We start from the raw sequence: 56,013 nt of genomic DNA on the forward strand, positions 1-56,013 counted from the left end.
GAGGTCGTCACTCGCGGCCTCGCCCTCACAGGACAGACGGCGCAGGGCCTCGGCAGAAGTCTGGGGCATGAGCGGCATCAGCAGGTGAGCGGCAATGCGGATGGCCTCGAGCAGGTTGTAGATCACAAATGCCAGCTCGTCAGCCTTGGCCTCGTCCTTGGCAAGTGCCCAAGGCTCGGAGTCCTCGATGTAGTGGTTGGCGGCGTGGATGAGCTCCATGACCTCGTCCTTGGCTCCGCCGTAATCGAGCACATCCATCTTGGCCATGTAGCGCTCGACCAGGCCATCGGCAATCTTTGCCAGCGGGTTGTCGAACGCATCGAACGATGCGGGCTTGGCGGGCGCGCAACCGTCAAAGTACTTGCCGCTCATGTTGAGCGAACGCGAGATGAGGTTGCCCCAGCTGTTGGCTAGGTCGGCGTTGTAGACCTGCTCCATGCGATCGAAGCTGATGGCGCCGTCGGTACCGGGAACGACGTCGGTCATGAAGTAGTAGCGATAGCCCTCGACGCCCAGCATGTCGATAACGTCCTGCGGAGCGATGGCGTTGCCGCGGCTCTTGGACATCTTCTCGGCCTTGCCAGTCTCGGCATTGCGCACGGTCAGGAAGCCGTGGGCAAAGACGTGCTCGGGCAGGGCCTCGCCGATGGCCATGAGCATGGCGGGCCAAATGACGCAGTGGAAGCGGATGATGTCCTTACCCACGATGTGGAACTGCGCGGGCCAGCGATAGGCCAGCTCGGCACGCGCCTCGTCGGTGTCGACACCGTAGCCGACGGCCGTCATATAGTTGAGCAGCGCATCGAACCACACGTACGTCACGTGGCCCTCGTCAAACGGAACCTGGATGCCCCAATCAAAGCTCGTGCGGCTCACGGAAAGGTCATTAAGGCCGCCCTCGACAAAGCTGCGAACCTCGTTCATGCGGAACGCAGGCTCGACAAAGTCGGGGTGCTCGTCATAGAGCTTGAGCAGCTTGTCCTGGAAAGCGGAAAGCTTGAAGAAGTAGGACTCCTCCTGCACGCGCTCAAGCGGACGGTGGCAGTCGGGGCACAGGTGCTGGCCGACGCTGCCGTACTCCTCGTCGCCCTTCTGGACCTGCGTATCGGTGAAGTAGGTCTCATCAGGCACGCAATACCAGCCGTCGTAGCTGCCCTTATACAGGTAACCGGACTCCTTCATGCGCTCCCACAGGTACTGCACGGCATGATGCTGGCGCGGCTCGGTGGTGCGGATGAAGTCGTCGTTGGAAATCTCGAGCTTGCTCCAAAGCTCCTTGAAGTGCGGGGCCTGGCTGTCGGTCCACTCCTGCGGCGTCATGCCATGCTTGGCTGCGGCCTCGGCGACCTTCTCGCCGTGCTCGTCCATGCCGGTCAGGAACTTGACGTTATAGCCGGCGGAGCGACGATAACGGGCCTGAACGTCGGCGATGATGGTGGAATAGGCCGTGCCCAGGTGCGGGTCGGCGTTGACGTAGTAGATGGGCGTCGTGATAAAGAACGAAGGCTTGCTTTGATCCATGGGGTTGTCCTCCAGAAAAACGTTGCATACAGGGGATGATTCTAGCGCAAGGGCTGGATATCCTCCATCTATTGCATATCGAGCACCATGGCATAGACATCGCGCTTGCGGCGCGAATACTTCTGAGACAGGCGCTTGGCCACCGCAGAGGCGGGCTCCCCCTCCTCAAGCGCGACGCGGATATCCTCGCGCAGGGCCTCGTCGGGATCCGCTGCCGCGGCGCCAACCGGCACGGCACCGGCCTCCTCATCCTCGCTCGGCGGCGCGATGACCAGCGCAATCTCGCCCTTTACCTCGCCGCGAGTACGCAGCTCCTCGGCAAGCTGGGCGGCGGGCCCGCGCAAGACTTCCTCGTGCAGCTTGGTGAGTTCGCGGCAGACGGCAACCTCACGCTGGGGAAAGACCTCCGCCACGGCCTCAAGCGTCGCCACGATGCGATGTGGAGACTCGTAGAAGATGAGTGCGCCAGGTACCACGGCAAGGCGCTGCAAACGGCGCACGCGGTCGCCGTGCTTTCGGCCCAAAAAGCCCTCGAAGAAAAAATGCTCGCAGGGAATACCGGACGAAACAAGCGCCGTGACGCAAGCAGAGGGCCCGGGGATAACCTCAACGGGCACATCGGCCTCACGCGCCGCCTCGACCAGCGCCTGGCCGGGATCGGACACACTCGGCATGCCGGCGTCCGAGGCAAAGGCGAGGGTCTCCCCCGCCAGCAGACGGTCGACCAGGCCGGCGGCGCGGCTGGCGATCACATTCTCGTCGCAACGGACAAGCGGCTTGGAAATGCCCAGATGCATCAACAGCTTTGACGTCACACGCGTGTCTTCGCAGCAGATGGCATCGGCGGCGGCAAACGCCTCGCCAACGCGCGGGGACAGGTCGCCCAAGTTGCCGATGGGTGTGCCGACCACATAGAGTTTGCCCGTATGGGCGCTGTTTTGCGTCATATCAACCTATTCAATCATGCCGCGCTCGAGCGTACCGAGCGCCGCGCGGGCGTCCCATGCTGCAATGCGCTTCTCGGTCTTCCACGTTTGGAAGAACCAACCGGCAGCCGGCGCAAACGAAGCCAGCTGATTGGCGATAAACACGCGCTCGTAGGCATTGCGGCCCTCGGGCGTAACCGACGAGTTGGCAAAGATCGCCGCGCCCGACCATTCGCCCACCAGCACGGGGAACCCAGTTGAAATCGCTTCTTTAAGCTCGCGCTTGTTACGCGAAATCGCCGTCGTCAGCCCGCGGGGGCTCGTGATGTCGAGCGCATGCTCGTCGCGGTAATGGTACAGGTGAAGGTCCATGTAGACGTTCTTGTACTTGGCGCCGCGCATAAAATGCTTCCACTCGCCGGGATGCCCCGACGACGAGAAGACGACGATCTTATCCTCGGGCATATACGAACGGACGAGCTCATAGGCATCGCGATAGAAGTTGCGCAGGTAGTGCGCCGGAATGCCATCCGTCATGGTGAAGAGGCTCTTGCGGACACTCATCTGCGGCGTATCCAGCAGCTCAATACCCAGCAGGCTCTCGGCCTCGCCGTAGCGAGCGGCCAAGCGCTCGAGCACGTCGAGTGCGACATGACGACCGTTGGTGGACGAATGCCACTCGGCGACAGCCTCCGGCGTGGTGGGCGAATCGTTGGAATCGCCCTGGCCACCGGGCACAGTTGCTAGATCAAGCAGCACGCGGATGTCGTACTTGGCAGCCCACTCAATTGCACGGTCGATGTAGTCGACAACCGAGATGTAGGACGCATCGGACTCCTGCGAGCCAAAGGCATACCAGGGCACCGGCAGACGCACGGCGTTGAGGCCGATCTGCGCCATGCGACGGAAATCGTCCTCGCTCACAAACGTCTCGTAATGACGGCGCATGCGCTCGTTATAGGCGGCGGTGCCCATGGCCTCCTGCAGCTCGGCCGCGTTGGATGCACCGGTCGCCGCGTATAGCGACGGGGTCACCCAAGGCTCGGGAATAAACCAGCCAGAGAGATTAACGCCGAGTATCCTCTCCATCACTGCCCCCTTCGGATCGTGCAGGCCGAGCCTGCATCGTATTGCATAGGAAAAGTATCGTTTTGAGTATACCCGCGCGTGCGGACAGACGACCGAACGGTCTGTAAAGTGGCGCAAAAGCGGGAGGAATGTCTGGGGCGAGCGGGCACGAGCTGGTGCGCCGAGATGTGCACGCACGTCGGAAGTAAGCGCCGGAAAGCGCATCCCATTCTTTCGCTCAATAATGGGATGCGCTTTCCGCGGGTCCGCATAAAAGAAAAGGACCCCTTTGCAGAGGTCCTAGTCAATTCAAGGTGGCGGGGAAGGGAATCGCGTCCGCGCGCTGCGCGGACGGACCGCTGCGGCGCTTGCGCGCCTTGCGAGCTACGCTGGAAAACGCTTGCGCGTTTCCTCAGCTCCACGCCCTCACGGGGTTCGATTCCGTGCATGGTCCACATAAAAGAAAAGGACCCCTTTGCAGAGGTCCTAGTCAATTCAAGGTGGCGGGGAAGGGAATCGAACCCCTGACACGAGGATTTTCAGTCCTCTGCTCTACCAACTGAGCTACCCAGCCATTTGAGGTGTGCCTTGTTTCAAGGCTTGATTAGTATAACCAAGGACGCGCTCCGGTCAACCGAGAATTTGAAAAAAGTTTTTGAGCACGGCGCCAGCCACAAGTCCAACCCTATAGAACAGCACGTTAGAGACATCAACCCGCCGAAAGAAGTTTTTCGCTCAGGGCTGCACGGGCAAACTCACTTGGCGTCATCCCTTCAGCCGCCGCCCGACGACGAATCGCCTCCTTCATCCCTAGGGGAATCTTGACCGATAGCGTTGCCGTCCCTTCGCTTGAGAGCGGAGGCCGCCCGTGCATGATCCCCCCAACGGTATGCTCGCCGTCCGGAAACCCGCCATGCTCGTACGACTCGCACCACGCGTCAATCATTTCATCCGTTACAACCTGACCATTGGCAGCCGTATACGCCTTGCTCATCATCGACCCCTCTGCCGAGCTCGCTCGATCTCTTGCCAGAATTTCTTCTGAACCGGAGACAGGGCATGAACAATGAGCCGTCCACGAATTAGTTCGACCGCAACAAGTTCCACACTTCGACCATCTGGAAGCCATCCAATGGCAAGCCATCTCGGCGGCTCATCCTCCGACTCGCGGCGAATGCACTCAGTAACCGCGAACCAGGCACCAAGCACCTGCTTTTCCGTCAAGTGTTTTTTGGCGTTGGGATGGATCTCAACATCCATGCATCTTCTCCTCCATCTTACCCAATTTCGTATGACGAAAGTCCGCTGTCGCCAATTCCTACGCCGGCACTTGTTGAAGGGCGGGAGGCGTAGCGAGGATTGAAGGGCGTTCCAGTACCGCCCAGGCACCGGGACAGGAACACATGCGCCAGGGACGGACGTTTTCGTAGCACGCGAGGATGCCGCCGTTGCGGTCGATAAAGGCAATGTCGATGGGATAGGCCATAAAGCAGGTGTGAACCGAAGAGCAGCGTGGGAACGCCATGACGAGCGGCAACCCGTTGGCGGCAATCGGAGACCGTCCCAGCATGCCGCGCAGGCGCACGGCAAACGACTCCGCCACCACAAACTCGGCAGGCGTCCAACCCAGCCTGTTGAGCGCCCGCGCGTAGGCAATGTAGGATGAGGCCGCGGTCACATAACCACCCCCGGACGCCACGGATCGACTGTCACTGCGCGCTCGTGCGACAACTGCGCCGGTGCCCCCAGCGAAACGCCGGCGATGCTGAGCGAGCTCGGCCACGGCTCGTAGCGCATGGTGCAGGTATAGGTCCTAAACGTGCCGGAAAGCGAAAGCAGACCGCCATCCGATGTCGTCGCACCCTGTTTGCTCGAGACCTCGATCTGCAAGTCATAGCCTTCCATGGCATGTTGGATCTGAGCCTGAACGGTCGCGGAGGAATCGATGGAGCTGCCATCGCCCTCCCCGCTCGGCGCCACGGCGTGCGCTAGCACGATATCGGGCACCACGCGGTCGAAGCGTGCGACCGCACCGGCAAAGATCATGACGTTGTACACGATAAGCGCCAGAACCAGCAGGACGGGCGTGACCACGGCCATCTCGGCCGTCGCCTGGGCGCGCTCCTCGCGCAGGCGTTTGCGGATGCCCATTACGACCCACCGCCCAGGGCACCCGCCAGCGTGGCAACATCGACGGTAAGTGGGATGGAACCGCCGCCGGGCAGCGGAATCTCCGCTAGCGTGAACACCGCACCGCTGATAGTGCGCTCGACTTGATATTCCAGCGCCTCGCAAAGCGCCTTGGGGTCGGTCACGCCCAGCGGAATACTTCGTAGCTTGTCCTGCACTTTAGAAAGACCTGTGATGTCAGACCCCGGGCTCTTGATGACATTGGCGGTGTCGGTCAGTACCGGCTTTCGTAGGCGCAAGTCGCACGGCTCCAAGCCCAGCGCCGCCACGGACGCCGAAACGGTATCGCCGAGCCACGACGCAATGGAGCCCAGCGCGCCGCTGTTCCCTCCCAGGTCATCGATCATCTCATCCATAAGCTCGTCGGCCGAGCCCTGGATGTCTCCGTATCCCACAAGAAGCCGTCCCCAAACATCCATGACGCCATCGAGTACACCGGCAACGCCACCCGAACGCTCCTCCAGCGTCGAGAAAAACCGCGAGAGAACGTTGTTCTGCGCCGTCGCGTCATCGGGCGCCAGCACCGCAGCAGAGATCGCGCCGCGATCGCCAAGCCTGACTGTCGTGTTAAACGAAGAGTTGAGCTCATCGGGGCTCGAGATGGCACCCGAAACCGCAAAGGCAACCACGCCGTTGCGACCGGGCGGAGCGATACGCGGGCGCTCGCCCGAAAGCGCTTTAATGGCCTCGTCAAACGCATTGCCCGCACGGTCAGCCTCGTCCTCGGTCTGGCGCATGAGCTCGAGCTCTTTGTTGCGGCATTCGACGTATTTCTCCAGGGCGTCTTTGAATCGATCAAAGTGGTACTCGAAGCCGTTTTCGATAGAAGTCGAAGGAGCCGCAACGGCGCCGAGCGACGAAACACCAAAATGGCATCTGTTGCATTTGTCCTGCCCGTCATAAGCAGCGACCGAGGCTAGCCCGCCTGGCGTCCCTTTCTTATAGTTGGGGCAGCTCGTTCCATAATGCAGATACGTTTTGCCATCGTTGGTACTGGTTGGCCACGCCGCATCGGTATAGAGTTCCGTCGCTCGTACCTCGTCAGTGTTGCGCGGCAACAGCGGGATATAGGAAGCGACTTCATCTCCGCCCTCGGTTACATATGCACGATTGACCTCTGTACTCGCATAGGTGTAAAACGCCTTGCGCGCCGCCGACTCCGCCTTCATCTCGACGCTTGAACCCTGCGGTTTTTCGCCTGTCAGACGCTGGTGATAGTAGGCCCTCGCGCGATCGAGTGCCACTTGCGGCTCCCACGTGATACTCGAGGCTTTGTGCGGATTCTCAATATCCGATAGCTTTGCCAGGCTCTTCGCGCGTTCCCACATGCATGAGCGGCTGCCGACCGAAGCCGGATCCGACCCGCCGCAATCCGCAAGCCAGGCACGCTCTTTTGCTTTCGCCGTCTCCTCCGAGGCCTTCTGCAACTCATCTGCTGCGCGTTCCAGATCTTTCGATGTGTCTTTAATCACATCGGTCGAGATCTCGGAACCCTCGAGCGCAACGAAATCCGACTCGGACGTCCTGGGCACGGCAAGCGCCGTACCGGTATAGGTCGCACCCTCGGTATCCTGCGCCGACACGGCCTGCGTAGCTCGCGCGGCAACCAGATACGGTAGAGCCGTCTCGATTTTCTGCAAGCCCTTGGAGGCGCTTTTGGCAAACTTGTTGCGCGTTTTAATGATCTCGATTCCCGTGTCGACCATATCGCCCGCGGCAAGCTCGGCACCCGGAATAAGGATGGCGACCAAGCCGGTGCCGATCGTGGCAAACCCCGCCAGGCCCAAACTCAAAATGCTCGCATCCACCACCGTCGCAGCCGTATGGTAGGACGCCACCACATTGGCGCCTGCCAGCGCGCCGCTATCGGCAGCCACCTGGGTGTCTCCCGCGCGCGACATGCTCCATATCGCCGCCGTCGACGAAAACAGTAGCGTGAGCACCACCAAGATGACCACCGCAGAGGAGAGCGTGGTGTAGGCACCGTCTTCGATAAACAGGTCGATACCGGCTCGACCCATAAAGCCACCTCGCTTGCGGCGAGCACGCGGTCGGCAACGGCCCTCAAGCCCCCTCGTCACCTTCAACAGGCAGCGCTTAATCCCATGCAGCAATCCATGAATCATAGTCTCCCTCCAGCCACTCGGGACGCGATCGATACGAGACGTCGACCTTAAGCTCGACATAGCCGTTTTGGCCTGCACTACCCATAGCCTGCGCAAACGCGCCGATCACAGGCAGCGGTTTAACCTCACCGGTAACGGAAACGGACGAGACGCCGCCCGCGCCGGCCCGGCCAAGCTCGATATCCCACGACAGGGGCCCGCCGGCATGAAAAATCGAAACGTCGGGAACCGCGGCAAGACGGCGGCGGGCGAACTCCTTAATATCCTCGTCATTCCCCACCGTCGTCGTGGTCATGAGCCGCGCGGTCTCGGCGGCGGCAGACTCCATGACTGCGCGTGTATAGAGCAGGCACACCGGCTGCAGCGCCAGCAGGACGAGCGTCAAAAACGTCGGCAGTAGAAATGCCGCCTCGACCGCAGACTGCGCCCGGTCCTCGCGCGTAATGTCAATACAGCACGATGTCCTTAGCACCCGCAGCAGCGTCGACAACCGATGTCGAGGTGACGCCGTGAGACGCCGCCCGCTCGACCAGCGCCGCCAAGCGCCCATCGGTACCGGCACGCCAGAGCCCGGCGATCGCCAGCACAATGGAAAGCAGCGCCACCGTGACGATGGCGTATTCGACCGTTGCCTGGGCAGATTCCTCACGCAGGACATCATGCATTTCACGACCCCTCCTTTGAGTTCGTTGTCTGCGGGGTCAGGCGGACCACGCGCAGGCGACACGAAGTATCACCAGCATCCGCGGCAACCGTCACCATATCGACCCAGCCGCGTCCGTCACGCACGATGGCGCCCCACACGTTGCCCTTGATGTCGAGATAACCGCTCAGAGCAAGTTGCGCCGTGGGCACCTCGCGATAGGCGCGCAGCATATCTGCCGCCGCTTCGGTCATCGGTCGGCATTCGGACCATGCGAGACGAACAGCGACAGCATTGTTTGCAGATGAACCCGTTGCAGCGTCCGCTCGCTCGTCGAGTGCTTGCAAGAACGTTTGCGCCGTGATGGCGGCATTCGCATCGTCCGCGTCTCGCGCATCGTCTTTTTGAGACGCCGCCGAACCCGAGCCCGTATCCGCGGCAACCCCTAAACGTTGTTGCCGTGCTGCGTTAAGCCCCCAAACCGCCACCGCCACCGCCACGACCGCACAAGCGAGCACCAGCAACGCGCCGACGGGACGGGCGCCCTCTACAGGCTGTTGATGCCCTCGCTGATAGCGCTCCATAGATCTTGGACCTTGCCCTTAAATGCGACGATGGCAATGATGGCGATCACCACGAGCACACCGACCAGGATGGCGTACTCGGTGGTGCCCTGCGCGCTCTCCTCCCGCAGCAGTTCCTCGGCACGCTGGCGAGCGTGAATTGACTGGCAAAACGCCCAGCTCCAGACCTTGCCAGCAACGTCAGTCATCGTATTCATGTATTCCTCCCTACATCATCCCGCCTGCTCCCAGCAGCGGGCCCAATATGGACAGAAGCAACGCCGGCAAGATGAGCGTGCCGGTGGGAATCAGCAGCTTGACCGGCGCGCGCTCGATCTCGCGCTCGACCGCAGCGCGATGCGCCGCGCGAATCTCGCGACTTTGAGCCGCCAGCGTCTCGGCAAGCGGGGCACCGAGGGCAAGCGCCTGCCCTGCTGTGATGGCAAAGGTCTCGAGTGCCCGCACATCTAGATCGCGCGCGGCCGCCAGAAGCTCGTCCTCGCGCGTCCCCACGCCCACCTGCCACGCCATGCAGGCTCGCTCAAGGCGGAGCGCCAACGTCGATCGGCGATTGGCGCAAAAAACCTCAAGCGCCGCATCGAACGAAAGGCCAGCCGAAAGCCCCAGACGCACCACGTCGATCATCTCGGACACCTCGCCAAGCGACACCTGCGCCGTACCACCCGTGCCGAGCATGCCCTTCAACCGTGCTACCAGGGCATCGGTTACCGAGCAGGCAGCCGCAACAACCAGCAGCGCCTCGCGTTTGCAGACCTGGGCGATCTTGCATGCGTCCGCACGATTGAGCCCCGTCGCGACAAACACACTGAGCGCGCACAGGCACGCCGCGGCCCCGACCAAGACGCTCATAGCTCCACCCGCATAATGCGCCGGATGACCACCAGGGCGACGGCGTTGAGAGCAAGGCCCAGCACCACGGCACCGGCACCCGCCGGCGTTGCAAGGCCGCGGCGAAAATCGGCCGAGAGCAGCGCCAGCACCGCGCACATACCCGCCGGCATCGCCGAGACCATGTGTGCCGACATACGAGCCTGCGATGTCTTGACGTCCAAGCGGCGCTTGAGCTCAATGCGCTCCCCCACCATGTTCGACGCCTCAGATAACAGGTCGGCGAGCGGGGCACCGGTTCGCTGCGACACCTTGAGCGCCAAAGTGACAAGCGAAAGGCCGGGGGCATCGATACGGTCGAGTAGGTCATCCAACGCATCAGTCGCCGAGACGCCGCAGTCGATCGCCGCCGCCACGCGCAAAAACTCGGTATGTACCGGCTCTTGTGCGTGAGTTCCCACAAACCTCATTCCCTGGGCCAGCGAATGACCCGAGGCGAGCGACATGGAGAGCGCCGTAAAGGCTTCGGGCATGGCTTCTTCCACATCGTGTTGCTCGCGGCGACGGTCGAAGGTGTCGCGAGCGGCGCCCACGCCAAACGGCGCGAGCAGCCCCAGGACAAAGCCGATAGGCGACAGCGATACGACAGCCAGGGCAATGCCGCAGGCGCCACTCGACAGCAGCAAGCATGCCAGGCGCGCCTCGTCATCCTCGATGACAAGGCCAAGGCGTTGTGCTGGAATCAGCAGCGCCCAGGAGCGGGCAGTCTTTTTTAGCAGGTCGTTTTCTACCAGCTCGCGCGGCAGTTTCTCGGCCACCGACTCAAGCGTATGACGGGCCAGCTCCGCCGGCGGCACGCGCGGCGCACGAGGCTCCGCCCCGCACGCCACCGCGGCAGAAAGCCCCGTTAAGCCCCCTACGACGAGGGGCACAACGATCTCCATTCGTCCACCTCCTCTTGCGTGAGCGTTCCCGAGCGCAGGCCCTCTGCGATAAACGGAGGCTCGCGATCGAGCGTCCAGGTGCGCGTGGCGGCATCGAACGTCACGTAGCGCTCAAGCTCCACGCCACCCGACGCGCCGCGTCGCACCCCCGAATAGGAAGACACGAAACGCCTGCCGTCCGCATGGCGCTCGGACATCACGATGCCGTCGAGCGCCATGGCAATCTGCTCCTCGATAAGCTCGCTCGGCAGGTCGATGCCATAGCGCGCAAGCAGCGTCAAACGCACCACGGTCTCCTGCTCGGTGCCCGCATGAAGCGTGGTGAGCGACCCATCGTGCCCGGTGTTCATGGCCTGCAACATGTCGCAACATTCCGCACCGCGCACCTCGCCCACCACGATGCGGTCGGGACGCATGCGCAGGGCGTTGGTCACCAGGTCGCGGATTGTCACCGCGCCCTCGCCCTCAATTGAAGCCTCGCGCGCCTCCAGGCGAACCACATGCGGGTGATGCGCAAACTTGAGCTCGGCGGAGTCCTCGATCGTCACGATGCGCTCGCCGGTGGATATTTCGCACGATAGCGCGTTGAGCAGTGTGGTCTTGCCCGACCCCGTGCCACCTGCAACCGCCAGATCCTGACGCAGCGATACCGCGCACGACAGCAGCTGTGCATACCAAAGCGGTAGCGACCCCAGGCCCACAAGCTCGTCCAACGAACAGATGCGATCTGAGAACTTGCGGATGGTGAGGATCGGCCCATCGATCGCCACAGGCGGAATCACCGCGTTGACGCGATAGCCCGTCTTGAGGCGAGCGTTGACAATGGGGCTGCGCTCGTCGATGCGCCTGCCCAGCGGCGAGATGATGCGGTCGATGAGCACGCGGATTTGCTCGTCATCCTCAAACGCATGCTCGATGGGATATAAGACGCCGCCGCGCTCAAAGAAAGCCGATCGGCAGCCGTTGACCATGATCTCGGTGACGGTGTCGTCCTCGATGAGCGGCTGCAGCGGGCCCAGGCCCACCACGTCGTCCAGGATCTCATCGATGATGGTCTCGCGCTCGGGCGTCGCCAGGTCGCCCGGCTCCTCCACGTTGAGCGCCGCCTCCACCGCAGGACGCAATTCCGAGCGGGCGCGCGCCGGATCGATGTATGCGCTGATACGCGCCACCTCGTCATAGCCCATGCGGTCCATCACGGCGCGCTTGGTGCGGCGCTTGACGGCACGGTGGCGCCCTGCGTCAACAGGCACTGTCGCCGCGGCCGCGCCGGCCGCCTTAATCCTTGTTTGCAAGCTCATCGCGAATCACCCTCGCGCGACCAGGGAAGACGGATGCGCGGGCGCTCGGTGCGCGTCGCGCGGTCGGTGACCATGTCACTCCAGGGACCGATGGCGCAGCCCAGCTCCACGAGCATCTCGCGCGTGGCTTCGCGCACGCTGGTGGCAAAAGCGCTGGTCTGGCCCACCGCTTCGTCAGCACGGCCGAATGCCATGAGCGCCGCCAAGTCCTGCCCGCCGTCGGCGATGCGGATCTTGGAGCTTAACGCACAGGTAATCTCAAAGCGCATGGCGACATCCTCGTCGGCGCAGCGCGCGCCAAACCGGTTGAACACGGCGCTCATGCGCGTACGCGGCACGCCCACACGGCTCGCCAGCTCGATGACGCGCGCCGCGGACGTCGCAGACGACACCGATGGATCGCCCACGACCAGGCAGCGGTCGCTTGCCGCCACTGCGGCCGCCACGGCGTCGCCCCAAAAGACCGAGGTGTCGACAAGCACCACGTCGGATTCACGGCGCAAGACGTCGAGCAGCAGCTCCACCGGGCGCGCCATGAGCTCGGCCTGTTCGGGCGCGGCGACCGGGCCCCAAAGCGTGACGCCCGGGGCAACACGCATCGAGGCGGCCACGATGTCCGATTCGGCAAGTGCACCCGCAGCCGATGGCTCGATAAGCGTCGCCATGTCATGCGGGGCATCGGCACCCAACAGGTCGTGAAGGTTTCCAAACATCAGGTCCAAGTCGAGCACGGCGGCACGCAGGCCCAGCAGCGACGCCGCGTGCGCCATGGTGGCGACGATCGTCGACTTGCCGCAACCGCCCGAACCCGAGACGGCGCAGACAACCGGGGCTCGATGCGACGGGGCTGCGGCATCCGCCGGCGGCGTGGGGGCAGGCGGCGCCGACACGGGCGGCAACGTTCCCGTCTCCCCGGCAGCGCTCATATGCTGCGCCCAAGCCGGCATGGCAGGTTGATCGGCCCGCGGGGCCGAGTCTGGAGACTTCACGGCCGCATCGGCACGAACATTGTCGTTCCCGGCAAGCCCCTCAACCTCGTCGAGCTCATCGACCAGGCTCACGCCATGCACGTATCCCATATCTACAGCCAGAAGCTCCTCGCCATACAGCACCGGCTCTCCGGCATCATCGTATGCAAGGGGATCCCGGGGGCACCGACCATGCTCGGCTTCCGCTTTTCCACAATCATCAACACGCGGGCCTCTTGTAGCGCGAGGCGCCCCGGGTTCCCTATCAACAAAAGCATCGGGCTCAATCGTCAGACACCGGTCGTAATCAACCGTTCCCTCGCCCGCGCGCCCGTTGCCGCATATGCTGCGCGCAGCGATAACCTCGGTCGCCCCCGCGCGAAACAGCCTCTCAATATCCGAAGGATCGAGCGTCTCTATCAATACGACCACGCGACTCACGCGGCCCTCGGCCGCCAGACGCGCAACGGTCTTTCGCACGTCTTCGGCATCGAACAGGGCCGCCGCGATAATCGCCGCCCCGCGACGCGACGGAAACGCCCGCGCCATGGACACCAGCCCATCCAGGTCGCCCACGCGAAGCACCTGCGCGCCCGCATCGCGACCCTCGACCTCCCGCTGCAGCAATCCGTAATCACCGCACGCGCAGCATGCAAGCCAGATCGCCTTCATCACTCGTCGCCTCCACTCTTTTTGCCGCGCACCGTGGCGGGAATCGTCAAACTGACCGTCCCCTTGCCCGAGGCCCCCAGCAATTCCTTAACGTCTTCGGGGTCGGCCGCCAGCGTCACCCATTCGATCTTGCCTTCGCGCGTGGCGCCGGCCACTTCGCTGGTATCGATCACGCGCGCGCCGCACAGCCGATCGGTCACGCCGTCCTTTTGCACGTACACGTCCACGTAGCTGCCCACGCCCGTGGCGCCCCCGACCGAATGCTCGGCATCGACCGCCACCGAAACGGCGACCTTGCCTTTGGGCACCTCGAGCGTGTGGCTTTCGGCCTTGGTGTAGACATCGCAAATCACGGCATTTTTAGGGATGCGCGAGGTCGTCACGTCGCCGCGCACCTGGCGCAGCTCGGTCGCCGCATCGCGCGGCAGCAGGCTCGCCAGCCATTCCTGGGTTATGACATTGGTCTCGTCGAGAGTCTCGCCCGCATCGATATCACGCGCCGCGACGCACACCTCGACGCGATCGCCGCCATACTTGGCCAGCGTCTCGGCCTGGGCCTGCTCGGCCTGCGAGTGGATCGACGATGCGTAGACCATGCAGAGCAGCGCGGCGAGCACACCCGCGATCAGACTGATGGCGATGCGCTTGCTCTTGTTCACGGCCGCTCCTCTCAAGGTAGCACCGGGCGGATGCCCGTACCACCATTGTCCGAGCGGGCAAGCGGCAAAACGACGCGATCGCAATCTTGGTTTTGAGTGTCAAACCAATTGCCGACCAAAAGCTGACCGGCCCGTCAAGCTCGTGGCAAGGTTTTGGTCAGCACGTCGGCAAAATGCACGTTTAAGGGTGCATCAACAGCAAAAAAGCCGCCTCCCGTACCGTTGGGAGACGGCTGTCATAGGTAGATTCAATTACAGATGGACATCGGGATCGAGCATCTGTGCACTCACGCGCATGGATGACGCCAAGTTTTGGAACGTCTCCAAACGCAGGCTGTCGATCTGCCCGGCATCCTCGGCCTCGCGAACGGCGCAGCCCGGTTCGTGAGTATGCGTACAGTCGCCAAACCGGCACGCACGCGACGTCTCGACGATCTCGGGAAACGCGCGCGCTAAGCCCCGCTCATGACCCACGAGCGGCAAACTGCGCAGGCCCGGGGCGTCGGCAATAACGCCGGCGTCGCCTGGCAGCGCCACCATCACGCGCGCGACGGTGGTATGGCGGCCCTGGTCATCGCGTTCACGCACGCCGCCGGTAGCCAACGTATCGTGGCCCAACAGCGCATTGAGCAGCGTCGACTTGCCGGCACCCGACTCGCCCAGGATCATGGCGCAGCTTCCGGCGGGCACGCAGGCGCGAACCTCGTCCAGGCCACGGCCCTCGGCAGAAGATGTCACGATTACGCGCACATCCGGACCCACCAAGCGGTGTACGCGGTCCAGATCGCGCTCGAGCTCATTGGCGTCGCAGCGGTCGGCCTTGGTGAGTACCACCACCGGCTCGGCATCGCAGTCGAGCGCCAACACCAGCGAGCGCGCCACGCGGTCGAGCAGCACCTCGCCGGCGCCGAGCGCCTGCACGATCAGCACGCTATCCACGTTGGAGCAAAGTACCTGACGATCACCGCGAGCGCGACCGCGCCAACGCTCAAAACTCGTGCGGCGTGGCAGCACGCACTCGATCACGCCCATGTCATGCCCGGGCGCACGGCGCACCGCCACGCGGTCGCCCACGGCGGGCAGCAGAACCTCATCCTCGCCACGCGACTTGGCAAACCCCACGGCATGCTCGGCACGAAAGGTGTCATCGGCAGTCGCCACCAGCGGAAACCCGCGATCCAGGCGCACCACGGCACCAAGTTGCATCTGCTCGGGCTCCTCGGCCTGGGCGCAAAAGTCGTCAAATGCCGCTTGCTGAGCATCATCGATCGGCAGGTCGTCGAACGCCGGAACATCCTGCAGCGCGTCGAGCCCTGGCACGCTTGCCAGCAGCTCCTCGGCAGACGCGGGGACTTCGGTCGCAAGCTTCCGACGACGATCGCGCTTAGCCCGCGCCCCCGTCGTCTTTTTCTTCGCCTTCGCCTTAGCCTTGCCCACAAGCGCCTCCCAGCACAAAACCACACAACTGAGCAGGTATTTTAACGCATTGTTCCGTCCGACTTACCAAATGCTGCGGCGTACTCGTCATCATCCATCCAATCGATGATGTCGCCGGGCTTGCAATGAAGCGCCTCGCACATTGCTTGAAGTGTAGAAAAGCGGATCCCCTTGAGTCTTCCCGTTTTAATTCGAGACAGATTAACAGGCGATATTCCAATGATTTCGGCAAGTTCCTGCGACGAGATTTTACGGTCCGCCATCACGCGGTCAAGACGCATAACAATCGGCACCGTGCCACCCCCTAGAGAATCTCGTCTGCATCTTCCTGCAATACCCTACCGTATTCAAAGACCCCCGCCAACGCAAAGAAAACGAGTCCGTAAGAAAGCGATTGAAAATCAAACTCGGGAAACACGGGCTCAGCCGTTCCAAGAACATTGCTGTATGGCAATTGAATCGTCGGCCATATGATGCTGATGACGGCTTTTACCGACATCAGGAGGCCAGCCGCGACCAAAATCCTGGTCTGCCACTTACCAAAAGGACGACCCTCATGCCTGACTTTCGCCGTCAGAATCGTAAACAGAAGAAACGTTGCAGCGTCGCAAAGCGTGCTAACCATAAACAAGAGCAGAAATCCGCCGCTCACCGCAGAGATACCCTCGATGAGCAACAGGTTCGCAAGATGAACGAACAACACCACGCAACATAGCGCTTGAACCGCCAGGGCGATACAGAAGATTGTCAGAAAACTCGTCGTCAACCGCAGATGTATATCGCGATCTTTCATTTCTCCTCCTTTTTTCCTTATTTCCCTGCGTTCATTGTACTTTTCAATCCAACCGCTCTCGCTCAAAACCATTTACCAGCAAATCAATACCGTTCATTTTTAAAACTCTTTATTTAATGTTTTATATAAAGTAATTTACCTTTATAGAGTTTGGAGGACCCATGAGAAAGCAAGCCGTCCTTATCCTTATCTTATCGCTGTCCCTTTTCGCCCTCTTCTCGTCAGTACGAACCAATTCCGATCCAATCAATATCTCATTGCCCGAATTTCGATCGAAATTAAGCAGAGGCGAATCTTTTATCGTGCAAATTGAGCTGGAGGGCTGCCCGGCCTGTGAAGAGCTCCGTGCGGCAGAACGCTCGCTTTCGCCGAGTCTCAAGAACGACATCGAGATCCTCGTTGTCCCTAAGAGCCAAAAGGAGGTTGATAGGGAAACACTTAAGGCGCTTCTGCCGTCATTCGAGTTTTATCCTTCAATTTTTGCCATCTCTGAAGGAAAGATAGCGTCCGAGTTCGACCTTTCCACGCTTGATTCGTTTGAAATGCGTTTCACGGATTGGAGGCTGAATCTGAACAACACGGCAATGTCAAGCTAAATGTCAGGAGGATACACATGCTACGCAACGTTCCCGTAAGCCGTAAGTCATTCATCGCAAGCGCAGTTGCGCTTTGCTCAATTGCCATTTCACCAAAGCAATCTAAGGCGCAACCTCTTGAAGTAGAGTTCCCTTCTGCCGAAGAGTACATTGAAGCTGTCAATGAGTCCGGCACAGGATGGACGACATACGCACTAGATGAAAACGGAGATGTCCAAATTATCGATCGATTCCAGACCCTGTCTTTGGATGATTTAGCAACTGCCACACGCGGCGCTAAAGAATGGATCGTCAAAATTGCCATTTTTATTGGAAAAGAACTCATCGGCTATGTAACGGGGCTTGTAATCGACGGACTGATTAAGAAGATCATAAGCAAAACCGGAGGTTATTGGCCTGAGTATGCAGCAAAGCAACTCCTTGGACACCCCGTACCCGCAGGCAACGCGTACCGTCTACCTTGCAGCGTCTATCCCCCCAACTCCGGAGAATACATTCGTTGTATAAATAGTTAGGATACGGCTATGTTGCCAGTCATCATTGCCCCCGTAATTGGTGTATGGGGCATCCAGTATTTCCTCAACAAGAAGTGGCTCTGGGGCATTGGGTGCATAGCGATAACATTAATATGCTATTTCCTTAGCCTCATTGTCAAAGCATGCTGGCCGAGTGCCATCTCTTTTGGAATTGCTCTTCTCAGCTCGGTCCAGCTATATGGAAGCAAAAAGGGTTTATCCTTCTTTAGTGCCCTGATATCGGCTCCGCTACCTCTGCAAATCTACTGGGGAATTATGGCCGTCATCGTTCTCTTTATGCCTCAAATCCCCTTCAGCGACGTTCCCGGCTTCTCCTAACGCGTCGCCGATTCAACCCCATACAATCCAGTTCACAAAAAGAGTCGGTCGAGCAAATGCTCTAAAAAAGAGCTGGCCGGGCAAAGCCCGACCAGCTCACATACTTTCCCTCAGCCCTTTTCATCCGCACGGGAGAAAAGCCAGCAAGGATAGCGCAGGGCCCGCCCCGGAAGCCCTTTCTCCCGAACGATCCCGCAGCGCGAAGCGCGAGGACCAGTGAGGGAGAAAGGGCGTGGGGCGGGCCCGGACAGGTACGTTACTCCTTCTCGACCGCGCGCATGATCGCCTTGTAGATCTCCATCAGCGGGATGATCAGGAAGGCCAGACCCAGCGCGGCAAGAACGCCCTTGAGCTCAAGCGTCACAGGGCCAAAGAACATCTCGGCAAGCGTCGGCTGCACGGTCACGATCACCGTCAGCACCAGTGCCAGCGCGGCGGAAGCCCACAGCCACTTGTTCTGCTTCTTCATGGTGAACAGCGACGCACGACGGCTGCGCATATTGAAGCAGTGGAAAATCTCGACCATGTTGAGCGTGATGAACGCCATCATCACGCCTTCCTCGTCGGCATTGCCGGCGATCATATCGGCGATGTGGATGTAGCCCATGTCAAAGTAGACGCCCACAAAGAAGCTCGCCAGCACCAGCACGGTGATGATCAGGCCCTGGACCACGCAGTCCAGACCCATATTGCCGGCAAAGACGCCGTCCTTGGCGTTGCGCGGTTTGCGCTTCATGATGTCGCCCTCGGCATCCTCCATGCCCAGCGCGAGCGCAGGGAAGCAGTCGGTAACCAGGTTCACCCACAGCAGCTGCACCGGCTGGAAGATGGTAAAGCCGATGAGCGTGGCGATAAACACCGAGAACACCTCGGCAAGGTTGGCCGAAAGCAGGAACTGGATGACCTTGCGGATGTTGTCGTAGATGCGACGGCCCTCTTCGCAGGCACCGATGATGGTGGCGAAGTTGTCGTCGGCAAGCACCATGTCGGCAACGTTCTTGGTGACGTCGGTGCCGGTGATGCCCATACCGACGCCGATGTCGGCGCGCTTGATGGACGGGGCATCGTTGACGCCGTCGCCCGTCATGGCGACGATCTGGTCGCGCGACTTCCAAGCCTCGACGATGCGGGTCTTGTGCTCGGGCTGAACGCGGGCGTACACGCCGTAGTCCTCGATGTGCGCGTCGAGTTCCTCGTCGCTCATGCGGTCGAGGTCGGCGCCTGTGATGGCCTGGCTGCGATCGGTGACGATACCCAGCTGCTTGGCGATGGCCACGGCGGTGTCGATGTGGTCGCCCGTAATCATGACGGTGCGGATACCGGCGTCGTGCGCCTCGCGGATGGCGTCGGCGACCTCGGGGCGGACCGGGTCAATCATGCCGGACAGGCCGCAGAAGACCAGGTCGTGCTCGAGCGCGGCGGGGCTGCAGTCGGCCGGGACCTCGGTGTAGGTGCGGCTCGCCAGCGCCAGCACGCGCAGGGCCTCGTCGGCCATGGCCTTGTTGGCGGCCACGAGCTCGGCGCGACGCTCCTCGGTCAGGGGGACAACCTTGTCGCCCTCGTAGATATGGGTACACAGGCCGATCACCACGTCGGGCGCGCCCTTGGTGTACTGCTCGTACTCGCCGTCCAGGGTCTCGACGACCACGGACATCATCTTGCGGCCCGAGTCAAACGGGGCCTCGCCCACGCGCGGATGCTCGGCAGTCAGGCCAGTGAGCCCCGCCTTGCCGGCATCGTTGACGAGCGCACACTCGGTCGGCTCACCCACAGCCTCGCCCAGTTCCTCGTCCCACTGGGCGTCGGAGCACAGAGCCATGCCGGCCAGGAACTTCTCCTTAGGCGCAGCGAGCTCGTGCTTGACGACGGTCATCTTGTTCTGGGTGAGGGTACCGGTCTTGTCGGAGCAGATGGTCTGTGTGCAGCCAAGGGTCTCGACGGCGGAAAGCTTGCGGATGATTGCCTGGCGCTTGGCCATCTTGGTCACGCCGAGCGACAGCACGATGGTCACGACGGCGACCAGGCCCTCGGGGATGGCAGCGACGGCGAGCGAGACGGCGACCATAAAGGTATCGAGCAGGGCGGTCGGGTCGGTAAGAACGTTGCCCACGCCGTGGCGGATGATATCGACGCCAAAGATAACGACGCAGATGACGATAACCATGATGGTGAGGATGCGGCTGAGCTCGGCAAGCTTCACCTGCAGCGGCGTGAGCTCTTCCTTGGCCTCGGCCAGGGCGCCGGCGATCTTACCCATCTCGGTGTTCATGCCGGTGCCGACCACGACGGCGCGGCCGCGGCCGTATACCACGGTGGAACCCATGTAGCACATGTTCTTGCGGTCGCCGAGCGGCACGTCGTCGGTGCCGGTGGCGAGCTCGATCACGTTGGCATGCTTCTCGACAGGCACGGACTCGCCGGTAAGGGCGGCCTCCTCGATCTTCATCGTGGCGCTCTCGAGCACGCGGCAGTCGGCCGGGACGGAGTCGCCCGCCTCGAGCATGATCACGTCACCAGGCACGAGCTCGGCACTCGGCAGGTGCACGAGTTTGCCGTCGCGCAGCACCTTGGACTGCGCCGCGCTCATCTCTTGCAGGGCTTCGAGGGCCTCCTCGCTTTTAGCCTCCTGGACCACGCCCAGCACCGAGTTGACGATAACGACGAACATGATGATGGCGACATCGGCAAAGTCCGCCTCGCCCTTGACCATGCCCGTGAGTGCACTGATGACGGCGGCAACGATCAGCATGATGACCATGGGGTCGGCCATCTGCTCAAAGAAGCGCTTCCACAACGGCGTCTTCTCGGCTTCCTCGAGCTTGTTAGGGCCTGTCTTGGCGAGGCGCGACGACGCCTCGTCGTTGCTCAGGCCGAGGTTCTCATCGACACCTTGGTCGCTGAGTACCTCCGCCGCAGCGGACAGGTATTCCTTTTGCATATAGAGTCCCCTCCTGGGATTCGGGCCACTCAGCAGATTGATGCCCGATCATAATTCCCAGGAGAAGGGCAAGGGCTCATCAAGGCTGCCGTGCTGAGCGGCAGTTGATAGTGGGGCTATGGTACCCCAAAGCGGCGCGTCTAGCCAAAACATTCCAATTGGAAACACGGCTCGAGTGCAACGATGCAGACCGTGTGATGCTCAACATTGATAAAACGTTTTTTCTTCGGCGCATCGTCAAACTGAAATATCGCCCAGATAGCAGCGGTCAGAACGGTTGGTAAAGATTTTTCATATACCGTTTTTACCGCAAAAAAAGAACTTCTAATTCGGCATACGGTCGATTTTTGAGGGTATTCGGTCGTCATTTCGTTATAATCATCTCAGTTTTATTTCTTATGGTTTATCTATCAGCGCAAGACGATGTCAGATGGAGGTCTGAATGTACAAGCGCACCAAGATTGTATGCACCATGGGTCCCGCCTGCGATAGCGACGAGACCATCCGCGAGATGATCAAGGCGGGCATGAACGTCGCCCGTTTTAACTTCTCGCACGGATCCTACGACGAGCACCACGGTCGCATCGAGCGCGTCCGTCGTATTTCCAAGGAGCTCGGTATGCCCGTCGGCATCCTGCTCGACACCAAGGGCCCCGAGGTCCGCACCGGCCTTCTGGTCGACGGCAAGAAGGTTGCCGTCAAGACCGGCGACAAGATCGTCGTTACTGCTCAGCCCACGACCGAGGATTTCCACGGCACCGCTGAGCACATCTCCCTCGACTACCTGGCTCTGCCCTCCGAGGTCGAGAAGGGCTCCCTCATCCTGATCGATGACGGCCTGGTTGCCCTTGAGGTCGAGTCCGTCAGCGGCCAGGATATGACCTGCGTCGTTAAGAACGACGGCCTGATCGGCGAGCGCAAGGGCGTCAACATGCCCAACGTCAACATCTCGCTGCCCGCCATCACCGAGCGCGATCGTCAGGACATCCTCTTTGGCCTGACCGAGAACATCGACTACATCGCCGCTTCCTTCATCCGTGACGGCGAGTCCGTCCGCGGCATCCGCGAGCTTTGCCGCGAGAACGGTGGCGAGCACGTGACGATCTTCCCGAAGATCGAGTGCGCCCTGGGCGTCGAGAACTTCGACGAGATCCTCGAGGCTTCCGACGGCATCATGGTCGCCCGTGGCGACCTGGGCATCGAGATCAAGCCCGAGCTCGTTCCGCACATCCAGAAGGAGATCATCGCCAAGTGCAACGCGGCCTACAAGCCCGTTATCACCGCTACGCAGATGCTCGACTCCATGCAGCAGAACCCGCGCCCGACGCGCGCCGAGGTTGCCGACGTTGCTAACGCCATCTACGACGGCACCGACGCCGTTATGCTCTCTGGCGAGTCCGCTGCCGGTAAGTACCCGGTCGAGGCCGTCAAGATGCAGGCCAGCATTGCTCTCGAGACCGAGAAGTACCTCCCGGCCCACGCTCCGCTCGAGGTTCCGGCCGACGCTCATGGCACCCGCGTCGTCAACAACGTTGTGGGTATGTCCGCTGTGAACATGGCCACCACCGTTGGCGCCAAGTGCATCACCGTGCCGACGACCACCGGTCGTACCGCTCGCCTGATTTCGCACTTCCGTCCCAACATGCCGATCTGCGCGTTCTCTCGCCACGAGTGGGCCGTCCAGCAGATGATCATGTACTGGGGCGTTATCCCGCATCAGGCCGAGATTACCCAGGGCACCGTCAACGGCACGATCGTCAAGGCGATCGAGACCGCTAAGGAGCTCGGCTACGTCGAGGCCGGCGACCTGACCGTCGCTACCGCCGGCGATCCCCGCATGAGCGTCCAGCTCGAGGACAAGGTCTCCTCGACCAACGTCGCTTACGTCGCTCAGGTGCGCTAAAACGCACTTGCAAGCATACTTGCATTGCAAAGGGCCCGGAAGGCTTCGCCTTCCGGGCCCTTTTTCTGTGCCAATGCCGCCGCACGGCAAAACACGCACTCATTTCTTTACCAAAAGCGCGAAATCCACCCTTCGAGGCCCAAAAAATAAAGCCCCAAGCGCTAAAAGTGTTCGCCCGGTGGCAAACCCACACCTCACACAGGGCTGATAAATCGTTTTAGCAAGAACCAAATCGACCTGGTTTTCGGAAGTATGCGGCAAATTCTGGAACCTCCGAGCACACCCTGTTTTTTCGCAACAAAATGCCTGATAAACTAGCCTCAAAAGCCAGGTCCGCTCATAGGGTTCAGATTTTGCCGCATACTTCCGGATTGACGCTGGCATCACTCGCTTCAAAGAGATGATTTCGGCCAGGAGGGCATTATGGACCTGACGCTTTGTGGGCAATCCGCCTTTAACTACTACCGCATCCCGCTGCAGGTATTAGGCCTTTACCCCGCCATTAGCCTTGGCAATATGGATCGCAGATGTTGTGGCCTCGGAAGTCATGCAGTTGTAAAAGACCTGCTTCACGCACCACTTCACAGGCTTGTATTCACTCGGGCACAATCCGGGTCGCGAAGCCTGTTTAAATCGCACCTCCTGACCCAAGAACCACCTCCGGGGTCGTTTAGGCAGACTGAACATGGGCTTGATGTCACGTCACCGGAGTTCACGCTGCTCAGCCTTGCCACGCAGGTCTCACGCAGCCAGTTACTCATGGCCTGCTACGAGATGTGCGGCTCCTTTGCAGTGTTTAAGCCCTGCGAGCGAACGCAACAACAACTCGATGAAGCTATTTCGCTTAAGTTCATTCCACCCAACTGCGGCTGGGAGCGAGTTAACGACACCAAGGGCAATGACACCAACTTGTGGAAGCGCACGCCGCTTCTTACCGCAACGGATATCGCCGCGTTCGCCAAGCAAGCCGCAGGCCTGCGCGGCGTCAAACAACTGCGCTGGGCGGCCGAGCACATGACGGGGCAGGCCGCCTCGCCCTTCGAAGTACAGACCTCCATGCTTATCTCGCTCCCCCGCGACGAGGGCGGCCAGGGCATCGAGATCGCCAACAACGCGCGCATCCCGCTCAGTGAAGCCGCACGTTCGCTGTATGACAAAACCTGCTGCTACGCCGATATCCTCATCGAAAGCGCCACCGACAGCATGGGCGTCATTCTGGAATGCCAAGGCCGCTCTGCCCACGACAGCGAAGCCGCGAGCCTCTCCGATGCCGAGCGCGCCACCGCACTCACAAGCATGGGCTACGACGTCATCCAAATTACCTATGACCAGATCAAGGAGAAGAAGAGCTTCGACCACATAGCCGAGCTCATCCATAAAAAGGCCGGGCTTCCCCACATCCCAAAGACCAAACAGGAGCGCATTGCCGAAGATACCTTACGGCAAGAGCTACTTGTCGATTGGGTTGAGCTATTCACTGCCGGGCCGGCCAGCTAGCAGCTAGCAATCAGGGGCAGAGCAGGCACATCGGGCGATTCGACACGGGCGGCAAAACCCGCCTCGGTCAGCTCGATGACCTCGGTAAACGTTGCGTCGAAGAATTCCTCGGTCAGCAGGCGGTATGGCGGATGGTCGGGCTCGCCGGGGTTTTCGCGCACGATCTCGTGTATAACGCCGATGGTCTTGAGCACATACTCCTTATGGATGGGATACTGACCAAAACGGGTCGCCGCAGTATACAGGCGATCGGTCGCGCGCGGAATCGAAACGATGCCGAGTGTCTTGCCAAACCAGTCAAAGTCGCCTTGCTTTTTAATGCGGAATTCCTCGCACGGTTTGCCGCCGTGCGCCTCCAGGTACTGATTCACGCGCGTATTCCACACGGTATCGGCCACGAGGTGAGACCAAACGCCCAGCGTCAGATCGAGCAGCGACTGCGCCACGTCATCGGGCGCGAGCGAAAGCTCGCTAGCACCGGGACCGGCAACCGGCTCGGCATCCTTGTAGCGTTGGGGATAATGCACCCGATTGAGTCGCTCGCGCTCCTCGACAATCGAGGTCGCGTCAGCCGGCGTACCAACAGGCGCCCCTTTGAGCAGCGGCGCCACATAGGTGTCCCAAAACTCATGCTCGCGCGGCTTAGGGATAGGCTCGGGCTTTGCAAAGTGCGTAATGCGGTACGGGATGGGATCGGCGATGCCAGGGACCATATAGCCCACGAAAATATCCGGAACCACGCAGCCAAACAAAAAGGCATTGCGGTCGCGCACGCTATTGGCAAGCGCACCGGTGCGCTCCAGCAAACGCTCCGTCTGAGCGATATGAATGTTCCAGCTTGGCATAGCCACCCCCATAAAAACCTGGATAACTATACCATCACGGCAAAGCCGCGCGGGCGGCTACGCACGCTCTACGCAGCAACTAGTCCGTAGCACCGCTTTCGGTTCCATACGACGGCGAAGGCGCCTCGACCACATGGTGATATCGATCGATATAGATGGCGCGGGCACCCAGGCGGCGCACCAAATCCTGGTGATGCGTGCTCATCAAGACCGTCTTACCCGCCGCGACGTAGGCCAGCAAGAAGTTGACCACGATGTCGCATGAATCCTCGTCGAGCCCATTAGTAGGTTCGTCGAGAACCAAGATATCGGGGTTCATCGATACGACTGCCGCCAGCGCCACACGCTTCTTTTGCCCACCCGAAAGCTGATAGGGCGAGGCATCGACCAGGTCGGCAACTTGAAACAGTTCCATGGCATCGTGCACGCGACGGTCGAGCTCGTCTGCCGGCAGCCCCATCTGCGCGGGACCAAAAGCAACTTCCTCACCCACCGTAGCGCAGAACAACTGGGCGTCGGCATTCTGGAACACAAAACCCACGCGCTGATGGAACCGCTGGGCCGTCGCGGAATCCTTGAGATATGCCGCATCGACCATACACCCGTCAAACAGGTATGCCCCTGCGTCCGCGAGTTCAAGGCCGTTAATAAGACGCATAATCGTCGTCTTACCGCAGCCGTTGGGACCGAGCAGGGCAACGAGTTCACCACGATCGACCTGCAGCGACACGCCATCGACAACCGTATGCCCCGCATAGGAGAACACCACGTCGCGCAACTCAATAAGCGGCGCGCCCTCGGCGCCGCCCGCACCGTTCGTGCCCGCCGCACTATTCATATCGATCGTCAAAACGTCGCCCTTCCCTACTCACATCGACGGCTAGACCGCCCGCGCTACAGTACCGCACACAACACGGCGAGCAACGCCACGCCGACCGCATAGACCGCATCGCGCCAGCCAAAGCCGCTCCGCGCGGGAGCCGGATACGCGCCGGCAAAGCCGCGGCAGAGCATGGCCTCGTCCATCGCGCGGCTGCATTCCATCGCCTTGATAAACGTCATGCCCATGATACCCGCCAGCGAATCGGTGCGCGAAAAACCCGCAGGCGCGGAACCGACGCTGCGCAGCATGACCGATTCGCACAGATCGTGCGCCGTGCGTCCCAGCACCTCAATATGCTTGAGCGCCATATCAAACGTAAAGATAACCTCGTCGGGCAGGTGCAGCATTTTGAGCGCCGCCGACATGCGGCTCCAGGTGAGCGTCCACGAAACACCCAGCACCAGCGACACATTAATAAACGTCTTGAGCGCGATCTTGAGCATGGCGCCCATGGCAGACGCGCTCGGCAACAGGGCAGGCAGCGCCAGAACCACCGCAAGCCCCGTGGCGCCAAGCGCCGGTACAAAAGTCGCGCGCAACCCGCGCGCGGGGCGCACCGCGACCAGCACCAGCGCGATAGCCGCCATCAGCATCAGGTACAGCGGGCTCTGCGTCAGACACACGCACAGGACGCAAACGAACATCCCCACCAGGCGCACCGGAGCCGAAACGCAAGAAAGGGCGCGGTCGACCATCGACCCGCCCTCGTGCGCGCCTCCACCCAGGCGAACCCGCTCAAGCAGGCTCGCCAGGTGCAGGACATTCTTTTGCATCACACGATGCCGAGCCCCCACGGGCTCATATCGCTCCTCGGCCGCAAGCCAGCTAGGCAGCTCGGCTATTGCCATGAGCACCGCTTTCCTTAACCGTCAGCGAGATCAGACGGAATGCGATGGTAAGCACCGCCACGCCAATCACGCCGGACAGGATATACATGGCAGCCTGACCGGCAAAGCCAAGACCCTGCTCCTCGGAATAGGCCTGCAGGTAATCACCCGTAGGCAGAGCGTCGGCAAAGGTCGGGGTATCAAGGCCGACCGAAGCCTGCAGGCTGTCGTCACCAGCCTCCTGAACGGCGGTCGCGGCGCCCTCGGCGTCCCACTCGCCCCATGCGTCACCTGTGGCAAGCAAGCCGAGCGGCGTAGCCACGACAAGCGCGGCAACCAAGATGAGCGTGGGGACCAGCGAGGTCTTCTTGGCAGCAGCGCCCTCGGCAGTAAGCTGGCCATCGACGGCCTCGGGCCCGACGATAACGCTCGGCGCCGTCTTCTTAATGAAACCGTAGATGGCGGCCGTCGCCACGCCCTCGATCACGCCGGCAACCAGCATATGCGGGATCAACATAGCCGGAATAGCCACGGACAGCGGGAAGGGGCAGTACAGCGGCGCGCCCGAAGCGTTGGTAAAGAGCATCGGCTGAATACCAAACTCGATTGCCGCGCACAGGGCCGCCAGGCACAGGCCGACCCAACCGCTCACGACGGCAGAAACCGAGGTGCCCCAGCTCTTGTCGTGCAGGCGGCTGTTGAGTGCACGGAACACGATAGCAGCGACAAACGGCAGCACAAAGGCCATGTTAAAGCAGTTAGCGCCAAACGACAGAACGCCGCCGTCGCCAAACAGCAGCGCCTGCAGCGCCAGCGCAACCGAGACAGCGATAGCCGCGGCCTCGGGGCCTAGCAGCAGTGCAATGAGCGCGCCGCCGACGGCGTGACCTGTGGTGCCGCCGGGCAGCGGCACATTGAACATCATAAGCAGGAAGGAGAACGCGGCGCAGATGCCCAGGAAAGCCATGTGCTCGCGATCGAGCGTGGCGCGCACTTTCTTGATGCAGTGGATCCAAACGGGCACCATCGCCACTGCCATGACGGCATCGGTCTGCGGGGACAGATAATTATCTGGAATGTGCATGTACGCCTCCCGGTTATCGGCGCACGGAATTGCAACGCCGCTTGAATCACCTTTCCAGTGTTACGTAATGTCAGATTCGTAACACGCCGCGGGCTATCATAGCAAAACGGCGCACTGCCGACAAAGCAGCACGCCGTTATGTAATGCGCGTGTCATATATGCAGGCTCAGCAGCGCCTTATACCGGGCATAGCAGTCACGTAGGATTCGGCAGCAGCCACCGCTGACCCATACCCCAGCGCAGGACCTAGCCGCGGACCTCGCCGTTTACGCCCTTGCACACCTTGGTGACGATCTTCTGGTGCGCCTTTTCGACCTCTTCGCTGGTGAGCGTGTGGTCGTCGGAGCGATACGTAAGCGCAAAGGCCATGGACTTCTTGCCCGCACCGATACGGATGGGATCGCGGTAGACGTCGAACAGACGCACGCCCTCGAGCAGCTTGCCGCCGGCACTCGTAATACGACGCTCGAGATCCTCGCAGGTCACAGTGTTGTCGACCACGATAGCAAGGTCGTGTTCAACGGCCGGGTACTGCGAGAACTCACGGTAGTTCTCCTGGTTGCGGGCACCCTTGATCAGCTTGTCCAGGTCGAGCTCAAAGGCAACGACGACCTCGTCAATGCCCATCGCCTCGCGCGCCTCGGGGTGAATCTCGCCGACCCAGCCCAGCACGGTGCCGCCGGACAGAACCTCGGCCGCACGACCCGGCTGCAAGAAAGCGTAGCCCTCGCCCTCGACGGGACGGAAGCGAACCTTCTCGATGCGCAGCTGGGCAAGCAGCTCCTCGACAATGCCCTTGCCAAAGAAGAAGCGCAGCTTGCGGTACTTCATGTTCCAAGACCGCTCACTCCACTGGCCCGAGAGCACGCCCGCCACGGACTTGGTCTCCTTGGGCAGGCTGGCGTTCTCGCGACCGTGGAACAGGCTGCCGACCTCGTACAGATGCACGTTGGGCGTGCCGTGGGCCTCGTTATAGGCCACGGATTGCAGCAGGCCCGGCAGCAGCGAGCGGCGCATCTCGGTCTGCTCGGCCACCAGCGGGTTCATGAGCACCACGGGGCAACCGCGGCCCTCGGTGGACATACCGATCTTCTCCAGGTCGCCCGGGGCGGCAAAGCCAAAGGTCGTGGTCTCGTTGAGGCCACAGGCGCGCAGGATCTCGCCGACCTTGCGGGTGAGCTTCTGCTCGCGGGTCAGGCCGCCGATGTGGTTCTTGGCAGCCGGAATGGTCGCCGTCACACGTCCCATACCCCACAGGCGCAGGACCTCCTCGATCAGGTCGATCTCACGCGGCAGGTCAGGACGGAAGCTCGGCGGCGTGACCATAAAGTCCTCGCCGTCGCGTTCGACGGTGCAGCCCAGGCGGGTGAGCGAACGCTCGATAAACTCGGGCTCGATGTCGGCACCGCAAATGGCGTGCACGCGGGCCAGGCGCAGCTTGATGCTGTCGATGGTCTTGGGCGCGGGGAACACGTCCACATAGCCGGGAGCGACCTCGCCGCCGGCGATCTCCTCGATCAGCGCGCAGGTAACGTTGGCGACATCCACGCAGCCGGTCTCGTCGACCTGGCGCTCAAAGCGGATGGAGGCGTCGGAGATCAGCGACAGGTCACGGCTGGTGTGCGAGGTGCGACCGGCGTTGAAGCAGGCACTCTCGACCATCACGTCGACGGTGTCGTCCTCGATCTCGGAATCCATGCCGCCCATAACACCGGCCAACGCCACAGGACGTTCGCCGTCTGTGATGAGGCCCATGCCGGCGTCGAGCGTGCGTTCCTCGCCGTCGAGCGTCGTGAACTTCTCATCCTGCTGGGCGGCGCGAACCACCACGCGACGGTGGCCATCGCGCTCGGCAAAGGTGTCCAGGTCAAAGGCGTGCAGCGGCTGACCGGTAAGCATCATCACGTAGTTGGTGATGTCGACGATGTTGTTGTGCGGACGCACGCCCAAGGCGTTGAGGCGCTTGACCATCCAGTCAGGCGAGGGGCCGACCTTCACGTTGCGCACGATGCGGGCGACGTAGCGGTCGCACAGGCCTTCGTCGGCAATCTCGACCGAAAGCTCGTCGTCGGTCGCGCGGCCGGTCTCGGCCTTGATGGCGGGCAGCTCAACGTGGAAATCGCGGTCGAAGATGGCACCGGTCTCGCGGGCCATGCCGATCATGGACAGGCAGTCGGGACGGTTGGGCGTGATCTCGCAGTCGAGCACGGTGTCGCTCGAGCCCACGTACTCGGCAAACGGCATGCCGCAAGGCGTATCCTCGGGCAGAATCATGATGCCGGAGTGGTCGCCGCCCAGGCCGAGCTCGCGCGCAGAGCAGTTCATGCCCATGGACACGACGCCGCGAAGCTTGCTCTTCTTGATCTTGACGTCGCCGGGAAGCACAGCACCGATCATGGCCGTGACGATGTGGTCGCCGGCCTCAAAGTTCTGCGCGCCGCAGACGATCTGCAGCGGAGCGGAGTTGCCGTCGGCGTCGAGATTCTTGTCGCCCACATCGACCGAGCACACATACATGTGGTCGCTATCGGGGTGCGGGGTCTTGGTGAGCACCTTGGCGGTCACCACGTGGTCGAAGGACTCGCCCACGGTGTCGATTGCCTCGACCTCGGTGCCGGTACGGATATATTCGTCCGAAAGGGTCTTGGGATCCTCCGGAATATCGATCATGGTCTTGAGCCAGTCGTAAGAAACGCGCATGTAGCTCTCCTAGTTCTTAATCTCCGCATAGGGAGGAATATCAAATGAAGACGTTCGCCTTAGGGTTGTCCAGGTGCCCCAGGTTGGCGTGAAAGAGGAGCGACGCGTACTAAAGGTACGCGAGCGACGGTTTGAACGCCAAGATGGGGTGCCTGGGCAAGCCTAAAATTGGTTCAAGAAGCGCATATCGCCAGTCATCAACGTGCGCAGGTCCGGCAGGTCGTAGCGCAGGGCCGCGACGCGCTCGGCGCCAATGCCAAAGGCGAAGCCGGTGTACTTCTCGGGGTCGATGCCGCAGTTGATCAGGACGTTGGGGTCGACCATGCCGCAGCCCAGGATTTCGATCCAGCCGCTGTGCTTGCAGAAGTTGCAGCCCTTGCCGCCGCAGACGTGGCAGCTCACGTCCACCTCGCAGCTCGGCTCGGTGAAGGGGAAGAAGTGCGGGCGGTAACGCGTCTTGCGGTCCTCGCCAAACATGCACTTAACAAAGTAGTCGAGCGTGCCCTTGAGGTCGCCAAAGGTGATGCCCTCGTCGACGACCAGGCCCTCGATCTGGTTGAACTGCGGCAGGTGGCAGGCGTCGGCCGTGTCGGGACGATAGACGGTGCCCGGGCAAATCATGTAGATGGGCGGCTTTTGCGACTCCATGGTGTGGATCTGCACGCCCGAAGTCTGGGTGCGAAGCAGCACGTCGGACTCGCCATGGGCGTGTGCCTCGGGGTGCGCGACGCTGCCGGGGTTGTTGTCGACCACGTAGAAGGTATCGCGGGCCGAGCGGCTCGGGTGATCCATGGGAGCATTGAGCGCAGTGAAGTTGTAGTAGGAGGTGTCGACCATGGGGCCGGACTCGACGGTGTAGCCGATGCCGCAGAAGATGTCCTCGGCCTCCTCGATGATCTGCTTGATCAGGTGCTGGTGACCGATCTGCGGACGGATGCCCGGCAGCGTGATGTCGACGGCCTCGTGCTCGAGTGCGTGCTTGAGGGCGGCGGCCTTCATCTCGGTGGTGCGCTCGTCAAGCATGCCCTCGATCAGCTGGCGCATCTCGTTGGCGCGCTTGCCCATCATGGGACGATCCTCGGGGGCGAGCTTGCCCATCATGCGCATCAGGCCGGTGATGCGGCCCTTGCGGCCGAGCAGCTCAACGCGCGCAGCCTCGAGCTTGGCGGCGTCGTCGGCGCCTGCGACGAGCTCCTTGGCCTCTTCCTCGAGTTTGACCAGATCATCAATCAGACTCATGTCTTCCCTTTCGTCTCTCGCGCTCCTCGCTTGCCGAGGCGGCTGCCGCCGTCTGACGTTGCGAAAACGCGGCCCGGTTCGGTAACAAAAAACCGCCCTCGGGCATGTGCATTGCCCAAGGACGGTTGAATTCCGCGGTACCACCTTGTTTGACCCGACGGATGTCTGGCCCGTCGCGCCCACTCTTTGCCCCTTGTCGCGAGGCTCACGGCTTCCCTACTGGGGACATCGCCGCCACTGGCCGCGCGCCCGTTGAGGTTGCTGCTCGGGAGTGAACGCTTGGCCCTTGTCACCGCAGGAAGGCTTACAGCCCATGACCTTCCCTCTCTTGCCGGCGACGCGGCGGGCAAAACCCTCTCCGTCAACGCATTGGGCTATAGGATAGCACATTGTGTGGGCGTATCGCCGCGTTCCGTTTTGTTCGTGCTGGGTACAAGGCAAGTAGCTGTGCAAACTGGCCGTGCGCCCATCCGTGGCGCTCGGCTCGCGAGATTAAGGATATGGTATGGGAAAGAAGCACGATAAGAAGGCCAAGCCCGCAGCGGGCAAGACGCCCAAAGGCATGAAGGTCGATAAGGCCGTCAAAAAATTCCGCAAGCTCGAGGGCAAGCTGTGGACCCGCGAGTACCTGCTCAAGATTGCCGAGTTTGACGGCGCGACCATTGCTCCCGCCAACGGTGCCGCCGCCCGTGCCGACGCCATGGGCACCCTTGCCGGCGAGCACCATAAGCTCCTGACCAGCGAAAAGTCTGTCGAACTCGTGCGCTCGCTGGCACGCGAGACCGTCGCCGGCGGCAAGATCGACGACCCGCAGCTGCTCGACGAGATCCGCGTGCTCGGCCGCGACCAGCGTGAAGCGAGCGTCATTCCCACCGAGGAGGCCGAGGCCTGGACCAGGCTCACCTGCGAGGCCGACGCCGTGTGGCACAAGGCCAAGACGGCCAATGACTGGGCGAGCTTTGAGCCCTATGTAGATAGAATCGTCGCCCAGCTTAAGCATCAGGCCGAGCTCATGGACCCCAAGCGCGACCCATACGATGTTTGGCTCGACCAGTACGAGCGCGGCCTTTCCGCCAAGAGCTTCGATGCGTTTTGCGATGAGGTCAAGGCGACGGTCGTGCCGCTCGTGCACGCCATCGGCGAGCGCGGCCAGCAGCCCGCTGCCGACTTTTTGCACGCCCGCGTGCCCGAGGCCGCCCAGCGCGCCATGAGCTTCGACCTTATGAAGCTCGTCGGCCTTAACCTGGACGACACCACGCTTGCCTTTACCGAGCACCCGTTTAGCGAGGGCTTTGCCGTGGGCGACGCGCGCATCGCGACGCACATCTACGAGGACGACTGCATCTCCAACGTCTACAGCATCATCCACGAGGCGGGACACGCCATGTACGAGCTGGGCGTCAATCCTGCCTATGCGCGCACCTGTCTGGAGGGCGGCACCTCCATGGGCATCCACGAGAGCCAGAGCCGCTTTTTCGAAAACACCGTGGGTCGCAGCCGTGCCTTTATGGGCCCGCTGCTCGAGGTACTGCGCCGCCACGCGCCCGAGGTCTATGGCAGCGTGGACGAGGATACGCTCTACCACGCCGTGAATATCGCACAGCCGTCGCTGATCCGCACCGAGGCGGACGAGCTCACCTATCCGCTGCACGTTATGGTGCGCTACGAGATTGAGCGCATGCTGTTTGCCGGCGAGGCCACGGCCAAGGACATCCCCGCGCTTTGGAATCGCTTTATGGACGAGTACCTGGGCATTCCCGTTCCCGACGACACGCACGGCTGCCTGCAGGATACGCACTGGAGCGGTGGCTCGTTTGGCTACTTCCCCACGTATGCGCTGGGCAGCGCCTACGACGCCATGTTTGTGCCGGCCATGTGCCGCGACGGCGTCGACCTTACCGATGCCTGCGCGAGCGGTGATCTGGCGCCCGTCCGCGCCTGGCTGGGCGAGCACATTTGGCAGTGGGGCCGCGCCAAAGACGCGCCGGAGCTCATCAAGGGCGCCTGCGGCATGGCATTCGATGCTCGTTACTACTGCAGCTACCTGCAGGACAAGTTCACCACGCTCTACGAGCTGTAAGGCATAACCGACACGCCAACGCAAAGGGGACGCCGCGAAACCAATCCGCGGCGCCCCCTTTCCACCTAGTTGTTTAAGAACGTCCCCAATGACTACCTTACAGAGCTTCCAGCGCGGCGGCGATGCGCTTCATGGCGGCGTCGGCGGCGGCTTGGTCGGGGGCTTCGGCCAGCACGCGGATAACCGACTCGGTTCCGCTCTTGCGCACGAGCACGCGGCCCTCGCCTGCCAGCGCAACCTCGGCCTCGGCGATGGCGTTCTGCACGCCCATGTTCTCGAGCGCGGCGTCCTTGTCCGCCACGCGCACGGCCACCTGCGCCTGCGGCAGCAGCTTGCACGGAGCCGTGAGCTGCGAGAGCGTCTCGCGCTCGGCACGAATCACTTCCATCACGCGCAGCGAGGTCATAATGCCGTCGCCCGTGCGCTCGATATCGCCAAAGATCGTATGGCCCGTCTGCTCGCCGCCCAGGCTGTAGCCGCCCTCGCGCATCTTGGCATACACGTGACGGTCGCCCACGCCGCTGGTCACGGCGCTCAGACCGGCAAGCTCCAACGACTTGATCAGGCCAAAGTTGCTGGCAATCGTCGGCACCACGGTACCGCCCGAAAGGCGACCGTGCTTGTTCAGATACACGCCGCACACGTACAAGATCTGGTCGCCGTCTACCACGCGACCGCGCTCATCCACGGCCAGGCAGCGGTCGGCATCGCCATCGTAGGCAAAACCCACGTCCAGGCCCTGCTCCACCACATGGCGCTGCAGACGCTCCATATGCGTGGAGCCGCAGTCGACGTTGATGTTAAAGCCATCGGGCGCGGCATTGATCACGCGCACGTCGGCACCGAGCGCGTCAAACACCGGCTTGGCCACCGAGGAAGCCGAGCCGTTGGCGCAGTCGATACCGATCTTGACGCCCTGCAGCGAAAAGTTCGCACTTGCAATGAGCGAAGCAATGTAGCGGTTGCGGCCCTGCATGTAGTCCACCGTGGCACCGATGTGGTTGCCCGTGGCCAACGGAACTTCGCTCTTGCCATCGATGTAGTCCTCGATGAGCTCCAGTACGTCCTCGTCCATCTTAAAACCGTCGCTATTGACGAGCTTAATGCCGTTATCGCAAAACGGGTTGTGGCTCGCGCTGATCATGATGCCGCAATCGAAGCAGCCCTCCACGGTCTGATGCGCCACGCCCGGCGTCGGGATCACGTGCAGCATATAGGCGTCCGCACCGCTCGCGACCAGACCGCTCACCAGCGCCGCCTCGAACATATAACTCGAGCGACGTGTGTCCTTGCCCACGATGACGCGCGCCTTGCGCTCGCGGTTGACACCGTAATACCAGCCCACAAAACGGCCAATCTTATAAGCATGCTCTACCGTCAGCCCAACGTTGGCCTCACCGCGAAAGCCGTCGGTGCCAAAGTACTTCATGCGCTCTCCTTACAAAATAGGGGCGAACAGATTGCCTGTCCGCCCCAAAATGGTACTCGATTATCTGCGCTACCAGAAAAACCCTACGCCGACGCGCTGTCGCGAGCCGCCTGGCATGTAGGAGTCTGACGCAGCGTAAGCGGCTTGTCCCCCGCCTCGGCCGACGTGGTCAGCGTATACGTGATCGTCGTCGTCTCGCCAGCATGCAGGTCAACGGTGCCCGAATAGAAGGGGATTCCATGCCACGTAGCGGCGCCAAGACCAAACTGGGTGCCCTCGACGGTCAGATCAGTAATGTTGCCGCCCGTCGGGGCAAACAACGAGACATTCAGACGCTCGTCGTCACGCGCGGCATCGGGTGCGCCCGCCGCAACGTAGTCGGGCAGCTTGCCAGCCTCCTCCTGCGTCATGATGTTCGTCAGGGTAACGGTGATGCGATAGGAGCACGTGCCGTCACCGTTCTTGATGCCCTGGCCAATCTGCGTATCGGCGTTCAGGTACCAGTCGAGCTTGGAGAAGCTCAGGTTGTTAAAGTAAACGCCGGCAACAGGATCGGCACTCGGGTCATCCGGATCGGGCAGCGAAGCGTCAATGCCCGTCTCTTTGATGGCATTCTGCTCATCATCGTTTCTCATCCACGCGATCAGGCGGCCCTCTTCGGCACCGCGCTCAACGGCGCTGACAAGCTTCGCAACATCGACATCGCCGATACCGCCAAGGATCTTGTCGAAGGCAGCGCTGGCGACGGATGCAAAGATGCCGTCAGACTCCTCGACCGGATAGTTCCAGTACACATCGTGCATGAGGACCTTTGCGGCGTTGGTGCCGTCGACAACCGTTCCGTCGGGCAGCGAGACATTACCGACCAGGCCCAGCAGATACTGCAGGAACACCGGGTCGATACCGATGACGCCATCAACGTCCTGTCCATACTGGGACTTCCACAGCGCGGCGACACGCTGCGAGTTGCGGGGCCAATCAGGCGAATAGGTATTGCCCGAGTTGTACAGGTTACTGTGGTTGCCGAACAGCGCCTCATCCTCTTCGTCGACGCTCTCGACTGCCTCATCCTCGCTGAGTCCAATGCGAGGAACAAACTCGCCAATCGACATCTGGCCGTCAGTGACCGAAATCAGACCCTGCGAACCGCCAAAGCCGCCGCAGGCACGAATCTCGACGTTGTTCATGGCGTACATAAGGTAGTTGCGCGTCTGGCCGTTGGCGCCGAGCATCTGGGGAAGGACGGGGGCGACCTTCTCCGCCGCGTCAACCGCGCCGTTGAGGGTGGCAAAGCCGTCCTTGGCCTTATCGACCAGCTCGGTCACCTGGGAAATATGAGTATCGCCAATGCCCTGGACCTTCTCGTTGGCGCTCTTGAACACCTTCGAGCTGCTGGAAAGCGAATCGGCGACCGCCTGCAGCGCGGACACGTTAATCATGCCGTCCTGGAACAGCTTGCCGGGCGTAGCCTGCGAGAGGTTATCGGCCATGGGAACCAGCGCATTGCTCGAGACATCGGACAGGGCGTCAATCATGGTGCGGGCCGCATTGATATCGCTGCCATACACCGGGATAAACGAAGCCGCCGCCCACAGCGGGCTCGAGGTCTCCGCCTTCATGCTGTTACAGAGCTCATCGATCTTCTTCGCGTCGTCAGGCAGCGTCGAAAAATCGCCCGACGTGACCTTGTCCTTAAGGCCACCGACGATCTCGACAGCCTCCTTCGCTTCGCTCTTTACGGTCTTTGCCGAGTTAAGCAGCATAAAGCCGCTTGCGCCAAGCGCAACGAGAAGCACCGCGACTACAGCGGCAATAATGGCGCCGGTGTGACGCTTTTTGCGCTCGCCCTTGCGATGGCGATGACGGACCAGACCGTCAGAGGTCGAACTCGACGAAGCGTCGCTACCGTAGTTCAAGCCAAAATCGTAATAATCTTCCTTGGAACCCGAGCCCGCAAACTCGGCACCGCTATCATCCAGGCGGGCAAACGTGCCAGTCTCGGAGGCGCCGGTGTAAATCGTGCCAAGGTTACCCGTAAGCCCCGCGCCACCGGCAGAGGGAGTATTGTTGGCGGCCTTGTCGGCATTAACGTTACCGGCGGCATTCGCGGCGTTGGCAGCACCTGCGTTGTTCGCGGGTACCGAAGGAGCCCCGCTCGGCTGCGACGTGGAGGTTGCACCGCCCGCAAAGACATTCCCTCTTGCACGGCCGGTCTTTTTTGCCTTTTGAGACTGCTCGTACAGAGCGGTAAACATCGCCGTCTCGCCCGGGGACACGCGCTTACCGGAACCGCCCTGTCCAGCGCCGCCCGGCGTGCCGGCCTTACCAGCCCCGTTCGGACGCAGCGGAACTGCAGGGCGGCCGCTATCGCTGCCCTTAAAGTGATTACCAGCCATAAAGAAATCCTCGCAATTGAGTCGCAATGAAAAAGTCCATAACGTTGCTAGTTTATGGCATTTTGAGCATCGACAGCTAAACTCCAGACACGGACATCAATTGGCGAAAATGCGGCACAACACCTTTTCTGTCTTGGCGGCGGCGCTAGCTACACCGTAAGGAACATCATCACGATGATCATGGCAAAGCCGATAAGGTCGGTCGGCAAAAACACCGTCCCCAGCATAACGGCGCTGGTGATGGTCGCCGAAACCGGCTCCACAGTTCCGATGAGGCTCGCGCGCACCGAGCCGATGTCCTTAACGCCCTGCATATAGAGCATGTAGGCAAAAAACGAACCGATGACCACGAACACCGCGAGCGCCTCGATGCCGGCAGCGTCGAGCGCCGGCATATGCGCCCAGGGCTGCACGAAGACGCACGAGACCACGCCCGCCGTGAGCATTGCCGAGCCCGTGACGATGGGGCTACCGTATTCGGGCAGGATCTTGGCGGGAATCACCGCCATACACGCGGCGCTGACCGCACACATAAGACCTGCTGCCAGGCCAAGCGGCGAGATATTCAGGCTGGTGGGGTCGCCGCCGGTGGCGATTAAAAAGGTTCCACCCAGAGCTAGGCCAATGCCGATGACTTCGCGAGTACGCGGCATGCGGCGATCGATCACGCAGGTGTAGCCCATGATGATAACGAGCTGCAGGCACTGGAGCACCGTCGCGGTTCCGGCGTTCGTCAGGCGCACGGCCGAAAGATAGCAAAACTGGTTGAACAGCAGGCCAAAGGCGGTAAAGAGCAGCAGCTGCTTGCGATCGGCGGGTGTGGTCCAGAGCTTAATCAGGCGCTCGCGGTCGCGCGTAACAACCACGGCCATAAAGAGTAGACCGGCGAGAATCTGACGCACGCTCATAAGCCACAAGGTGTCGACGTGGTAGGTATCGAACAGAAAGCTCGCGCTGGTGCCCGAGAAGCCCCAAAACGAACCGCCCACCAGCGTAGCCAAGACGCCCGTGATCATCTTGCGCGACGACGCATCGTTAAGGCGGTCGCGCCAGGCGCGGCGGGTGCTACGGCTGAGCTCGTCGGTGCCCTCGGGCACATCAATGTTCGATATATCGGTCATCGGCACCGAAGCCCCTGCGCCTTCGACCTGCTCGACACACTCTTTGCTCATTCCACTCCCCCGAAACAGCCTGGAAACAATTCGGCTTACCTTACCACGGCGAAGGCACCAGCTGGAGGCTTGTCCGCTTATCGGTAGGACAATTCCGCAGGCGTCTTTCCATAGCTCGATACCGCAATGGCCTTGCATTATGCGACAGCCAAATCGCGGCAGCAGGCTCTTTTGAAATGGATGCGACAAAGCCCCCGAATTCCACAATGTAAGCGATTTTTAAAAATGTTCTTGCCACCGAGTTCAGGCTCCGTTATATTATCCCTTGCGCGCTTGCGCACCCTTGATCGGGCGTTTAGCTCAGGGGGAGAGCGCTTCCCTGACACGGAAGAGGTCAGAAGTTCAAATCTTCTAACGCCCACCAAATGTTCGCAGCTCAGAGGCTATGTCCTCTGGGCTGTTTTGTTTTATGTCGCCAAATCCGCCGGCAGTTCCAACCGCCCAACTAGCCAAAAGCCGACCATCTACTTGCCGATCTATCCATCGACATAACCAATCAGTCCGCACCGCAACTTCTCGGCAAAACGCCGCGATGTCTGCGCCCTGCGGTATCCTTGGGCCACTTGCACCTGCAGCACCAAGGAGCCGCCATGCGCACCGAGCTCGATGTCCCCTTTTCGCACAAAGAAGAAGCCAAGGCGCTGGGCGCCAAATGGGACCGGACCAAGAAGGTCTGGTATGTACCCAGCGGCGTCAACCCCGAGCCCTTTGCCGAGTGGCTGCCCGGTGTTGACCGATCCGACCCCTCAGCGCCGTATATATATCTAGTACTGGGCAAGCGCGAGTGCTGGAAGTGTCACAAAGAGACCTCGGTCGCGGCCTTCGGCATTCCCTATCGAACCGATAACGACGAGAGCGTCGCCATCGCGCACGCGCCCAACGAATCCGGGCACATTGCCATCGACACGGCCAACGCCAACGCACTCGCCATCGTGCCCGCTCTTGGCTGCGTGCCGGGCGAGATCCGCGACTACCTTCATAAGCGCTGCGGCTACAAGCCCGTAGGCGCGCGAGCCTCCAAAGCCCCGTCGCTCGGCAACACGTGCACCAGTTGCGACGCGCTGCAAGGCAGCCGCTATCTGTTCGAGGAGCCCTCGTCCCCGTTTGCCCTCACTGCCATCAACAAGCTGCCGGCACTGGAGTTTGTGCGCGTCGAAGTTGCCGGCGTCTTTGGCATCCCGGCCACGCGCACCGACTTTGACCAGGCGCTCTTTACCTGGGCATGCGACCATCACGCCGAGTTCCACAAGCAACTCGGCGAGGGGATTTATTTGTAGAGGCAAAAGACACTCACAGCCAGCTCCTCCGCATCACCTATCCCTCGTCGCCGGCGTCATACACGATATCGAGGCCACAAACAGGGCATTTCTCCGGATACACCGGCATATGAACGCCTGTCTGTTTTCTCACTTCGTCGCTGAGTCTGTCGCGCGCATCGATGAACCGAATGTCGAGACACGGTATTTGCGAGCCGCAGCGAGGGCAGGTGACGACAAACGACCCGCAATCAACCTCTACGCTCGGAAACATATTGTTGTCTATAAGGGCACACGGCAGTTTTCCGTACTTCCCCATCGCAATATCGCCTCGCCAGCTCATACACGCTCCCCTCTCGCTATACAAAACAGGAAGAGCATGCACCGGCGGGCGTGCGCGAGATTGCATCGCCACGCGATCCGATCAAACAACACGATCGTCAAAGAATGCCAAAGCCAAATACGCTAATACGGCAGAAGCCCCGCCTTTTCACGCTTCTTTTCCGAGCGATCGAACTCGATGCGATGGGCCTCAAGAAACACCGTATTGGGTCGCCACTGACGCTCATTCGGCTGCCTTAGCGTCGCACCCGCAAAGGAAGCGTAGTCGGTCTTATCCAGCAGGTACGATCCGCACAGCCGATATTCGCCGCAAACAGGCTCAAACGAAATCAGGTGAGCATCAAATAGGGAATGAAGATCGCGCCGAAGCAGAATGCCATTGCTGGCAACCTGCGATTTGGGTCCCGAGTAATTCTCGATATGTGCAGCCTCCAGAGCTTCGCTGACGCCGCAGTCCGACACCGCGCAACGGCCGTCATAGGCGGCAACGAGCTGCTTGCGGAACCATTGCTGCCCCAATCGCTCGCGCCTTAACGCATAGCGGACCTTTTCGTCGTCGGTCGCACCCTGTCCGGCAAACTCAATATCGACGGGCATGTGCTTCAGATAACTCATGTCGGGTGCAAAACGAGGGTCCGGTCCGCCTTTATAAACAGGACCGTGCAGAACAAACCATCCGTTTTCGGGCTCGAACCGTTCAACAAACGCAAGGCCGAGCACCTTGTAGCCCACCTCGGTTGCAAATATGACTCCGACTGGAACGCCACATTCCATGCAGTTGAGCATTTTACGGTTGTAATTCTGGTCTCGAAAACCAACGGTACCCGGCGCTTGAACCGAGTACTTAATGACCCACGTACCATCGTCCAAATAGAGCGGAGGCACATCGGTGTAGAAGCTCTTTTTAGAGTTATGGACCGAAAGCGCAAAGATCTTATTGGGATCTTGCTTCACCCGATCCTGGCCCGGCCAGAAGATCCCTGAATCCCGCGTTACGGGAAAGAAGTCCGAGCCAATTCTCAAACGATACTGATACTGAGGGCTATCTTCCTTGGTGTGGTGCGGAAGGCTGGTCCAAACGCCGCCGCGCTGTTCCTCACCCAGAAACCACTCCCATGCCTCAACGTATTCGGAAAGCACGAGACTGCAGGCGCGGTCATAGCTTGGTCCATCCATCAACGGAACAGCAAGGTCAATGTCGTTCATCGCCAGCACCTACAACCATACGAACGCGAGTCATGCCCCTCAATAATATGGCCGAGAGTCAATTATTACGAGATCTCATTCCGCGATCGGCACATCGCTGATGCTCTCGGTTTGCCGCTGGCGCGCTTGTACCCCGCTACCCCACTCCCCTGTATACTGATGTAGCACGTGTTTCATCCGGGCTTGTTGGGCCGGGTCGTTCATGGGAGGTTCTTGTGGCTGTTTCGAATCCGCCTAAGGGAAGCGTTTCTTCTTCGTCCATCAAGCCGGTTACGCGCAAGGCCGTGCGTTGCCAGCGCGAGGTCGCTTGGCTTGTCACGCAGGCGGCGGGCAGGCTTGTGGCGACCACTCAGGACGTCAATGCGCCTACGCCGAGCTTTGTGTTAGCGGCGGCGCTGGATTTTGTGCGCCAATTGGAGCTTGCCGAACAGGATGCCAGCGGCCACCTCGACTACCAGAATGTTATGGCGCCCGACCTGCAAACGTTCTGCCACATGGCCAAGTTGCCCGCCGCGCCCAATGCGCATTCGGACGCAGGCTACATGTTTACGCTTTCGGGCGCGGACCTTATTCGCGACATCTATACATACTGCAGCGAGCTCGCCGAGCGCCATGTCTTTGACGCGGCTGAAGTCAAACCGGGATATGTCATCAAGCTGGTTCTTAGGCTGTTCTTGATGGACGGGTTCGCGGCCATGCCGGCGTTAGCCGAGTCTTTAGCATCACCGTCAACTGGGCAACAACCGCTTAACCTTAGTGGGCGCCAATCGAGGGTCGATTATTGGGTCGCCTCGTCCGCTAACGCATTTATTCCACGCGCTCCAACAGTCGATACTTGCGGTTGCGGCTCGTCGCCGGCGCCGTGGGCTCAAGCTCGCCTTGAGCAATGAGCGCGTTGACGCGCGACCTAACCTGGGAAATTGTGAGCCCCGTGCGCTCTGCCAGCTCACGCGTCCCCAGCTCGCCGTAATGTTTGAGTGCCGTCACAATTAAGCCCCCGCCATGATCGACCGGCTCGATCTTTGAACGGTAAAGTACGACCTTGAACCGATCGAACCCCGGGCAGAACAGGGGCTCGGCCAGACCATGCGCGCGCATGGCATCGATCATCATCGGGATGCCCGAGCCATTGCCCTCAGCCGGCGAACCTGCGCCATCCGGCAGCGGAACAATCGACATGAGCTTCACAAGCGTCGCGTTACGGCATCGGGAGCTGCCGTCAAACAAGTTCTCGCGAGTCTTTCCCCCGTAAAGGCCGCCAGGATTCGTCACCTCGACACGATCGTCAAAGACGTCGACGGCAATCGATTGTCCACAGAACCGATCCCCGTATTCTCGATGGATTACGGCGTTGGCGATTGCCTCGCGCAGAACCTCCTCGGGAATCTCAAGCGAGTCGACACGCGAGACGCCTTGGACGGTCGAGGTTCGCCGCAAATTCTTGGCGACGGCCGCGACGGCATCCGAGATCATCTCGCCCAACGTTCCCTCACAGATTGTGCGGTCCATGAACCTCAGCGACCCCGCCGTGCCTTTCCGGGTCCCCGCATAGACAGCCATGTCGATAAAGAGCTTGGGATAAAACTGCTGAGGGTAGGTGCCCGCAACTAGGAGTCCAGCCTTGGTAACATTGCCCTGGGAATCAAGGAAATTTAGGCGCTCCAGCTTCGTTTGTTTGTCCGGCGCGCCGCGCATTGCCCGAGGCGTCAACGAGAAAGCCCGATCTATCGTACGGTCGACCAGCGCCTCGTCGAGATCGTCCGCGCCCGCGCCCGCCACCGCGTCGCGATCGCTCGGAGTCGCTCGACCGTATGACGCCAATGCGAGCACCTCGGTCGACGAAAGCGGGACATCTTTGTCATCGATGCGTTTGTAGCTGCCACCTTGAGCGCCCCGCTCTATGACATAACAAGGCTTGCTCGACGGGTCGAGCTCCTCAATCGTGATGACCAGAACCACGGTGCCCTGGAGCTCCACGCGCTCAATGGTGTATTTGGGCGGATTGGCCAGCTTTCCGCGACCGCCGGCATCGCCCATGCCCGCCACGAATTGGTTGAGCACTTTCTCGGTCTCAAAGTTTGCAACTGGGACAAAACCCGCGCGCTCGCTCACTCCGAGTACGATGATGCCGCCGGCGGTGTTTGCGAAAGCGCTGACCGTTTCCCATACGTCGCGGGAAAGCGTTGTGGCGCTCTCCTTGACCTCGACGTTAAGATCGTCCGAGCCCATGCGCCTTAAAGACTCGAGCAGACCGGTCAGTTCGTTTTCGTTCATCTGCACGTCCTTTCGCTCGGTTCTGCGAAGAATGCCGCGAATGGATTTCCTTCGTCTCTCAGTTATCTCTCGTAATTATCTCTCATCTTTCTGTTATCTCTCATATTAGAGATGAGTGAGAGATAAAAGATAAGATGTCTGCCATCTGTTTCATATAAACATGTTTTTGCTGGTAGAACAATCGGTATTGAGATAATACCATGATTGCTTGTCTCTTTGCTGCTCAGTTATCTCTCATATTTATCTCTCGTCTTTCTGTTATCTCTCGTATTCGTGACGAATGAGAGATGTGCGGACGGCGGATGAGCGTGGATTTTGGACGGTCGGGAAATGAGGGTGGATATTTGGACGGTATTTGGGCGTTTTGAGGCTGATTCCGTCCGAAAATCCACTCTCATTCGATAGGCGTCCAAGTTTCCACGCTCGCGCGGCGGGCACGCGGGGCCTTTACCCAATCCGTTGGCATCGTCTTCAGTTCGCCGCAGAACCGCAGCCCCATATGGGTATACTCTCGAGGATTCGACTCGATTCGCCCCCGCTGGGGCGTCAAAGGAGACTGCATATGCCTACCACCTCAACCGACCCGCGCGCCGCTGCCGCCGCGCTGCTGGTGCCCGGCACCACCTGCCACGGCTTTGCCGTCGAGCGCTGCGAGACCGTGCCCGAGCTCGACTCTGACGCTTACGTGCTGCGCCACACCGCCTCGGGCGCTCGCCTGCTGTACCTGGCATGCGACGACGAAAACAAGGCCTTTGCCATTGGCTTTAAGACGCCGCCGGCCGATTCCACCGGCGTGTTCCATATTCTTGAGCACTCGGTGCTGTGCGGATCGGCCAAGTTTCCCGTCAAGGAGCCGTTTGTCGACCTGATCAAGAGCTCCATGCAGACGTTCCTCAACGCCATGACCTACCCCGACAAGACCATCTACCCCGTTGCCACCACCAACGAGCAGGATCTGTACAACCTGATGGACGTGTATCTGGACGCGGTGTTCAACCCGGCCATCTATACCAAGCCCACCATTTTTGAGCAGGAGGGCTGGCACTACGAGCTGGACCTGCCGGAGGACGCCGAGGTCGACAGCAGCTCCGCGAGCCTGCGCGAGGGCACGCTGCGCTATAACGGCGTGGTGTTCAACGAGATGAAAGGTGCGCTGTCCGACCCCATGAGTGTGCTGGACGATGCCGTCAACGCCGCGCTCTATCCCGACACCGCCTATGCACACGAGAGCGGTGGCGACCCGCGCGCGATTCCCGCGCTCACCTACGAGCAGTTCCTGGACACGCACGCGCGCCACTACAATCCTTCCAACTCTTATATAACGCTCTACGGCGACCTAGATGTGGACCGCGCACTGGCCTTTTTGGACGAGCGCTATCTGTCGCAGCCGAGCGCCGCGAGCCGCCGCATGGACGCTGCCGTCGCCGCCGGCGAGGACCCGTCCACGCTGGCGCCCAATCCGCTGGGCGTGCAGGCGCCCGTGACCTGCGAGTACAAGCGCATCGAGATGGCCACCACGCCCGAGAACGCCCTGGTGGGCCTGGGCCTGGTGCTGGGCAGTGCGCTCGACCGCAAGCGCACGATCGCGGCGGACATCCTGTTTGAGGCACTGCTGGGCTCCAACGAAGCGCCGGTTAAGAAGGCCATTCTGGCCGCCGGCCTGGGCGGCAACGTGGTGAGCTACACCGCGGCCGAGAGTCTGCAGCCTTACGAGCTCATCATGCTGCAAAACGCACAGCCCGGTGTGGCGCGCGAGCTGCGTTGCGTGTTCCAGGACGCCTGCCGCGACCTGTGCGAGCACGGAGTTCCGCGCGAGCGTCTGGAAGCCATCATCAGCAGCAACGAATACGACCTGCGCCAGCGCGACTACGGTATCGCCGACGGCGTGGCCATTGCGTGCGACGCGCTGAGCACGTGGCTCTACGATGACGACGCCGCGACGCTGGCGCTCAAGTACGGCCCGGTGTACGAGGAGCTGCGTAGCGAGCTGGACGGCAGCTATTTTGAGGACCTGCTGCGCGAGCTGGTGCTGCAGAACAATCACATGGCACTGGTCGAGCTGGTGCCGGTGGACGCCGCCGAGGGTTCGGAGGGTGCCGAGGCCGCCGAGCTGGCAGCCAAGCGCGATGCCATGACCGATGCCGAGCTGGCCGACGTGGTCGAGCGCACGGCCGCGCTGCGTGCCGCGCAGGAGGCGGAAGACACACCCGAGGCCAAGGCCACGCTGCCGCGCCTGCGCGTGTCCGACATTGGCGAGGCGCGCCCCGAGCCGCCACTGATCGTGGACACGACCGCGCCCATCCCCTGCCTGCGCCACGGCATCCCCACCAACCGTCTGGCCTACGCCATGCAGTATTTCGACCTGAACTGCGTCGCGTTTGAGGACCTGCCCTATGTGACACTGCTCTGCCGCCTGCTTAAGCAGCTGCCCACGCGCGAGCACTTGGCCGAGGAACTCGACAACTTGCTCGCTGGCAAGCTCGGCTTTTTGAGCTTTACGACCGAGGTCATGACGCAGCCCGACGTGGACGACGTGCGCCCCTACCTGCTGGTGAGCGCCGGCGCCCTGTCCGAAAAGATCGACGCACTGGCAAGCCTGCCGCGCGAGGTGTGGTCGAGCACGCTTTTGCTCGATGCCGACGCCGACCGCGTTCGCGACGTGCTCACGCAGATTCGCATTGGGCTTGAGCAGGGCTTTATCAACAACGGCCACTCGGCGGCGCTGGGTCGCGCGATGAGCTACAGCTCGCCTTCGGCCGTGGTGCGCGAGCAGCTCTCGGGCGTGGACTTCTACCTGTTCCTGCGCAATCTGCTCGAGCACTTTGACGAGCGACTGGACGACCTGCGCGCCAAGCTTGCCGCGCTGGCAGACCGCATCTTTGTGGCCGATGGCTGCATGGCGAGCTTTACCGGCAGCGACGAGGACTTTGACGCGTACTGGGCCGCCGCGGGCGACCTGGGGCTTGGCGCGGGCGATGGTGCCGGCCGCGACGCGCTCGCGGTGCCGGCGCCGTGCGACCGCCACGAAGCTTTCGTGATCCCCAGCGACATCTGCTTTGCCGCGCGTGCGTGCGATCCGCGTCGCCTGGGCATTGACGTGACAGGCGCTTGGGCCGTGGCTGCCAACGCGCTCTCCTACGACTACCTGTGGAACGAGATTCGCGTGAAGGGCGGTGCGTACGGCTGCGGATTCCGCGCAGCCGGCGAGCGCCAGACGGCGTTCTACACCTACCGCGACCCGGCGATCGATCCTTCGATTGAGCGCGTGGAGCGCGCGGGCGCATGGCTTGGCAGCTTTGAGCCCGACGAGGCCGCCTTTGAGGGCTTTATTGTGAGCTGCGTGAGCGGTATGGACGCGCCGGTGAAGCCGTACGCGCTCACCAAGCGCCGCAACACGACCTACCTGGCCGGGCTCGATCCGCACGCACGCAAGGAGCGCCGCGCCCAGATGCTCGCCGCCACGCCCAGTGAGCTGCGCTCGCTCGGCGCCGACGTGACGCGCATCGCAGCCGAATCGCCCACCTGCGTCTTTGGCGGCCGCGAAGTCATCGCCAAGAGCAACGCCGGCTTTAACGTAGTCGACCTGATGGGCTAACGCACCAAGGTAGATTTTTGGGACATGCCCGAAAATCTACCTTTTTCTGCGGCTTGAGCGGGGCGGCGCAGCCCACCGCGGCGGTTTGTCTCGATCTGTAACATCAAGACGGCAATATCGGCTCCAGATGTTACAGATCGAGACGTTTCCAGACGACGCCGACCTTTTGTCTCAATCTGTAACAACTAGGTCCAATTTTGCCGAGTTACTGTTACAGATCGAGACAAACCGCCGCAGACGCCCATCACAGCACAGACCACCACGAAGGTGCATGTATCCCCTTCGTGGTTGTTTTGCTGTTTACCCAGATAAAACCTGCCAAAATAAACCTGTCCCTTTTTGGCAGGTTTGCTAGAGGAGGTTGGGATGGACAAGGCTAAATTGCGGCGAGCGGTGATTGCCCGGCGCGATGCGATTGATTTGGATGTGCGGGCGGCGAAGTCTGCCGTTATCTGTGCGCGGCTTGTTGAGCGACTGGGTCGCTCGGATCCCGCGGCACCGCACACCGTTGCCGTCTATGCCGCGATGGGTTCCGAAGTCAATCCTGCCGCGTTTGCCGCGGCGGCCGCCAAACGCGACTGGCGCGTGGCCTATCCGTGCATGCTCTCGGCAGCCGAAGCCACAGCTTGTGGCCAGCGCATGTGCATGCGGGCAGTTGCTGTCGACGATGCGTCCGCGGCTCCGTTTATCGCCCACCCCACGCGGGCCTTCACGGCCACGGACATCGACAGCGACCGCTTCCCTATCGTGCCTGCCGATGTTCTCGACATGATTATCGTGCCGCTCGTGGCCTTCGACCAAACCGGCGCGCGCCTGGGCTACGGCGGCGGTTGCTACGACCGCTACCTGCCCACGCTTTCGGCCACATGCCAGATCATCGGCATCGCCTTTGACGAACAGCGCGTCGGCCACGTTCCCACCGACGCCCACGACCTGCCGCTGCCCCACATCGTCAGCGCCTAACGGCTGGCGCACCTCCCGACGGCCTAGTGCTCCTCGCCGGCGCGGGCCAGGTCGTAGGGCGTGGTCTGGTAGACGTAGTAGTTGAGCCAGTTGGTGTAGAGCAACTGAGCCTGGCTGCGCCAGACGTTGCGCGGCTCGGCCGTGGGGTCGTCATTCGGGAAGTAATGCGCCGGAACCTGGGGGTTGAGCCCGCGCTTCACGTCGCGCTCGTACTCCAGGCGCAACGTGTCGGCATCGTACTCGGGATGGCCAAAGACAAAGAAGCGACGGCTGTCGGTCGACTTGACGATGTACAGGCCCACCTCGTCGGACACGGCCACGACCTCAAGCTGCGGCTCGGCCTCCACGTCCTCGCGGCGCACATCGGTGTTGCGCGAATGCACGGCATAGAAACGGTCGTCAAAGCCGCGGACCAGCGGGCTTTGCGGCTTCACCAGATAATGCTCGAACACGCCACTCGCCTTTGCCGGCAGGTCGTACTTCTGGATACCGTAATGATGGTAGAGCCCCGCCTGCGCGCCCCAACAAATGTGCAGCGTAGAGTGCACGTGCGTGGTGGACCAATCCATGATCTGGCAGAGCTCGGGCCAGTAGTCGACCTCTTCGAACGGCATCTGCTCCACCGGCGCGCCCGTGATGATCAGGCCGTCGTAGTGGATGTCGCGGATGTCGTCGAACGTGCGGTAGAACGTCTCCAGGTGGCCGGCGCTCACGTGCGTGGCCTCGTGCGTTTTGGTACGCAGCAGATCCACCTCCACCTGCAGCGGCGTGTTGGAGAGCTTGCGCATGATCTGCGTCTCGGTGGCGATCTTGGTGGGCATGAGGTTGAGGATGAGCACGCGCAGCGGACGAATGTCCTGGTGCAGCGCGCGGTACTCGGTCATGACAAAGATGTTCTCGCTCTCGAGCTGCGCGGCGGCAGGGAGGGCGTCGGGGATGCGAATGGGCATGGATGCTCCTTACGAGTCAGTTGCAGCTATGGTACAACGACCGGCCCCATCCGCGCGAGCACATCGCCCAGCGATGCCGTCAGCGGCCCAAATCACTCCAAAAGTAGAGATTAAGGCATGTCCCAAAAATCTACGACGCTTTAGCCTAGCAAAGTAGTAGCAGGACGCTACAATGGTTCGACGCGAAAAACTCGGCCGAAAGGATACATATATGTACCAGACGCGTAAGATCGGTGTGGTCGGCCAGGGCCACGTAGGAGCACATGTCGCCAACAGCCTGCTCATGCAGGGCATTGCCGATGAGCTGTACCTGTGCGATATCAACGAGGCCAAGGTGACGTCCGAGGTCCAGGACCTGCGCGACTCCCTTTCGTTTGTCCCGTACAACACCAAGATCGTCAACTGCTACGACCACTACGAGGAGCTTGCCTGCTGCGACGTCATTGTCAACGCCGCCGGCAAGGTCGCGCTGGCCGCCGGCAACCGCGACGGCGAGCTGTTCTTTACCACCGACGCCGCCCGCACCTTTGCCAAACGCATCGTCGACGCCGGCTTTGACGGCATCTTCGTGAGCATCTCCAACCCCTGCGACGTCGTGTGCACCGAGCTGTGGCACCTGACCGGCTACGATCCCAAGAAGATCATCGGCTCGGGCTGCGGCCTGGACTCCGCCCGCCTGCGCACCGAGATCTCCAAGAAGGTCGGCGTGAGCCCCAAGTCCATCGACGCCTACATGATCGGCGAGCACGGCTTTAGCCAGCTTGCCGCCTTTAAGGCCGCAACCATCGCCGGCAAGAGCCTTAACGAACTTCAGGCCGAGAACCCCGACAAGTATGCCTTCGACCACATGGAGGTCGAGGAGCTCGCACGCAAGGGCGGCTATGTAACCTACCAGGGCAAGCAGTGCACCGAGTACGCTGTTGCCAACTCCGCCGCGCGCGTCTGCGCCGCCGTGCTGCACAACGAGCACGCCGTGCTTTCGGCCTCTACGCTTATGACCGGTCAGTATGGCGAGGAGGGTATCTTTACCTCCCTGCCGTGCGTGATCGGTGCCGAGGGCGTCGAGGAGGTCTACACGCTCGACCTTTCCGAGCACGAACTCGAGGGCTTCCACAAGAGCTGCCAGCACATCCGCGACAACATCGCCCAACTCGACTGGTGGGATGCCGAGGCCTACGACGCAAAGTAAGCCGCTGGCTGCCGCAACCTTGCGAATCTATGCGCGATACTAAGCGGGCCGCGCCGGAAACCCACCGGCGCGGCCCGCTTTTTACGCACGCTGTTCGCTTGCGAATCGAAGGTGAATGCTTTTCCCGTTACCTAGTACTGCTCGATGCCCATGTAGCGACGAATCTCGGGGCTGTGGTCGAACACCTTTCCGCGGGCGGCGCGCAGCTCGCAGCTCATGTTGTAGAAGAAGATCGGCTCCAGGTACAAACGCACGCTGACGGGCACCTCGCCCACGCCGTACTCGAGTGCATCGAGCACCATGACCGTATCGGTGTGCGTGTTGAGGAACGCCAGCGCGCGCTCCTCCATGGGGCGGCACTCGCCCGATCCAAGCTGCACAAAGTAAAACACGCCGGGCTCGGTGGCCTCGAACGGGCCGTGGAAGTACTCGCCGGAGTGAATATAGCAGCAGTGCTGCCACTGCATCTCCATGAGCGAGCAGATCGCCATGGCGTAGGTCTGGCTAAAGTTGGGTCCGGAGCCCAGGATATAGAAGAACTTGTGCTGCTGGCAGAGCTCGGCAAAGCGGGCGCCCAGCTCGGCGTTGACCTTCTCGCGGGCGGCGGGCAGCAGCGCATCCATCTGCTTGAGGCCCTCGTACATGTCGGCGAGTGCCTCGTAGCCTTCCTGCTGGTCGAGCAGCTCGGCGGCGATCAGAGCGCCGATGCCCTGAGGCACCTCGGCCTGCGGCACGCCCTCGCCCCAGGGGTAGACCCAGGTGGTCCACTTGCCGTTGTCGATCTTGGAGCCCTCGCAGTCGGTGAGGGCAACGACCTCGGCACCGGCCGCCAGCGCCATCTCGCAGCCGTCGACGACCTCTTGCGTGTTGCCGCTGTGGCTGCAGGCAATAACGAGCGACTTCGGCCCTAGGCTCTTGGGGGCCATCAGGCAAAACTCGCGTGCCGTGTAGACCGTCGAGGTAAACGTGGTGGCCTCGCGCTTGAGCAGCTCGTTGGCCGGCATCAGGTCAATCATCGAACCGCCACAAGCAATCCAAAAGACATTCTCAATCTTACCCTTGCGCTCGATGATTTCCTGAACCAGATCATGTGCGTTCATCCTGATGTTCCTCCTTGTGGGGCGGCTTTGAGCGACGGCGGCTCGTACCTGCTGTCGTTCTATGTTGTCCTATTTATAACACGTGTAACAAAGCCCGTGAAGTCATCTCGGCAAATTTGTTCTATGTTGTTCTATCTATGGACGTTAGATGTCGAAGACGTAGCGCGAGCCCACGATCTTTTGGCGGCCGAGCAGTAGAGGGCGCCCGCCAGCGTCGGTAAAGTAGGCCTCCATATAGAAGAGCGGTTCGCCGACCGGCACCTCTAACAGCGGGGCCGCCTGAGCATCGGCAAGCGCAATCTCCACGGTGCAAGGGTCGGACTTGAGCGGTGCGCGGCCCGAATGCTCGGCAACGAACGCAAAGATCGAGTTATCGGTGAGGTCCTTATCGGCAAGTGTCTGCAGATAGGGATGGTCAGCCAGCACAAAGGCGTTGTTCTCGAGCATGACGGGGATGCCGTCGGCCGTGCGCACGCGCTCGACCACGATAAGCTCGCAGCCGGGCTCTACGCCAAAGAACGCCGCGTCCTCGCGCGTCGCCGCAACCACCGTGCGCGATACCAGGCGCGCACCCGGCACCATGTCGTTGGCAGCGCAACCCTCGGAAAAGCTCTGAACGTCACCCTTCTGGACAATCTTGCGCTTGAGCTTGGGCGCGCACACGAACGTGCCCCTGCCCTGCTGGCGGTTGAGATACCCCGCGCGCGACAGCTCCTCGATGGCGCGGCGCACGGTGATGCGTCCCACGCCGTAGTACTTCGCGAGCTCCATCTCGGAAGGAATGCGCGAGCCGGATGCGTACACGCCACGCGCGATCTCGCCCTTTAGGTCGTCCATAACCTGCTGGTACAGCGGCACAGCGGACACCTCAGTGCGCTCGGTTTTATCATCGGATGCCATCGTTATGCTCCATTCCGTGCATGCTCGGACTCAAACTCTTCAATCGCCGCCATAAACTGCTCGCCAAAGGCGTCGGCCTTTTTCTCGCCGATGCCGTTGACCTGGATAAGCTCGTCGCGCGTCTGTGGGCGTAGGCGGCACAGGCCGCGCAGGGCCTTGTCGGAAAAGACCATGTACGGCGCCATCTCCAGCTCGGTCGAAATATCCTTGCGCAGGGCACGCAGGCGCTCGAACAGCTCGGCATCGTCACCCACGCGCGGGCGCTGATCCAGCTCGGCCTCCTCGCGCAGCAGATCCACCGCACGGCGGGCGCGGGCCGAGGCCTTGCGCTTGGACGCGCGACGCTTAACGGTAAAGGCAAACGTCTCGTCCTCGACCTCGCCAGCGCGCGGGCCAAGCCCCACGACCGGGTACTGCCCCTGCGAGGTGGCCAAATAACCGCGGCCGCACAGCTGGCCGATGATGTCCTTGATACGCCCGACCGATTCGCTCGACAGCTCACCGTAGCCGCGGTCCTCGTCCAGATGCATCTGGCGAATGCGCTCGGTGTTGCCGCCGTGGAGCACGTCGGCGACCAGCGACTTGCCAAAGCGCATGGGACGCGTGGCCACATAGCGCACGGCGGCGCGAGCCATATCGGTGACGTCCTCGACCTCGAACTTCGTGAGGCAGTTGCTGCAGTTGCCGCAGCCCTCGGCATCGTCCGTGGCGGCGCTGCCCGCACCGGCCGCAGCCGCATGCTCGGCCGCGGCCTCGTCGCCAAAGTAGCGCAGCATGTATTCGCGCAGGCAACCGGTGGTATTGCAGTAGCCCTCCATCTGGCTGAGCAGACGATATCGATTCTGGAGCGCCCACGCGCGCTGCTCGTCGTCGAGCGCCTCATCGGCAGCATCGCCGCGGTCGATCAAAAAGCGACGCATGCGAAAATCGTTACCGTTCCACAGCAGATGGCAGCTGGCCGGGTCGCCATCGCGGCCGGCTCGACCCGCCTCCTGGTAGTAGGCCTCGATGCTCTCGGGCACGTTGTTGTGGATCACGTAGCGCACGTTGGGCTTGTCGATGCCCATACCAAAGGCGTTGGTGGCAACCATCACCTGAATGTCGTCGTCGATAAAGGCGCGCTGGCTTTGGCGGCGGGCGTCGTTGCCCATGCCGGCATGGTAGCGGCCAACGCGAATGCCGCTGGGGCCCAGTGCCTCGGCAAGCTCCGCGGCCAGCGCGTCGACCGTCTTGCGGGTCGAGCAATACACGATGCCGCTCTCGCTCGAATGCGCGATCACGTAGTCACGCACCCACACGGCCTTGGCCTTGTCGCCCATCTCCTCGCAGCCAAAGTAGAGGTTCTTGCGATCGAAGCCCGTCACCACCGTCGCGGGGTTTTGCAGGCCGAGCATCTGCTGGATATCCGCGCGCACGCGCTCGGTCGCCGTAGCGGTAAAGGCCGCCACGATGGGGCGCTGCGGCAGGGAATCGATGAACTCACGAATCTGCAGATAGGCGGGGCGGAAATCCTGGCCCCATTGGCTCACGCAGTGGGCCTCGTCAATGGCCACGAGCGGCACGCCAATGCCGCCGTCCGCCGCGGCTTCCTGCGCAAAGGCTAAAAAGCGCGGCTCGAGCAGGCGCTCGGGCGCCACGTACATAAGCTGGTAGCGACCCTCGCGCGCCCGCTTGAGCACGGTGTTTTGCTGGGCTGGGGTAAGGCTGGAGTTGAGATAGCTGGGTCGCGCACCCGCCGCGAGCAACGCACGGGTCTGGTCCTCCATAAGCGACAGCAGCGGACTCACCACAAAGGTGATGCCGGGCAGCATGAGCGCGGGCACCTGGTAGCAAATGGACTTGCCGGCGCCCGTGGGCATAACGCCCAGCGCATCGCGACCGGCAAGGATCGCATCGACCATGCGGTCCTGCCCCGGGCGAAACGAGGTGTAGCCAAAATAGGCGCCGAGCGTGTCGAGCGCCATCTGCTGCATGCTATCGGTCATGGTTTCCTAACGTCCAAGTCATCTGCCGCCGATTATACGCCGCCACGCGGACAGCAGCACACGGCCGCCGCCCAGACTAGTCGTTTAAGAACGCCTCCAACGGCTAAGGAGTGTCCCCAGGTGCCGGCAGAGACGATATGAGCAGGACATAAAAACATTGAGAGCCCCTGCTGCATGAAAGACCGCGGATTAGGCCGACAATGGTGAGTGTCTAATTCAGCCGCGGCGGCCACGCCGCATTCATGGAAGGGGCTCCCATGCTCGATACTACCACCTTCGTCGGACTCGACGTCCACACCCGCTCGATAAAGGCAGTCTCCCTCGACGTCATGACCGGGGAGGTGCGCTGCGTGACCTTCGGCTACGACGCCGGCGCCGTCGCGGGGTGGGTGCGGTCCGTGGACCCAAAGGCCAGGTGCGTGTACGAGTCCGGGGTCACGGGATTCGACCTGCAGAAGAGGCTCTCCGGCCTTGGGGTCGACTGCGTGGTCGGCGCCGTCTCGAAGATGATCAAGCCCAGCGCGGACAGGCGCAGGAAGAACGACCGCAACGACGCCGAGTTCCTCGCCCGCATGCTGTCGGTCGGCAACGTCGTCGAGGTGTGGGTCCCCGACGACGAGTGCGAGGCCGCCCGCGACCTGACCAGGGCGCTCGAGGACGCGAGGGACGACCTCTCGCGCTCGAAGCAGCGGCTCTCCAAGTTCCTGCTCAGGCACGGGCTCGTCTTCGACGAGAGGACGCCCACCGGCCGCAGGAAGGGCAACTGGACCCGGGCCCACTGGTCCTGGATCGAGTCGATTAGGTTCGCGGAGGGGGCCGACAACGAGGCGCTCGCCTACTACGTCGACGCGGTCAGGCGGGCGGCGGAGGAGAAGGCGAGGCTCGAGGGGCTCGTCGAGGGCGAGGCCCGCAAGCCCAGGTGGAGGAGGAGGGTCGACTCCCTGCGCTGCCTCAAGGGCGTCGACACCGCGACCGCCGCCGACCTCGTGTTCGAGGCCGGCGAGTTCTCCAGGTTCAGGACGCTGTTAGCGTCAATATAATTTTCACCATTTCCACCAACGCATTTTCGCCAATCGCGCCAACGCGGATACGCCGGATTCGCCAACGCGGATGTGCCGCTTTCGGCGCCTAGGCGCCCTCCTCCTTCCCG

47 protein-coding genes and 2 tRNA genes (1 of these 49 cut by a window edge) are annotated in these 56,013 nt (G+C 61.5%); 12 read left to right on the forward strand and 37 right to left on the reverse strand.

What is annotated here, in order from left to right; all coding sequences use genetic code 11:
* The 21 genes from metG to AAAX72_RS05675 all read right to left on the reverse strand — a co-directional run.
* Positions 1-1,536, reverse strand: the 5' portion of a protein-coding gene (gene metG / locus AAAX72_RS05575) for a methionine--tRNA ligase (protein WP_349129498.1). It extends 81 nt beyond the left edge of the window; only the first 1,536 of its 1,617 coding nucleotides appear in the window; it begins with the start codon at positions 1,534-1,536; its stop codon lies off the left edge, out of view.
* A 53-nt stretch (positions 1,537-1,589) separates the two neighbouring features.
* A complete protein-coding gene (gene rsmI / locus AAAX72_RS05580) occupies positions 1,590-2,468 on the reverse strand; it encodes a 16S rRNA (cytidine(1402)-2'-O)-methyltransferase (protein WP_349129451.1) in 879 nt (292 codons plus the stop codon).
* 6 nt (positions 2,469-2,474) lie between these two features.
* Positions 2,475-3,536, reverse strand: coding sequence for a cellulase family glycosylhydrolase (locus tag AAAX72_RS05585; protein WP_349129452.1), 1,062 nt, complete (start codon positions 3,534-3,536; stop codon positions 2,475-2,477).
* A 480-nt stretch (positions 3,537-4,016) separates the two neighbouring features.
* Positions 4,017-4,089: transfer RNA gene (locus tag AAAX72_RS05590), tRNA-Phe, on the reverse strand.
* 135 nt (positions 4,090-4,224) lie between these two features.
* Positions 4,225-4,509 (reverse strand): ribbon-helix-helix domain-containing protein, encoded by a 285-nt coding sequence (locus AAAX72_RS05595; protein WP_349129453.1) that lies wholly within the window; start codon positions 4,507-4,509, stop codon positions 4,225-4,227.
* A complete protein-coding gene (locus AAAX72_RS05600) occupies positions 4,509-4,775 on the reverse strand; it encodes a hypothetical protein (protein WP_349129454.1) in 267 nt (88 codons plus the stop codon). The genes AAAX72_RS05595 and AAAX72_RS05600 overlap by 1 nt, the downstream gene beginning before the upstream one ends.
* A 58-nt stretch (positions 4,776-4,833) precedes the next feature.
* The gene (locus tag AAAX72_RS05605; protein ID WP_233504671.1) at positions 4,834-5,193 is read right to left on the reverse strand and encodes a DUF192 domain-containing protein; all 360 of its coding nucleotides are present in this window, start codon (positions 5,191-5,193) and stop codon (positions 4,834-4,836) included.
* Positions 5,190-5,666, reverse strand: a complete 477-nt coding sequence (locus AAAX72_RS05610; RefSeq protein WP_349129455.1) for a hypothetical protein — start codon at positions 5,664-5,666, stop codon at positions 5,190-5,192. The genes AAAX72_RS05605 and AAAX72_RS05610 overlap by 4 nt, the downstream gene beginning before the upstream one ends.
* The gene (locus AAAX72_RS05615) at positions 5,666-7,831 is read right to left on the reverse strand and encodes a hypothetical protein (protein WP_349129456.1); all 2,166 of its coding nucleotides are present in this window, start codon (positions 7,829-7,831) and stop codon (positions 5,666-5,668) included. Before AAAX72_RS05615 ends, AAAX72_RS05610 begins: the two co-directional genes overlap by 1 nt.
* Positions 7,803-8,303, reverse strand: a complete 501-nt coding sequence (locus AAAX72_RS05620) for a TadE family protein (protein WP_349129457.1) — start codon at positions 8,301-8,303, stop codon at positions 7,803-7,805. Before AAAX72_RS05620 ends, AAAX72_RS05615 begins: the two co-directional genes overlap by 29 nt.
* Entirely contained in the window at positions 8,278-8,496 is a 219-nt protein-coding gene (locus AAAX72_RS05625) for a hypothetical protein (protein ID WP_349129458.1), read from the reverse strand. Before AAAX72_RS05625 ends, AAAX72_RS05620 begins: the two co-directional genes overlap by 26 nt.
* Position 8,497: 1 nt before the next feature.
* Positions 8,498-9,058 carry a hypothetical protein gene (locus AAAX72_RS05630; protein ID WP_349129459.1) on the reverse strand — a complete coding sequence of 187 codons (561 nt, stop codon included), beginning with the start codon at positions 9,056-9,058 and terminating at the stop codon, positions 8,498-8,500.
* Positions 9,022-9,255 (reverse strand): hypothetical protein, encoded by a 234-nt coding sequence (locus AAAX72_RS05635; protein WP_117770508.1) that lies wholly within the window; start codon positions 9,253-9,255, stop codon positions 9,022-9,024. The genes AAAX72_RS05630 and AAAX72_RS05635 overlap by 37 nt, the downstream gene beginning before the upstream one ends.
* A gap of 10 nt (positions 9,256-9,265) precedes the next feature.
* Positions 9,266-9,907, reverse strand: a complete 642-nt coding sequence (locus AAAX72_RS05640; RefSeq protein WP_349129460.1) for a type II secretion system F family protein — start codon at positions 9,905-9,907, stop codon at positions 9,266-9,268.
* A complete protein-coding gene (locus AAAX72_RS05645; protein ID WP_349129462.1) occupies positions 9,904-10,830 on the reverse strand; it encodes a type II secretion system F family protein in 927 nt (308 codons plus the stop codon). Before AAAX72_RS05645 ends, AAAX72_RS05640 begins: the two co-directional genes overlap by 4 nt.
* Positions 10,803-12,131 (reverse strand): CpaF family protein, encoded by a 1,329-nt coding sequence (locus AAAX72_RS05650; RefSeq protein ID WP_349129463.1) that lies wholly within the window; start codon positions 12,129-12,131, stop codon positions 10,803-10,805. The genes AAAX72_RS05645 and AAAX72_RS05650 overlap by 28 nt, the downstream gene beginning before the upstream one ends.
* The gene (locus tag AAAX72_RS05655; protein ID WP_349129464.1) at positions 12,128-13,771 is read right to left on the reverse strand and encodes a P-loop NTPase; all 1,644 of its coding nucleotides are present in this window, start codon (positions 13,769-13,771) and stop codon (positions 12,128-12,130) included. Before AAAX72_RS05655 ends, AAAX72_RS05650 begins: the two co-directional genes overlap by 4 nt.
* Positions 13,771-14,430, reverse strand: a complete 660-nt coding sequence (cpaB, locus tag AAAX72_RS05660) for a Flp pilus assembly protein CpaB (RefSeq protein ID WP_349129465.1) — start codon at positions 14,428-14,430, stop codon at positions 13,771-13,773. The genes AAAX72_RS05655 and cpaB overlap by 1 nt, the downstream gene beginning before the upstream one ends.
* 252 nt (positions 14,431-14,682) lie before the next feature.
* Entirely contained in the window at positions 14,683-15,762 is a 1,080-nt protein-coding gene (rsgA, locus tag AAAX72_RS05665) for a ribosome small subunit-dependent GTPase A (RefSeq protein WP_349129500.1), read from the reverse strand.
* 146 nt (positions 15,763-15,908) lie between these two features.
* The gene (locus tag AAAX72_RS05670) at positions 15,909-16,160 is read right to left on the reverse strand and encodes a helix-turn-helix transcriptional regulator (RefSeq protein ID WP_118266160.1); all 252 of its coding nucleotides are present in this window, start codon (positions 16,158-16,160) and stop codon (positions 15,909-15,911) included.
* An 11-nt stretch (positions 16,161-16,171) separates the two neighbouring features.
* Positions 16,172-16,660: a hypothetical protein gene (locus AAAX72_RS05675; protein WP_138339735.1), complete on the reverse strand. Its 489-nt coding sequence runs from the start codon at positions 16,658-16,660 to the stop codon at positions 16,172-16,174.
* A gap of 161 nt (positions 16,661-16,821) precedes the next feature.
* Between AAAX72_RS05675 and AAAX72_RS05680 the strand changes: the two genes are divergently transcribed.
* A complete protein-coding gene (locus AAAX72_RS05680; protein WP_195621189.1) occupies positions 16,822-17,256 on the forward strand; it encodes a hypothetical protein in 435 nt (144 codons plus the stop codon).
* Between the two features lie 17 nt (positions 17,257-17,273).
* Complete coding sequence (locus AAAX72_RS05685) at positions 17,274-17,771, forward strand: hypothetical protein (RefSeq protein ID WP_349129466.1); 498 nt, start codon at positions 17,274-17,276, stop codon at positions 17,769-17,771.
* A gap of 595 nt (positions 17,772-18,366) precedes the next feature.
* Here the strand turns inward: AAAX72_RS05685 and AAAX72_RS05690 are convergent.
* On the reverse strand, positions 18,367-21,048 hold the full coding sequence (locus AAAX72_RS05690; RefSeq protein WP_349129468.1) for a cation-translocating P-type ATPase: 2,682 nt from the start codon (positions 21,046-21,048) through the stop codon (positions 18,367-18,369).
* A gap of 442 nt (positions 21,049-21,490) precedes the next feature.
* Here AAAX72_RS05690 and pyk point away from each other — a divergent pair, with 442 nt between their 5' ends.
* Positions 21,491-22,951: a pyruvate kinase gene (gene pyk / locus AAAX72_RS05695; protein WP_349129469.1), complete on the forward strand. Its 1,461-nt coding sequence runs from the start codon at positions 21,491-21,493 to the stop codon at positions 22,949-22,951.
* A gap of 423 nt (positions 22,952-23,374) precedes the next feature.
* Complete coding sequence (locus AAAX72_RS05700; protein ID WP_349129470.1) at positions 23,375-24,448, forward strand: hypothetical protein; 1,074 nt, start codon at positions 23,375-23,377, stop codon at positions 24,446-24,448.
* Here the strand turns inward: AAAX72_RS05700 and AAAX72_RS05705 are convergent.
* The 6 genes from AAAX72_RS05705 to pheS all read right to left on the reverse strand — a co-directional run bounded on the left by AAAX72_RS05705 (position 24,445) and on the right by pheS (position 32,026).
* Entirely contained in the window at positions 24,445-25,293 is an 849-nt protein-coding gene (locus tag AAAX72_RS05705) for a hypothetical protein (protein WP_349129471.1), read from the reverse strand. The genes AAAX72_RS05700 and AAAX72_RS05705 overlap by 4 nt on opposite strands.
* 79 nt (positions 25,294-25,372) lie before the next feature.
* The gene (locus AAAX72_RS05710) at positions 25,373-26,143 is read right to left on the reverse strand and encodes an ABC transporter ATP-binding protein (protein ID WP_346977597.1); all 771 of its coding nucleotides are present in this window, start codon (positions 26,141-26,143) and stop codon (positions 25,373-25,375) included.
* 44 nt (positions 26,144-26,187) lie between these two features.
* Positions 26,188-27,024 (reverse strand): energy-coupling factor transporter transmembrane component T, encoded by an 837-nt coding sequence (locus tag AAAX72_RS05715; protein WP_349129472.1) that lies wholly within the window; start codon positions 27,022-27,024, stop codon positions 26,188-26,190.
* Positions 27,002-28,087, reverse strand: a complete 1,086-nt coding sequence (gene cbiM / locus AAAX72_RS05720) for a cobalt transporter CbiM (RefSeq protein WP_349129473.1) — start codon at positions 28,085-28,087, stop codon at positions 27,002-27,004. Before cbiM ends, AAAX72_RS05715 begins: the two co-directional genes overlap by 23 nt.
* Before the next feature lie 246 nt (positions 28,088-28,333).
* The gene (gene pheT / locus AAAX72_RS05725) at positions 28,334-30,787 is read right to left on the reverse strand and encodes a phenylalanine--tRNA ligase subunit beta (RefSeq protein WP_349129475.1); all 2,454 of its coding nucleotides are present in this window, start codon (positions 30,785-30,787) and stop codon (positions 28,334-28,336) included.
* A 162-nt stretch (positions 30,788-30,949) separates the two neighbouring features.
* Entirely contained in the window at positions 30,950-32,026 is a 1,077-nt protein-coding gene (gene pheS / locus AAAX72_RS05730; RefSeq protein WP_035136801.1) for a phenylalanine--tRNA ligase subunit alpha, read from the reverse strand.
* A 505-nt stretch (positions 32,027-32,531) separates the two neighbouring features.
* Between pheS and AAAX72_RS05735 the strand changes: the two genes are divergently transcribed.
* Positions 32,532-34,106 (forward strand): carboxypeptidase M32, encoded by a 1,575-nt coding sequence (locus AAAX72_RS05735; protein ID WP_349129476.1) that lies wholly within the window; start codon positions 32,532-32,534, stop codon positions 34,104-34,106.
* A gap of 97 nt (positions 34,107-34,203) precedes the next feature.
* On the opposite strand, the gene glmM is transcribed toward AAAX72_RS05735, so the two are convergent.
* The 3 genes from glmM to AAAX72_RS05750 all read right to left on the reverse strand — a co-directional run bounded on the left by glmM (position 34,204) and on the right by AAAX72_RS05750 (position 39,103).
* Positions 34,204-35,535 (reverse strand): phosphoglucosamine mutase, encoded by a 1,332-nt coding sequence (glmM, locus tag AAAX72_RS05740; RefSeq protein ID WP_349129477.1) that lies wholly within the window; start codon positions 35,533-35,535, stop codon positions 34,204-34,206.
* Between the two features lie 83 nt (positions 35,536-35,618).
* Entirely contained in the window at positions 35,619-37,931 is a 2,313-nt protein-coding gene (locus tag AAAX72_RS05745; RefSeq protein ID WP_349129478.1) for a DUF4012 domain-containing protein, read from the reverse strand.
* Between the two features lie 149 nt (positions 37,932-38,080).
* The gene (locus AAAX72_RS05750) at positions 38,081-39,103 is read right to left on the reverse strand and encodes an EamA family transporter (RefSeq protein ID WP_349129479.1); all 1,023 of its coding nucleotides are present in this window, start codon (positions 39,101-39,103) and stop codon (positions 38,081-38,083) included.
* Positions 39,104-39,392: 289 nt separating this feature from the next.
* On the opposite strand from AAAX72_RS05750, the gene AAAX72_RS05755 reads away from it, so the two are divergent.
* A tRNA-Val gene (locus AAAX72_RS05755) sits at positions 39,393-39,467 on the forward strand.
* A 226-nt stretch (positions 39,468-39,693) separates the two neighbouring features.
* Positions 39,694-40,380, forward strand: a complete 687-nt coding sequence (locus AAAX72_RS05760; protein WP_349129481.1) for a DUF5710 domain-containing protein — start codon at positions 39,694-39,696, stop codon at positions 40,378-40,380.
* A 444-nt stretch (positions 40,381-40,824) separates the two neighbouring features.
* Here AAAX72_RS05760 and AAAX72_RS05765 read toward each other — a convergent pair whose 3' ends face one another.
* Positions 40,825-41,907, reverse strand: a complete 1,083-nt coding sequence (locus AAAX72_RS05765; protein WP_349129482.1) for an HNH endonuclease — start codon at positions 41,905-41,907, stop codon at positions 40,825-40,827.
* A gap of 215 nt (positions 41,908-42,122) precedes the next feature.
* On the opposite strand from AAAX72_RS05765, the gene AAAX72_RS05770 reads away from it, so the two are divergent.
* Entirely contained in the window at positions 42,123-42,797 is a 675-nt protein-coding gene (locus AAAX72_RS05770; RefSeq protein WP_349129483.1) for a hypothetical protein, read from the forward strand.
* Here the strand turns inward: AAAX72_RS05770 and AAAX72_RS05775 are convergent.
* On the reverse strand, positions 42,715-44,181 hold the full coding sequence (locus AAAX72_RS05775) for an ATP-binding protein (RefSeq protein ID WP_349129485.1): 1,467 nt from the start codon (positions 44,179-44,181) through the stop codon (positions 42,715-42,717). The genes AAAX72_RS05770 and AAAX72_RS05775 overlap by 83 nt on opposite strands.
* Before the next feature lie 562 nt (positions 44,182-44,743).
* On the opposite strand from AAAX72_RS05775, the gene AAAX72_RS05780 reads away from it, so the two are divergent.
* Both AAAX72_RS05780 and AAAX72_RS05785 read left to right on the forward strand, forming a co-directional pair.
* On the forward strand, positions 44,744-47,776 hold the full coding sequence (locus AAAX72_RS05780; protein WP_349129486.1) for an insulinase family protein: 3,033 nt from the start codon (positions 44,744-44,746) through the stop codon (positions 47,774-47,776).
* A 366-nt stretch (positions 47,777-48,142) separates the two neighbouring features.
* Entirely contained in the window at positions 48,143-48,739 is a 597-nt protein-coding gene (locus AAAX72_RS05785) for a 5-formyltetrahydrofolate cyclo-ligase (RefSeq protein ID WP_349129489.1), read from the forward strand.
* A 23-nt stretch (positions 48,740-48,762) separates the two neighbouring features.
* Here AAAX72_RS05785 and metA read toward each other — a convergent pair whose 3' ends face one another.
* Positions 48,763-49,689 carry a homoserine O-succinyltransferase gene (gene metA / locus AAAX72_RS05790; RefSeq protein ID WP_349129491.1) on the reverse strand — a complete coding sequence of 309 codons (927 nt, stop codon included), beginning with the start codon at positions 49,687-49,689 and terminating at the stop codon, positions 48,763-48,765.
* A gap of 211 nt (positions 49,690-49,900) precedes the next feature.
* Here metA and AAAX72_RS05795 point away from each other — a divergent pair, with 211 nt between their 5' ends.
* Positions 49,901-50,878 (forward strand): L-lactate dehydrogenase, encoded by a 978-nt coding sequence (locus tag AAAX72_RS05795; protein WP_117563734.1) that lies wholly within the window; start codon positions 49,901-49,903, stop codon positions 50,876-50,878.
* Positions 50,879-51,009: 131 nt separating this feature from the next.
* Here AAAX72_RS05795 and AAAX72_RS05800 read toward each other — a convergent pair whose 3' ends face one another.
* From AAAX72_RS05800 to AAAX72_RS05810, 3 genes are all read right to left on the reverse strand, one after another.
* Positions 51,010-51,978, reverse strand: a complete 969-nt coding sequence (locus AAAX72_RS05800) for an SIS domain-containing protein (RefSeq protein WP_349129493.1) — start codon at positions 51,976-51,978, stop codon at positions 51,010-51,012.
* A gap of 144 nt (positions 51,979-52,122) precedes the next feature.
* Positions 52,123-52,878 (reverse strand): GntR family transcriptional regulator, encoded by a 756-nt coding sequence (locus AAAX72_RS05805; RefSeq protein ID WP_349129494.1) that lies wholly within the window; start codon positions 52,876-52,878, stop codon positions 52,123-52,125.
* Between the two features lie 2 nt (positions 52,879-52,880).
* Entirely contained in the window at positions 52,881-54,863 is a 1,983-nt protein-coding gene (locus AAAX72_RS05810) for an ATP-dependent DNA helicase RecQ (RefSeq protein WP_349129495.1), read from the reverse strand.
* Between the two features lie 257 nt (positions 54,864-55,120).
* On the opposite strand from AAAX72_RS05810, the gene AAAX72_RS05815 reads away from it, so the two are divergent.
* Positions 55,121-55,903, forward strand: coding sequence for a transposase (locus AAAX72_RS05815; RefSeq protein WP_349129496.1), 783 nt, complete (start codon positions 55,121-55,123; stop codon positions 55,901-55,903).
* Positions 55,904-56,013 lie beyond the last annotated feature (110 nt).

This window comes from Collinsella sp. CLA-ER-H8 (assembly GCF_040092335.1).
GTDB lineage: Bacteria > Actinomycetota > Coriobacteriia > Coriobacteriales > Coriobacteriaceae > Collinsella.

Bases quoted from the DNA above. Each gene is read 5' to 3' on its own strand.
- rsmI (WP_349129451.1), bottom strand. From the start codon at position 2,468: ATGACGCAAAACAGCGCCCATACGGGCAAACTCTATGTGGTCGGCACA.
- AAAX72_RS05585 (WP_349129452.1), bottom strand. From the start codon at position 3,536: ATGGAGAGGATACTCGGCGTTAATCTCTCTGGCTGGTTTATTCCCGAG.
- AAAX72_RS05595 (WP_349129453.1), bottom strand. From the start codon at position 4,509: ATGAGCAAGGCGTATACGGCTGCCAATGGTCAGGTTGTAACGGATGAA.
- AAAX72_RS05600 (WP_349129454.1), bottom strand. From the start codon at position 4,775: ATGGATGTTGAGATCCATCCCAACGCCAAAAAACACTTGACGGAAAAG.
- AAAX72_RS05610 (WP_349129455.1), bottom strand. From the start codon at position 5,666: ATGGGCATCCGCAAACGCCTGCGCGAGGAGCGCGCCCAGGCGACGGCC.
- AAAX72_RS05615 (WP_349129456.1), bottom strand. From the start codon at position 7,831: ATGATTCATGGATTGCTGCATGGGATTAAGCGCTGCCTGTTGAAGGTG.
- AAAX72_RS05625 (WP_349129458.1), bottom strand. From the start codon at position 8,496: ATGCATGATGTCCTGCGTGAGGAATCTGCCCAGGCAACGGTCGAATAC.
- AAAX72_RS05630 (WP_349129459.1), bottom strand. From the start codon at position 9,058: ATGGAGCGCTATCAGCGAGGGCATCAACAGCCTGTAGAGGGCGCCCGT.
- AAAX72_RS05635 (WP_117770508.1), bottom strand. From the start codon at position 9,255: ATGAATACGATGACTGACGTTGCTGGCAAGGTCTGGAGCTGGGCGTTT.
- AAAX72_RS05640 (WP_349129460.1), bottom strand. From the start codon at position 9,907: ATGAGCGTCTTGGTCGGGGCCGCGGCGTGCCTGTGCGCGCTCAGTGTG.
- AAAX72_RS05645 (WP_349129462.1), bottom strand. From the start codon at position 10,830: ATGGAGATCGTTGTGCCCCTCGTCGTAGGGGGCTTAACGGGGCTTTCT.
- AAAX72_RS05650 (WP_349129463.1), bottom strand. From the start codon at position 12,131: ATGAGCTTGCAAACAAGGATTAAGGCGGCCGGCGCGGCCGCGGCGACA.
- AAAX72_RS05655 (WP_349129464.1), bottom strand. From the start codon at position 13,771: ATGAAGGCGATCTGGCTTGCATGCTGCGCGTGCGGTGATTACGGATTG.
- AAAX72_RS05675 (WP_138339735.1), bottom strand. From the start codon at position 16,660: ATGAAAGATCGCGATATACATCTGCGGTTGACGACGAGTTTTCTGACA.
- AAAX72_RS05680 (WP_195621189.1), top strand. From the start codon at position 16,822: ATGAGAAAGCAAGCCGTCCTTATCCTTATCTTATCGCTGTCCCTTTTC.
- AAAX72_RS05685 (WP_349129466.1), top strand. From the start codon at position 17,274: ATGCTACGCAACGTTCCCGTAAGCCGTAAGTCATTCATCGCAAGCGCA.
- AAAX72_RS05690 (WP_349129468.1), bottom strand. From the start codon at position 21,048: ATGCAAAAGGAATACCTGTCCGCTGCGGCGGAGGTACTCAGCGACCAA.
- pyk (WP_349129469.1), top strand. From the start codon at position 21,491: ATGTACAAGCGCACCAAGATTGTATGCACCATGGGTCCCGCCTGCGAT.
- AAAX72_RS05700 (WP_349129470.1), top strand. From the start codon at position 23,375: ATGGACCTGACGCTTTGTGGGCAATCCGCCTTTAACTACTACCGCATC.
- AAAX72_RS05705 (WP_349129471.1), bottom strand. From the start codon at position 25,293: ATGCCAAGCTGGAACATTCATATCGCTCAGACGGAGCGTTTGCTGGAG.
- AAAX72_RS05715 (WP_349129472.1), bottom strand. From the start codon at position 27,024: ATGGCAATAGCCGAGCTGCCTAGCTGGCTTGCGGCCGAGGAGCGATAT.
- cbiM (WP_349129473.1), bottom strand. From the start codon at position 28,087: ATGCACATTCCAGATAATTATCTGTCCCCGCAGACCGATGCCGTCATG.
- pheT (WP_349129475.1), bottom strand. From the start codon at position 30,787: ATGCGCGTTTCTTACGACTGGCTCAAGACCATGATCGATATTCCGGAG.
- pheS (WP_035136801.1), bottom strand. From the start codon at position 32,026: ATGAGTCTGATTGATGATCTGGTCAAACTCGAGGAAGAGGCCAAGGAG.
- AAAX72_RS05735 (WP_349129476.1), top strand. From the start codon at position 32,532: ATGGGAAAGAAGCACGATAAGAAGGCCAAGCCCGCAGCGGGCAAGACG.
- glmM (WP_349129477.1), bottom strand. From the start codon at position 35,535: ATGAAGTACTTTGGCACCGACGGCTTTCGCGGTGAGGCCAACGTTGGG.
- AAAX72_RS05745 (WP_349129478.1), bottom strand. From the start codon at position 37,931: ATGGCTGGTAATCACTTTAAGGGCAGCGATAGCGGCCGCCCTGCAGTT.
- AAAX72_RS05750 (WP_349129479.1), bottom strand. From the start codon at position 39,103: ATGAGCAAAGAGTGTGTCGAGCAGGTCGAAGGCGCAGGGGCTTCGGTG.
- AAAX72_RS05760 (WP_349129481.1), top strand. From the start codon at position 39,694: ATGCGCACCGAGCTCGATGTCCCCTTTTCGCACAAAGAAGAAGCCAAG.
- AAAX72_RS05765 (WP_349129482.1), bottom strand. From the start codon at position 41,907: ATGAACGACATTGACCTTGCTGTTCCGTTGATGGATGGACCAAGCTAT.
- AAAX72_RS05775 (WP_349129485.1), bottom strand. From the start codon at position 44,181: ATGAACGAAAACGAACTGACCGGTCTGCTCGAGTCTTTAAGGCGCATG.
- AAAX72_RS05780 (WP_349129486.1), top strand. From the start codon at position 44,744: ATGCCTACCACCTCAACCGACCCGCGCGCCGCTGCCGCCGCGCTGCTG.
- AAAX72_RS05785 (WP_349129489.1), top strand. From the start codon at position 48,143: ATGGACAAGGCTAAATTGCGGCGAGCGGTGATTGCCCGGCGCGATGCG.
- metA (WP_349129491.1), bottom strand. From the start codon at position 49,689: ATGCCCATTCGCATCCCCGACGCCCTCCCTGCCGCCGCGCAGCTCGAG.
- AAAX72_RS05795 (WP_117563734.1), top strand. From the start codon at position 49,901: ATGTACCAGACGCGTAAGATCGGTGTGGTCGGCCAGGGCCACGTAGGA.
- AAAX72_RS05800 (WP_349129493.1), bottom strand. From the start codon at position 51,978: ATGAACGCACATGATCTGGTTCAGGAAATCATCGAGCGCAAGGGTAAG.
- AAAX72_RS05805 (WP_349129494.1), bottom strand. From the start codon at position 52,878: ATGGCATCCGATGATAAAACCGAGCGCACTGAGGTGTCCGCTGTGCCG.
- AAAX72_RS05810 (WP_349129495.1), bottom strand. From the start codon at position 54,863: ATGACCGATAGCATGCAGCAGATGGCGCTCGACACGCTCGGCGCCTAT.
- AAAX72_RS05815 (WP_349129496.1), top strand. From the start codon at position 55,121: ATGCTCGATACTACCACCTTCGTCGGACTCGACGTCCACACCCGCTCG.